The organism is Streptomyces sp. VRA16 Mangrove soil, from assembly GCF_017377775.1.
Lineage (GTDB): Bacteria > Actinomycetota > Actinomycetes > Streptomycetales > Streptomycetaceae > Streptomyces.
Map to the genome: position 1 here is coordinate 1 of NZ_JAFVLN010000009.1, position 56,677 is coordinate 56,677.

At 71.0% G+C, this 56,677-nt stretch carries 49 protein-coding genes, 4 pseudogenes and 1 riboswitch (1 of these 54 cut by a window edge); of the genes and pseudogenes, 26 read left to right on the top strand and 27 right to left on the bottom strand.

What is annotated here, in order from left to right:
• Window positions 1–145 precede the first annotated feature (145 nt).
• Complete coding sequence (locus J3486_RS23975; protein ID WP_207823596.1) at window positions 146–595, top strand: MarR family transcriptional regulator; 450 nt, start codon at window positions 146–148, stop codon at window positions 593–595.
• Here the strand turns inward: J3486_RS23975 and J3486_RS23980 are convergent.
• A complete protein-coding gene (locus J3486_RS23980) occupies window positions 568–1,323 on the bottom strand; it encodes a GNAT family N-acetyltransferase (protein ID WP_207823598.1) in 756 nt (251 codons plus the stop codon). The genes J3486_RS23975 and J3486_RS23980 overlap by 28 nt on opposite strands.
• Window positions 1,324–1,511: 188 nt before the next feature.
• Between J3486_RS23980 and def the strand changes: the two genes are divergently transcribed.
• On the top strand, window positions 1,512–2,165 hold the full coding sequence (def, locus tag J3486_RS23985; protein WP_207823600.1) for a peptide deformylase: 654 nt from the start codon (window positions 1,512–1,514) through the stop codon (window positions 2,163–2,165).
• A 3-nt stretch (window positions 2,166–2,168) separates the two neighbouring features.
• On the opposite strand, the gene J3486_RS23990 is transcribed toward def, so the two are convergent.
• Together J3486_RS23990 and J3486_RS23995 are read right to left on the bottom strand one after the other, a co-directional pair.
• A complete protein-coding gene (locus J3486_RS23990) occupies window positions 2,169–2,963 on the bottom strand; it encodes a VOC family protein (protein WP_207823601.1) in 795 nt (264 codons plus the stop codon).
• A gap of 107 nt (window positions 2,964–3,070) precedes the next feature.
• Window positions 3,071–3,679 (bottom strand): TetR family transcriptional regulator, encoded by a 609-nt coding sequence (locus J3486_RS23995; protein WP_207823603.1) that lies wholly within the window; start codon window positions 3,677–3,679, stop codon window positions 3,071–3,073.
• A 101-nt stretch (window positions 3,680–3,780) separates the two neighbouring features.
• On the opposite strand from J3486_RS23995, the gene J3486_RS24000 reads away from it, so the two are divergent.
• Entirely contained in the window at window positions 3,781–4,713 is a 933-nt protein-coding gene (locus J3486_RS24000; protein ID WP_207823605.1) for an oxidoreductase, read from the top strand.
• On the opposite strand, the gene J3486_RS24005 is transcribed toward J3486_RS24000, so the two are convergent.
• Window positions 4,640–6,409 (bottom strand): phosphatidylglycerol lysyltransferase domain-containing protein, encoded by a 1,770-nt coding sequence (locus J3486_RS24005; RefSeq protein WP_307804915.1) that lies wholly within the window; start codon window positions 6,407–6,409, stop codon window positions 4,640–4,642. The genes J3486_RS24000 and J3486_RS24005 overlap by 74 nt on opposite strands.
• Window positions 6,410–6,569: 160 nt before the next feature.
• On the opposite strand from J3486_RS24005, the gene J3486_RS24010 reads away from it, so the two are divergent.
• Both J3486_RS24010 and J3486_RS24015 read left to right on the top strand, forming a co-directional pair.
• Window positions 6,570–7,805 carry an esterase family protein gene (locus tag J3486_RS24010; RefSeq protein WP_207823609.1) on the top strand — a complete coding sequence of 412 codons (1,236 nt, stop codon included), beginning with the start codon at window positions 6,570–6,572 and terminating at the stop codon, window positions 7,803–7,805.
• A 57-nt stretch (window positions 7,806–7,862) separates the two neighbouring features.
• Window positions 7,863–8,552, top strand: a complete 690-nt coding sequence (locus J3486_RS24015; RefSeq protein WP_207823611.1) for a 2-phosphosulfolactate phosphatase — start codon at window positions 7,863–7,865, stop codon at window positions 8,550–8,552.
• Here the strand turns inward: J3486_RS24015 and J3486_RS24020 are convergent.
• On the bottom strand, window positions 8,549–9,319 hold the full coding sequence (locus J3486_RS24020) for an NAD(P)-binding domain-containing protein (RefSeq protein WP_207823613.1): 771 nt from the start codon (window positions 9,317–9,319) through the stop codon (window positions 8,549–8,551). The genes J3486_RS24015 and J3486_RS24020 overlap by 4 nt on opposite strands.
• 71 nt (window positions 9,320–9,390) lie before the next feature.
• Complete coding sequence (locus tag J3486_RS24025) at window positions 9,391–9,873, bottom strand: GNAT family N-acetyltransferase (protein ID WP_207823615.1); 483 nt, start codon at window positions 9,871–9,873, stop codon at window positions 9,391–9,393.
• A 58-nt stretch (window positions 9,874–9,931) separates the two neighbouring features.
• Here J3486_RS24025 and J3486_RS24030 point away from each other — a divergent pair, with 58 nt between their 5' ends.
• Window positions 9,932–10,450 carry an NUDIX hydrolase gene (locus tag J3486_RS24030; protein ID WP_229378511.1) on the top strand — a complete coding sequence of 173 codons (519 nt, stop codon included), beginning with the start codon at window positions 9,932–9,934 and terminating at the stop codon, window positions 10,448–10,450.
• A 9-nt stretch (window positions 10,451–10,459) separates the two neighbouring features.
• Here J3486_RS24030 and J3486_RS24035 read toward each other — a convergent pair whose 3' ends face one another.
• Complete coding sequence (locus J3486_RS24035) at window positions 10,460–11,173, bottom strand: class I SAM-dependent methyltransferase (protein WP_207823617.1); 714 nt, start codon at window positions 11,171–11,173, stop codon at window positions 10,460–10,462.
• Between the two features lie 399 nt (window positions 11,174–11,572).
• On the opposite strand from J3486_RS24035, the gene rho reads away from it, so the two are divergent.
• From rho to J3486_RS24055, 4 genes are all read left to right on the top strand, one after another.
• A complete protein-coding gene (rho, locus tag J3486_RS24040; protein WP_207823619.1) occupies window positions 11,573–12,739 on the top strand; it encodes a transcription termination factor Rho in 1,167 nt (388 codons plus the stop codon).
• 30 nt (window positions 12,740–12,769) lie between these two features.
• Entirely contained in the window at window positions 12,770–13,261 is a 492-nt protein-coding gene (locus tag J3486_RS24045; RefSeq protein ID WP_207823621.1) for a GNAT family N-acetyltransferase, read from the top strand.
• A 74-nt stretch (window positions 13,262–13,335) separates the two neighbouring features.
• The gene (locus J3486_RS24050; RefSeq protein ID WP_207823622.1) at window positions 13,336–13,836 is read left to right on the top strand and encodes an inorganic diphosphatase; all 501 of its coding nucleotides are present in this window, start codon (window positions 13,336–13,338) and stop codon (window positions 13,834–13,836) included.
• A gap of 195 nt (window positions 13,837–14,031) precedes the next feature.
• Window positions 14,032–14,379 (top strand): hypothetical protein, encoded by a 348-nt coding sequence (locus J3486_RS24055; RefSeq protein ID WP_207823624.1) that lies wholly within the window; start codon window positions 14,032–14,034, stop codon window positions 14,377–14,379.
• Between the two features lie 222 nt (window positions 14,380–14,601).
• On the opposite strand, the gene J3486_RS24060 is transcribed toward J3486_RS24055, so the two are convergent.
• Window positions 14,602–16,107: a carboxylesterase/lipase family protein gene (locus tag J3486_RS24060; RefSeq protein ID WP_207823626.1), complete on the bottom strand. Its 1,506-nt coding sequence runs from the start codon at window positions 16,105–16,107 to the stop codon at window positions 14,602–14,604.
• A gap of 272 nt (window positions 16,108–16,379) precedes the next feature.
• On the opposite strand from J3486_RS24060, the pseudogene J3486_RS24065 reads away from it, so the two are divergent.
• A pseudogene (locus J3486_RS24065) lies at window positions 16,380–17,791 on the top strand (IS1380 family transposase).
• 208 nt (window positions 17,792–17,999) lie between these two features.
• Here J3486_RS24065 and J3486_RS24070 read toward each other — a convergent pair.
• Window positions 18,000–18,377 carry a metalloregulator ArsR/SmtB family transcription factor gene (locus tag J3486_RS24070; RefSeq protein ID WP_207823628.1) on the bottom strand — a complete coding sequence of 126 codons (378 nt, stop codon included), beginning with the start codon at window positions 18,375–18,377 and terminating at the stop codon, window positions 18,000–18,002.
• Between the two features lie 104 nt (window positions 18,378–18,481).
• Window positions 18,482–18,694, top strand: a riboswitch (cobalamin riboswitch).
• 30 nt (window positions 18,695–18,724) lie between these two features.
• Here J3486_RS24070 and J3486_RS24075 point away from each other — a divergent pair.
• The 5 genes from J3486_RS24075 to J3486_RS24095 all read left to right on the top strand — a co-directional run bounded on the left by J3486_RS24075 (window position 18,725) and on the right by J3486_RS24095 (window position 25,326).
• A complete protein-coding gene (locus tag J3486_RS24075) occupies window positions 18,725–19,852 on the top strand; it encodes a HoxN/HupN/NixA family nickel/cobalt transporter (RefSeq protein WP_207823630.1) in 1,128 nt (375 codons plus the stop codon).
• Between the two features lie 91 nt (window positions 19,853–19,943).
• Window positions 19,944–21,134, top strand: a complete 1,191-nt coding sequence (locus tag J3486_RS24080; RefSeq protein ID WP_207823634.1) for a CaiB/BaiF CoA-transferase family protein — start codon at window positions 19,944–19,946, stop codon at window positions 21,132–21,134.
• 336 nt (window positions 21,135–21,470) lie between these two features.
• The gene (locus J3486_RS24085; protein ID WP_207823635.1) at window positions 21,471–22,760 is read left to right on the top strand and encodes a hypothetical protein; all 1,290 of its coding nucleotides are present in this window, start codon (window positions 21,471–21,473) and stop codon (window positions 22,758–22,760) included.
• 228 nt (window positions 22,761–22,988) lie between these two features.
• A complete protein-coding gene (locus tag J3486_RS24090) occupies window positions 22,989–24,497 on the top strand; it encodes an MFS transporter (protein ID WP_207823637.1) in 1,509 nt (502 codons plus the stop codon).
• 115 nt (window positions 24,498–24,612) lie between these two features.
• Entirely contained in the window at window positions 24,613–25,326 is a 714-nt protein-coding gene (locus tag J3486_RS24095) for a dienelactone hydrolase family protein (RefSeq protein WP_207823638.1), read from the top strand.
• Window positions 25,327–25,417: 91 nt separating this feature from the next.
• Here J3486_RS24095 and J3486_RS24100 read toward each other — a convergent pair whose 3' ends face one another.
• The 5 genes from J3486_RS24100 to J3486_RS24120 all read right to left on the bottom strand — a co-directional run bounded on the left by J3486_RS24100 (window position 25,418) and on the right by J3486_RS24120 (window position 33,845).
• Window positions 25,418–27,382: a M13 family metallopeptidase gene (locus J3486_RS24100; protein ID WP_229378512.1), complete on the bottom strand. Its 1,965-nt coding sequence runs from the start codon at window positions 27,380–27,382 to the stop codon at window positions 25,418–25,420.
• Window positions 27,383–27,506: 124 nt separating this feature from the next.
• A complete protein-coding gene (locus J3486_RS24105; protein WP_207823640.1) occupies window positions 27,507–29,726 on the bottom strand; it encodes an NADP-dependent isocitrate dehydrogenase in 2,220 nt (739 codons plus the stop codon).
• 196 nt (window positions 29,727–29,922) lie between these two features.
• Window positions 29,923–32,001 (bottom strand): iron ABC transporter permease, encoded by a 2,079-nt coding sequence (locus tag J3486_RS24110; protein WP_207823642.1) that lies wholly within the window; start codon window positions 31,999–32,001, stop codon window positions 29,923–29,925.
• Window positions 32,002–32,004: 3 nt separating this feature from the next.
• A complete protein-coding gene (locus tag J3486_RS24115; protein ID WP_207823644.1) occupies window positions 32,005–32,988 on the bottom strand; it encodes an iron-siderophore ABC transporter substrate-binding protein in 984 nt (327 codons plus the stop codon).
• Window positions 32,985–33,845 (bottom strand): ABC transporter ATP-binding protein, encoded by an 861-nt coding sequence (locus J3486_RS24120; RefSeq protein ID WP_207823646.1) that lies wholly within the window; start codon window positions 33,843–33,845, stop codon window positions 32,985–32,987. The genes J3486_RS24115 and J3486_RS24120 overlap by 4 nt, the downstream gene beginning before the upstream one ends.
• 133 nt (window positions 33,846–33,978) lie before the next feature.
• Between J3486_RS24120 and J3486_RS24125 the strand changes: the two genes are divergently transcribed.
• The 3 genes from J3486_RS24125 to J3486_RS24135 all read left to right on the top strand — a co-directional run bounded on the left by J3486_RS24125 (window position 33,979) and on the right by J3486_RS24135 (window position 36,507).
• Window positions 33,979–34,989: an SPFH domain-containing protein gene (locus J3486_RS24125; RefSeq protein ID WP_207823649.1), complete on the top strand. Its 1,011-nt coding sequence runs from the start codon at window positions 33,979–33,981 to the stop codon at window positions 34,987–34,989.
• Window positions 34,986–35,885, top strand: coding sequence for an NAD(+)/NADH kinase (locus J3486_RS24130; RefSeq protein ID WP_207823651.1), 900 nt, complete (start codon window positions 34,986–34,988; stop codon window positions 35,883–35,885). Before J3486_RS24125 ends, J3486_RS24130 begins: the two co-directional genes overlap by 4 nt.
• Before the next feature lie 151 nt (window positions 35,886–36,036).
• A complete protein-coding gene (locus J3486_RS24135) occupies window positions 36,037–36,507 on the top strand; it encodes a hypothetical protein (RefSeq protein ID WP_207823653.1) in 471 nt (156 codons plus the stop codon).
• A gap of 28 nt (window positions 36,508–36,535) precedes the next feature.
• Here J3486_RS24135 and J3486_RS44280 read toward each other — a convergent pair.
• Window positions 36,536–36,726 (bottom strand): annotated as a pseudogene (locus tag J3486_RS44280) (IS5/IS1182 family transposase); the annotation flags it as partial.
• A 95-nt stretch (window positions 36,727–36,821) separates the two neighbouring features.
• On the bottom strand, window positions 36,822–37,574 hold the full coding sequence (locus J3486_RS24140) for a trypsin-like serine protease (protein ID WP_207823655.1): 753 nt from the start codon (window positions 37,572–37,574) through the stop codon (window positions 36,822–36,824).
• Between the two features lie 154 nt (window positions 37,575–37,728).
• On the opposite strand from J3486_RS24140, the gene J3486_RS24145 reads away from it, so the two are divergent.
• Window positions 37,729–39,144, top strand: coding sequence for an MFS transporter (locus tag J3486_RS24145; RefSeq protein WP_207823657.1), 1,416 nt, complete (start codon window positions 37,729–37,731; stop codon window positions 39,142–39,144).
• 103 nt (window positions 39,145–39,247) lie between these two features.
• On the opposite strand, the gene J3486_RS24150 is transcribed toward J3486_RS24145, so the two are convergent.
• The 4 genes and pseudogenes from J3486_RS24150 to J3486_RS24165 form a co-directional block, all read right to left on the bottom strand.
• Window positions 39,248–41,188 carry a GAF domain-containing protein gene (locus tag J3486_RS24150; RefSeq protein WP_207823659.1) on the bottom strand — a complete coding sequence of 647 codons (1,941 nt, stop codon included), beginning with the start codon at window positions 41,186–41,188 and terminating at the stop codon, window positions 39,248–39,250.
• 152 nt (window positions 41,189–41,340) lie between these two features.
• Entirely contained in the window at window positions 41,341–42,129 is a 789-nt protein-coding gene (locus J3486_RS24155) for a 3-hydroxybutyrate dehydrogenase (protein WP_207823661.1), read from the bottom strand.
• Between the two features lie 55 nt (window positions 42,130–42,184).
• Window positions 42,185–42,352 (bottom strand): annotated as a pseudogene (locus tag J3486_RS24160) (NUDIX hydrolase); the annotation flags it as partial.
• Between the two features lie 842 nt (window positions 42,353–43,194).
• Entirely contained in the window at window positions 43,195–44,046 is an 852-nt protein-coding gene (locus J3486_RS24165; protein WP_207823663.1) for an MBL fold metallo-hydrolase, read from the bottom strand.
• 388 nt (window positions 44,047–44,434) lie between these two features.
• Between J3486_RS24165 and J3486_RS24170 the strand changes: the two genes are divergently transcribed.
• A complete protein-coding gene (locus J3486_RS24170) occupies window positions 44,435–44,725 on the top strand; it encodes a WhiB family transcriptional regulator (RefSeq protein ID WP_207823665.1) in 291 nt (96 codons plus the stop codon).
• A gap of 183 nt (window positions 44,726–44,908) precedes the next feature.
• Here the strand turns inward: J3486_RS24170 and J3486_RS24175 are convergent, their stop codons facing one another.
• On the bottom strand, window positions 44,909–45,862 hold the full coding sequence (locus tag J3486_RS24175; RefSeq protein ID WP_207823667.1) for a beta-ketoacyl-ACP synthase III: 954 nt from the start codon (window positions 45,860–45,862) through the stop codon (window positions 44,909–44,911).
• A 401-nt stretch (window positions 45,863–46,263) separates the two neighbouring features.
• Window positions 46,264–47,217 (bottom strand): NADP-dependent oxidoreductase, encoded by a 954-nt coding sequence (locus tag J3486_RS24180; RefSeq protein WP_207823669.1) that lies wholly within the window; start codon window positions 47,215–47,217, stop codon window positions 46,264–46,266.
• 71 nt (window positions 47,218–47,288) lie between these two features.
• Between J3486_RS24180 and J3486_RS24185 the strand changes: the two genes are divergently transcribed.
• Window positions 47,289–48,311: a GlxA family transcriptional regulator gene (locus J3486_RS24185; RefSeq protein ID WP_229378513.1), complete on the top strand. Its 1,023-nt coding sequence runs from the start codon at window positions 47,289–47,291 to the stop codon at window positions 48,309–48,311.
• Window positions 48,312–48,353: 42 nt separating this feature from the next.
• Here J3486_RS24185 and J3486_RS24190 read toward each other — a convergent pair whose 3' ends face one another.
• From J3486_RS24190 to J3486_RS24205, 4 genes and pseudogenes are all read right to left on the bottom strand, one after another.
• Window positions 48,354–49,781, bottom strand: coding sequence for an NAD(P)/FAD-dependent oxidoreductase (locus J3486_RS24190; protein ID WP_207823672.1), 1,428 nt, complete (start codon window positions 49,779–49,781; stop codon window positions 48,354–48,356).
• 467 nt (window positions 49,782–50,248) lie between these two features.
• A pseudogene (lpdA, locus tag J3486_RS24195) lies at window positions 50,249–51,648 on the bottom strand (dihydrolipoyl dehydrogenase).
• A gap of 191 nt (window positions 51,649–51,839) precedes the next feature.
• Window positions 51,840–52,706, bottom strand: coding sequence for an alpha/beta fold hydrolase (locus J3486_RS24200; RefSeq protein ID WP_207823674.1), 867 nt, complete (start codon window positions 52,704–52,706; stop codon window positions 51,840–51,842).
• Between the two features lie 90 nt (window positions 52,707–52,796).
• The gene (locus tag J3486_RS24205; protein ID WP_207823676.1) at window positions 52,797–53,624 is read right to left on the bottom strand and encodes an enoyl-CoA hydratase/isomerase family protein; all 828 of its coding nucleotides are present in this window, start codon (window positions 53,622–53,624) and stop codon (window positions 52,797–52,799) included.
• Window positions 53,625–53,977: 353 nt separating this feature from the next.
• On the opposite strand from J3486_RS24205, the gene J3486_RS24210 reads away from it, so the two are divergent.
• The 4 genes from J3486_RS24210 (at window position 53,978) to ykgO (ending at window position 56,065) form a co-directional block, all read left to right on the top strand.
• Window positions 53,978–55,339, top strand: coding sequence for an FAD-binding oxidoreductase (locus J3486_RS24210; protein WP_207823678.1), 1,362 nt, complete (start codon window positions 53,978–53,980; stop codon window positions 55,337–55,339).
• A 141-nt stretch (window positions 55,340–55,480) separates the two neighbouring features.
• Complete coding sequence (rpmG, locus tag J3486_RS24215) at window positions 55,481–55,645, top strand: 50S ribosomal protein L33 (RefSeq protein ID WP_207823681.1); 165 nt, start codon at window positions 55,481–55,483, stop codon at window positions 55,643–55,645.
• 49 nt (window positions 55,646–55,694) lie between these two features.
• Window positions 55,695–55,946, top strand: a complete 252-nt coding sequence (locus J3486_RS24220) for a type B 50S ribosomal protein L31 (RefSeq protein ID WP_207823683.1) — start codon at window positions 55,695–55,697, stop codon at window positions 55,944–55,946.
• Window positions 55,943–56,065, top strand: a complete 123-nt coding sequence (ykgO, locus tag J3486_RS24225) for a type B 50S ribosomal protein L36 (RefSeq protein ID WP_026084623.1) — start codon at window positions 55,943–55,945, stop codon at window positions 56,063–56,065. The genes J3486_RS24220 and ykgO overlap by 4 nt, the downstream gene beginning before the upstream one ends.
• Before the next feature lie 60 nt (window positions 56,066–56,125).
• Here the strand turns inward: ykgO and J3486_RS24230 are convergent, their stop codons facing one another.
• Window positions 56,126–56,677: the 3' end of a long-chain fatty acid--CoA ligase gene (locus J3486_RS24230; protein ID WP_207823685.1), read on the bottom strand. It continues 936 nt past the right edge of the window; 552 of the gene's 1,488 nt are visible here — the last part of the coding sequence; the start codon falls outside the window, past its right edge; its stop codon occupies window positions 56,126–56,128.

Consider the following 56,677-nt stretch of genomic DNA (forward strand, 5'->3'; position numbering starts at 1 on the left):
CCCCCCCCCCCGCGCCCCTGAGGCGCGCGCCGCACGCGCGGCTTCCCCTCACCCTCACCCTCACCCTCACCCTCACCCAGGAACATCCACCCTTCAGTTGTAGAATGCAACAAGCGCACCCAAAAGGCCCGAAAGGAAACCGCACGTGCCACAGGCCGAACACCCCGGGGACCGTGACTCGTCCGTGGAGATCATCCAGCGGGAGCTGACGTCCTTCGCGCGCCGCGCCAGGGCCACGGCGGCGCGGATGCACCCCGAGCTCTCGCTGGTCTCGTTCACCCTGCTCAGCCATCTCGACGAGCGGGGCGGCTGCCGGGCCACGGATCTCGCGGCGCACTACGCGCTGGACAAGTCGACGGTCAGCCGCCAGGTCTCCGCCCTGGAGCGGTCCGGGCTCGTGATGCGGCGCGTGGACCCGGACGACCACCGGGTCCAGGTGCTGCATCCCACGGAGGCGGGCGCGGAGATCCTGCGGCAGGTGACGGTCAGCCGCCGGCAGATGTTCGGGGAGCGCCTGGCGGACTGGGCCGCGGACGATCTGGCCCGGTTCGCCGAGTACCTGGTGCGCTACAACGAGGCGTCGCGCGAGGACTGAGCCGCCGCCGGGACCCGCGCCGTGCGGAACCGCGTCGTGCGCCGCAGCCGGAAACCGAGGGTCTCGTACAGCCGGATCGCGTTCGTGTTGCCCGCGCTGGCGTGCAGGAACGCGGTCTCGCCGCGCTCACGGACCCCGGCGACGACCGCCCGCACCAGGCGTCCGGCGAGCCCCTGACCGCGGAACGCGGGGTCGGTGCAGACCGCGCTGATCTCGGTGAAGCCCGGCGGGTGCAGCCGCTCCCCCGCCATGGCGGCCAGGACGCCGTCGCGCCGGATCCCCAGGTACGTACCGAGTTCGATGGTGCGCGCCTCGAAGGGGCCGGGCTGGGTGCGGGCCACCAGGTCGAGCATCTCGGGGACATCGGCCGCGGTGAGCAGGACCGCCTCGGGGTCGTGGGCCGCGTCCACGCTCTCGTCGACGAGCTGGACGCCCGGCATGTCGAAGAGCGACTCCCAGCCCTCGGGCAGGTCCTCGCTCACCCCGGGGACGGGAACGGTTCCGTCGGCGTCCGCGAACACGGCGAGGTCCGTCCAGTCCTGGGCGGTGAGGTCGTCGGGGAGGGCGAGCCACGGCGAGACGTCGGCCGGGTAGCGCAGCACCCGTCCACTGCGCTCCGCGAAGCGTGCGTGCGGGCCGGTCAGTGCGGCGTACGCGGGGTTGTCGAGCGGGTGCGCCCCGGCATCGGGTGCGGCGCCGCCCCCGTGCTCCTCGTACGTCTGCGTCATCGGGGCCCCTTCTCATCGCTGCCACGGCCGCACACTGTTACGACCCTCAGCATCAAACCCCCAGGTCAGACCCTTTCATTCCCGCGTACGCACGGTGTTCACGAGATCGCAACGGGTTCATGGCGCCGGCACGGACCCGCCGCGTGGGGGCGTTGCCGGGCGGCGATCGTTCTTGGCATGCTGGCGCGATGCCGTCGATGCCGCTCACTGATCATGTCGAGGCCCTGCTCGCCGCGGGCGACTCGGGCACGCTCCCGATCGTCGCCGCGGGCGACCCCGTGCTGCGCCGCCCCGCCGAACCGGTCGACGGGCAGCTCGACGGCGACCTGCTCGCCCGGCTGATCGAGGCGATGCGCGTCACCATGCACGCGGCGCCCGGCGTCGGGCTGGCCGCGCCGCAGATCGGGGTGCCGTTGCGGCTCGCGGTGATCGAGGACGCGGCGACGGTGACCGAGGAGGTGCGGGCGGCCCGGGGCCGGGTCCCGCAGCCGTTCCGGGTGCTGGTCAATCCGTCGTACGAGGACGCGGGCGGGCGCCGGGCGGCCTTCTACGAGGGGTGCTTGAGCGTGCCGGGCTACCAGGCCGTGGTCGCCCGGCACGAACGGGTGCGGCTGCGCGCCTTCGACGAGCGGGGGCGCGCCGTGGACGAGGAGTTCAGCGGCTGGCCCGCGCGGATCGTGCAGCACGAGACGGACCATCTGAACGGCACCCTGTACCTGGACCGCGCCGAGTTGCGCTCGCTGTCGTCGACGCAGACGCCGATGGCCGTGCGGCGGTGGGCGCAGCCCACGCCGCAACAGGCCGCGGCCGAACTGGGCTTCGCCCTGCCGGAGCAGGACTGACGCTCAGCCGAGGTCCGGCATCTCCCCCTTGGCGTTGCTGACGTCGATGACGGAGAAGGCGCAGCCCTGCGCGTCGGCGACCGAGGCGAACCGGCCGAAGGGGCTGTCCATCGGCCCGAAGTGCAGCCTGCCGCCCAGGCGTTCGACGGTGGCGACGGCGGCGTCGCAGTCTTCGACGACGAAGTAGACATTGACGTACGAGGGCACGTGCGCGGGGAAGTCGTCGGTCATCTGCATCCGGCCGAGGGCCGGTCCGCCCCCGATCTGCCAGACGCTGAAGTCGATCTTGTCGTCCGGCATCTGCTGCATGGCGTACGGGAACACGGCCCCGAAGAAGGCGTCGGTCTTGGCGGCGTCGCGGGTGTTGACCTCGGCCCAGCAGTACGCGCCGGGTTCGTTGACCTTCTCGAAGCCCTCGTGCGAACCGGGCTGCCAGAGGCTGAACATGACGCCGGCCGGGTCCTGGACGGTGACCATCGTGCCGAAGTCGCCGACCTGCATCGGGTCCATCATCAGCGTGCCGCCCGCGCTCTTGCAGCGGGCCGAGACGGCGGCGACGTCCGCGGCGGCGAGGTAGAGGTTCCAGGACGGCGGGACGCCCTCGGTGCCGGGCATCTGCGGCATCAGGGCGGCCACGTGCTTGCCGTCGGCGGTCTTCGCCTGCGTGTAGTTGCCGAACTGTTCGGATCCCGGGTCGTAGGACCAGCCGAGCAGCTCGGCGTAGAAGGCCTTCGCGGCCTCCAGGTCCGGGTACATGGCGTCGGCCCAGACGGGCGCGCCCTCGGGACGTGCGGACATGACGCGCCACCCTTCCGTCGGCGTCGCCGGGCGCTCGGGCACCCGGCGGGTACGGGTCCACGCTAGGCGCGCGGGCCTGGGTGCGCGATCGGTGCGGACGGTTCCGGCTACGGCGCGGGGGCGAGCGCGGGCGCCACCACGGCGAAGGCCTCGTCGAGGAGGGTGACCGGGTCCTGGGCGGCGTCGCTGTCGCTCCAGCGCCGCAGGACGACGTGGAAGGCGGTGAGGGCGGTGCCCGCGGCCAGCCGCGGATAGAGGTCGGTGCCGGCGTCACGGCCGGTGCGGCGGGCCAGCTCGGCGGCGAGGTCGTCGCGCCAGCGGTCCTGTCGCTCCAGGAAGCGGGCGAGCAGCGCCGGGGTGCGCAGGATGAGCTGGACGACGCGCAGGGCCCGCTCGGAGTCGGCGGCGCAGGTGGTCAGCGGCCCCCGCACGGCGTGCAGCAGCGCCTCGGTCGGGGACTCGCCCTCGGGGCGGTCCGCGAGCGCGCCGCGCATGTCCTCGCCCATGTCGGCCAGGAACTGCACGACGACGTCCTCCTTGGACTTGAAGTACCGGAAGAACGTCCGCTTCGAGACGCCGGCGGCGGCCACGATCTCGTCGACGGTGACGGTGTCGAAGCCCTTGAGGGCGAGCAGCTGCAGCGCGGCCTCGGTCAGTTCGTCGGCGACGAGCTGCCGCTTGCGCTCGGCCAGGGTCAGGTCTCCTCGGGTACTCACCCCGGCATCGTACACACCATGCCCTGCGCGACATCAAGAGTAGAGATAGACACTAAAAGCCCTTCTTGACACCAAGTGCCATCGAGGTCAATCTGTGCCTCATGACACAGGAACGCTGGACCATCGACCGGATTCCGGATCAGAGCGGGCGCGTGGCCGTCGTCACAGGGGCGAACAGCGGGGTCGGTCTCGCCGTCTCACGGGCGCTCGCGCGGCGCGGCGCGGAGGTGATCCTCGCGGTGCGCGACACAGACCGGGGCCGGCGGGCCGCCGACTCGATCACCGCGGAGGTGCCGGGTGCGCGGGTCGACGTACGCCGTCTCGACCTGGCCGATCCGGGCTCCGTGCGCGCGTTCGCCGAAGAGGTGCGGGCCGACCGGCCCCGGCTCGATCTGCTCGTCAACAACGCCGGGGTGATGGCGCCGCCGCGCACGCTGAGCCCGCAGGGCCACGAGCTCCAGTTCGCGACGAATCACCTCGGGCACTTCGCGCTCACCGGACTGCTGCTCGAAGCGCTCACCGCGGGCGGCACCTCCCGTGTGGTGACGGTGAGTTCACCCAATCACCGGCAGGCCCGCATCGACTTCGACGATCTCGACGGCGCGCGCTCCTACTCCCCCATGGGCGCCTACAACCGGTCGAAGCTGGCGAACGCCGTCTTCGGGCTGACGCTGCAGCGGCTGCTCGCGCAGGCGGGCAGCCCGGTGCGCAGCGTGCTGGCGCATCCGGGGTACGTGGCCTCGAACCTGCAGAAGGGCGCGCCGGTAGCGCGGGTGCGGCTGCTGTACGGGCGGCTGCTGGCGCCGCTCGCCCAGAAGCCGGCCGACGGCGCCCTGCCGGTCCTGTACGCGGCGACCGAACCGTCCGTGCGGGGCGGTGAGTTCATCGCGCCGGGCGGCAGGGGCGAGCTGCGCGGCGCGCCCGCGCGGGTGGAGCCGGCGGCACGGGCCGCCGACGCGGCTACCGGCCGCCGCCTGTGGGAGGTGTCAGAGCGGCTGACCGGTGTGCGCTTCCCGCTGCCCGCCGCCGTGTGAGCGGCCGCCGGGCCCACTGCCGGAGGCGTTCGGCGGGCCGCGGCAGCACCACGAACGCCTCGGCCTGGAGACAGGCGAGGGCGATGCGCGGCAGGTCGCGGGCTGCCGGGTAGACGACGAAGCGGGGCTGCCACTCGGGCCGGAACTTCGCGTTGAACTTGTACAGCGACTCGATCTGGAACCAGCGGGAGACGAAGACGAGCAGCGCCCGCCACACCCTCAGCACCGGCCCGGCGCCGAGCCGTTCACCGCGGGCGAGCGCGGCGCGGAAGACGGCGAAGTTGAGGGAGACACGGGTGATGCCGAGGCCGGGGGCGTCACGCAGGGCGGCGACGATGAGCAGTTCGTTGAGGCCGGGTTCGGCGGTGCGGTCGCGGCGCATCAGGTCGAGCGAGAGTCCGTCGTCGCCCCACGGCACGAAGTGCAGCAGCGCCCGGACCTGTTCGTCGCCGTCCGCGTCCTTCTGGTGGGCGGTGACGACGACGCAGTCCCCGTCGGCGGGGTCGCCGAACCGGCCGAGGGCCATGGAGAACCCGCGTTCGGTGGCACTGCCCCGCCAGGCCGCGGCGGCCTCGCGCAGCCGCTGCTTCTCGACGTCGGCAAGGTCCCGCACGTATCGGGTGCGGCAGGAGTACCCGGCGCGTTCGATGCGGTGCACCATCTGGCGGACGTTGCGCATGGAGCGCCCGGCGAGGGTGAAGGAGGCGCAGTCGACGATCGCCTCGTCGCCCAGCTCCAGGGCGCGCAGGCCGCCTTCGCGGATCCAGACCTGTCCGCCGAGTTCGCTGCAGCCCATGACGGCGGGCGTCCAGGCGTGCCGGTCGCACTGGCCGAGGAACTCCTTGATGGCGCCTGGCCAGGCCTCCGGATCGCCGATCGGGTCGCCACCGGCGAGCGCGACACCGGAGACCACGCGGTAGCCGATGGCGGCCTTCCCGGTCGGCGAGAACAGGACGGACTTGTCGCCGCGCAGTGCGAAGTAGCCCAGCGAGTCGCGCCGCCCCTCACGGTCGAGCAGGGCGCGCAGCCGGTCGGAGCCGTCGGCGGGCGCGAGCCGCACGGGCCGCAGCACGAGGTACGTGGTCGTGGCCGCGGTCACCAGGCCGAGCGCGAGCAGCGACAGGTGCACGGCGTCGCCGACGCGGTCGGAGGCGTACGTCAGCGGCCCCGACATGCCGACAAGTCCGTACGCCACTTGCTGGACGCGGTCGGTGAAGGAGATGCCGCGCCCGGCCTCGTCACCGGCGCGCACGCCGACGATCAGCAGGCCGAGCCCGAAGCTGAGCGTGCCGAGCACGACCAGATTGCTGAGGGCCCGCAGCCGTCCGCGCGGATCGCCCAGCGCTCTGAACTCGCCCCGGAACACGACGAGTCCGGCGCACAGCAGCGCGGAGACGGCGGCGGCGACGAACGCGTGGTGGCGCAGCCCCTGGATGACCGCGCTGACGGCGAGCAGGGCGACAGCGGCCTCCCAGGCGCGGCGTTTGCGGCGGCGCAGGCCCCGGGCGAGCAGCACGAGGAGCAGGCCGGAGACAAGCGCGGCGGCACGGGCGATGTCGTCGGCGAGGCCGGGGACGTACGGCGCGATGCGCTCGATGCGGGTGGCACGGACGTGCGGGAGGACGGCCGTCGCGATGTCGAGCAGCCCGATGAGCAGGCACGTGTGACCGGCCACGGCGGCGGGGCGAGGTTTCACGGCGACGAGCGTAGGCACACCGGACGCCGGTGGAGTAAGAGCGGGTGAGGAGGAGGGTAAGAAGCGGCGGGGCGGCCAACCAGCCTGCGCGGCGCACTGTCTTCCCCGGCGGAAGCTGCTGTTACGGCAGCTTTTGAACCGGTTGAGAGGGGATGCGCAGATGGGCCTGACGAGTCGGACGCTCATGTACGCGACGGTGTTGATCGCGCTGGTGTGCGTGGGCGGCACGGTGTGGGTGTGGCCACGTCTCGCGCGCCGCGGTCCACTGCCCGTGCTCGGCAGGCTCGCCGCGATCGGGGTGACGCAGCTGGCGGTGCTCACGGCGTGCGCGGTGGCCGTGAACAGCGAGTTCGAGTTCTACGGCACCTGGAACGAACTGCTCGGGCATGTCTCCACCGCACCGGCCCACGTGGCCGAACTCGGCACCGGTACGGGCGTGTACGCGGCGCACACCGGCCTCGTGCAGCCGGCCGGGCCGCAGGGTCTGGACCGCGTCAAGGGGCTGCCGGCAGGACCACCCGCAAGGGTGGGCCGCGTGGAGTCGGTCCGCATCATCGGGCGACGCTCCCGAGCGATCAACCCGGCGTTCGTGTATCTGCCGCCGCAGTACTTCCAGCACCAGTACCACCGCCAGCGCTTCCCGGTGATCGTGGCGATCAGCGGCTATCCCGGCGGCATCATGAACCTCGCCTCGTTCCTCCATGTCCCGCAGACGGCAGGGCGGTTGGAGCGGGCGAACAAGCTGCAGCCGACGGTGATCGTGATGGTCCGGCCGACGATCGCGCCGCCCCGGGACACCGAGTGCGTGGACGTGCCGGGCGGCCCGCAGGCGGAGACGTTCTTCACGAAGGACCTGCCCGAGGCGATCAAGGCGGCGTACCGGGTGGGCCACGACCCGAGCGCCTGGGGCGCCCTCGGCTACTCGTCGGGCGGCAGCTGCGCCCTTCAGCTCGCCCTGCGCGACCCGAAGGTGTACACGTCGGCCGCCGCCCTTTCGGCCGACTACAAGGTCACCGACGATCTGACGACCGGCAGCCTGTTCGGCTCGGGGCCGCTCGCGCTGCGCCGTCAGGAGGGCCACGACCTGATCTGGCGCCTGCACCATCTCCCGGTGCCGCAGGTGTCGGTCCTGGTGGCCAGCAGCCGGCTGGGCGAGAAGGACTACGGGCCCACGATGCGGTTCCTGAAGGCCGTCCGCGCGCCGATGACGTCGGCGCGGATCATCCTGCCGCGCGGCAGCCACCACTTCACGACGTGGCTACGGGAGATCGGACCCGCTCTGCAGTGGATGGGGCAGCAGCTGACGTTCCCGCAGGACACGGTGCCGACCCCGATGGCGCCCAGGAAGCAGACCCACAAGACGGCGCAGGCGGCGGCGCCGGTCCACGGGCGGTGACGTCACCCGGCGGAGAACTCGCTGGCGGGCGGTGATCCGGCGCGCCAGGATGACGTGATGGATCACCAGTTCGTCGGCATCGGCGAGTTGACCGGCGTGCCCCGCGTCGCGGTCGTCATCGACGTCATGCGTGCCTGCACCGTCGCCGCCTGGGCGTTCTCCCGCGGGGCCGAGCGGATCGTCCTCGCCGAGTCCGTGGACGCGGCGCTCGCCCTCAAGGAGCGCAACCCGGGCTGGCTGGCGCTGAAGGACGGCGGTCCCGCGCCGGGCTTCGACGCCGTCAACTCCCCCGCCCTGCTGCGGTCGCGCGACTTCTCCGGCCGCACGCTGGTGCAGAAGACGACGGCCGGGACCGTGGGCGCGCTGGCCGTCGCCGACGCGCCACTGGTCCTGTGCGCGAGCTTCGTGGTGGCCGGGCCGACCGCCCGCTTCCTGCGGGACCGGGACGCCGGGCCGGTGACGTTCGTCGTCACCGGCGAGAACGGCACGGCGGACGAGGACCGGGCCTGCGCCGAGTACATCGGCCGCCGGGTGACCGCGGACGACGTCGGGGCGGACCCGTACCTCCACCGGGCGAGAACGTCCCGCGCGGCGGCCGAACTCGCCGCCGACCTGCGCGCGGGCAGCCATCCCGACGATGTCGGGCTCTGCCTGGAGGTCGACCGGTTCCCGTTCGCCATGGTGGCCCGCAGGGAGGGGGCGCTGACGGTGCTGCGTCCGGTCGCGGTGCCCGATCCGCTCGGTTAGTGCAGGTCGTCGAGCAGGCCGTCCAGAGCCTTGCCGAGCGCGTCGGCGTTGCCGTCGTCGAACCAAGTGGTGCGGATCCGTTCGTTGTTGCCCTTCGGCGTCTCGTGGTCGGCGGCGAGCTGCCGCAGGGTGCGGTTGTCGTCGCCCAGGGCGCGTCCGATGCCCTGGAAGAGTCCGCGGACGTAGCGCTCGGCGTCGTCGGCCGGGATGCCGTGGCCCGCCGCCCAGGACGTGAGGGTGGCGAGGTAGGCGAGGTGGGTGGTGAGGGTGCCGGTCAGGGTGGAGAACACGTCGAAGGCCGCCTCGTCCGCGACCGGGAGCGCCCCGCCCAGGAGGTCGAAGAAGGCGTCCGTCGCGGGGTGCGAGGGGTGCGTCACCGTGACGGACTGGCGTGCGCGGACGGTGGGCAGAGGGATGGCCCTGACCACGGGGGCGCCTGTGATCAGCGTGCGGCGCAGCTCGTCGGTGCGCACGCCCGCCATGACGTTGACGACCACCTTGTCGTCGGACACGCGCAGCCCCGCGAGGGCCTCCTCCCGGTCCGCGCGGCGCACGGCGACGATCAGCAGTTCGGCGCGGTCCGCCACCTCCTGGTTGTCGGCGCAGACGTGGACGCGCGGGTACCGCCCGGCGAGTTCGGCGGCCGTCCGGGCGCCTCGGGGCGAGAGGAACACCTCCGGCGCCGCGTCGTCGTCGTGCGCGAACAGTCCCTCCACGAGGGCCCGGCCGATCTCGCCCACCCCGATGATGCCGATCCGTCGCACCATGTCCCCCCTTCGTCGATCCGTAGACCGACGTCCTGATGCCCTGATGCCCTAGCTGTCCTGCTGTCCTGCTGTCAGAGCGCGAGTTTGAACCCGTCGTGACTGCGGGCGAAGCCGAGTCCCGCGTAGAAACGGTGGGCGGCCTCGCGCTGTTTGTTGCTGGTCAGCTGGACGAGGGCGCAGTCCCGCGCGCGGGCGCGCTCGATGGCGCGCTCCATCAGGATCCGCCCGAGCCCGCCGCCACGCCGGTCCGCCCGCACCCGTACCGCCTCGACGAGCGCCCGCTCGGCGCCGCCCTTGCCGAGCCCCGGTATGTACGTCGCCTGCAGACAGCCGACCACGGTGCCGTCGGCCTCGACGAGGACGAGCATCTCGTTGCGGGCGTCCGCCTCGATGGCGGCGAAGGCCCGCTCGTACGCCGCGCCCACCTCGATCGTCGCCGGGTCCACCACGCGGTCCTCGTCGGCGAGCAGCGCGAGCACCGCGGGCAGTTCGGAGCGGAGCGCGGGACGCAGGGTGAGGGCGGGGGCGGGCGAGTGCTGCGGTGCGGCTGACATGGCACCGACCCTAACCGCCGGCGTCGCCGCGGCGTCGCCGGATCTAGGATCGGCACCGATGACACTGACGCGCCGGCACACTTCCCGAGTCCTGCTGCTCGACGACCGCGACCGCCTGCTGTTGCTGTGCGGGCGCGATCCGCGGCGGCCGGGGGCGCGCTGGTGGTTCACCGTCGGCGGGGGCCTGGAGGACGGCGAGTCGTATCCGGCCGCCGCCGTGCGAGAGGTCCACGAGGAGACGGCGCTGCGCCTGCCCGTCGAGCGGCTCGGCCCGCTCCACTGCACCCGGCAGACCGTCTTCCATGTGGACGGCCACGGGTTCGACCAGTACGAGGAGTACCGCGTCGCACGCGTCACGGCGGCCGAACGGGAGGGAATGGACATCGACACGCCCGAGGCGCGCTACGGCCATCACTGGTGGTCCGTGGCGGAACTGGCGACGACCGGTCAGACCGTCCGCCCCAAGGGCCTGGCACGCCTGCTGCAGGATGTCCTCGACCCTGCCCGCGCCCCACGGCACCGACTCCCGTTCCACCTGGGCGACTTCGACGAGGACACGGACACCGGCGCCGCGTGAGGCCGGGCCCTAGGTGCGGGCTGTCGCCACGACCAGGGCGCAGCGCGGTGTTCCGTCCGGGCGCTCCCCCAGCTCGGGGAGCGCCCGCAGGGTCACGTCGAAACCGGCGCGCTCCAACTCCTCCCGCACCGCGCCGAACCGGAACACCCGGTAGTACATGACGAACGGCGGCCGCCACACCGCGTTGCGCACCCGCATCACCGAGTCGAAGCCGAGCATCGCCCAGTACCCGCGCGAGCCGGGCCGGGCGGGCGCGGGCATCGGGAACACGAACTGGCCGCCCGGGAGTAGCACTTGACGCACCTGCGCGAAGAGTGCGGCGTGTTGGCGCGGCAGGAAGTGACCGAACGCCCCGAAGCTGACCACCAGATCGAAGGCGGGCCCGAAAGGAAGGGCGAGGGCGTCCCCGCGCACGTACGACGCCGTGGGCTCGCCGCGCCGGGCGACGTCCAGCATGCCGGCGCTGAAGTCGACCCCGACGGCCCGCTCCGCGCACACCTCCCGCAGCACCCCGAGGCCGGCCCCGGTGCCGCAGCACAGGTCGAGCCCGGTCCGGTACGGGCCGAGCTCGCGCAGGGCGCGCGTGACGGGGTCGAGGACCGCGTCGGGCGTGCGGAACGGGGTGTGGTCGAACTTGGGCGCGAGCAGGTCGTAGCCGTGCTCGACCGACGACAGCGCCTGAACGGCCAGCTCGCGGAGGCTGGGGCCCTGGGGTGTGAACATGGCCGCTCAGCATAGGTCGGCGGCCCGCAGAAATCCGGGCTTGCCGCGCGCCGGGGGTGTGGTGGTACAGTGCGAATGGCACGTGTGTACGCCTTCCACGCCTCCCTTCTCTTTCGAGGCCGTGTCTCCGAGGCGCCGGTGCCGTTCCATTCCCTCGGCGCGTGAGCGCACAGCATGTCTCTCTCGTCTCTCACGATGAGCTTCTGTACGCATCCCATGACCGCTGGAGTGCGCATCGCCTCTGGTCAACAGGTTCCGGCGGGTTCTTCCCCGCCCCTGTTCCAGGTTCTCCCTGCCGGCCGCCGGGCGTGATCTGTCCGTCCGCGCATCTCTTCGCCGGAATCCCACCCCCTCTCTCCCCGCGTACGAGCGACGTCCGCGAAAGGACCGTGACCCACCATGACCACCACCACACTCCCCGCGCCGGAGCAGTCCGGCGCCGTATCGAACCGCGCAGCCACCCAGACGCCCCTCCGTGCGGCCGGTGTCCTCGACATCGCCGGGAACGGGGCCGGGTTCCTGCGCTCCCCCGACCTGATCGCCACGTCCCACGACGTCCAGGTCCCCGACCGGCTCATCCGCCAACGCGGCCTGCGCAAGGGCGATTTCGTCACCGGCGTGTGCGCGAAGCCGCGCACGCTCGCTCAGGTCGAGACCGTCGAGGGGCTGCCCGCCGAGACGGCGCGCAGCCGCCCCCGGTTCGCCGACCTCACCCCGCTGCACCCGAACCGGCGGCTGCGGCTCGGCGGGGACGGCGGCGGGCTCGCGGGCCGCGTCGTCGACCTGTTCGCCCCCGTCGGCAAGGGCCAGCGCGGCCTGATCGTCGCGCCGCCCAGGACCGGCAAGACGGTGCTGCTGCAACAGCTCGCCGCGGCGATCGCCACGCATCACCCCGAGGCGCATCTCATGGTGGTGCTGCTCGACGAGCGGCCCGAGGAGGTCACCGACATGCGCCGTTCCGTGCGCGGTGAGGTCCTCGCCTCGACCTTCGACAGGCCCGCCAAGGCGCACATCGCGCTGGCCGAACTCGCCGTCGAGCGCGCCAAGCGCCTCGCCGAGCGGGGCGTCGACGTCGTGATCCTGCTCGACTCCCTGACCCGACTGTGCCGGGCGCACAACAACGCGGCCGCGGCCGGCGGCCGCACCCTGACCGGCGGTGTCGACGCGGCCGCGCTGCTCGGCCCGAAGAAGCTCTTCGGTGCCGCCCGCAACACCGAGGAGGCCGGCTCCCTCACCATCCTCGCCACCGCCCTCGTCGACACCGGCTCACGCGCCGACGACTACTACTTCGAGGAGCTGAAGAGCACCGGCAACATGGAGCTGCGCCTGGACCGCACGCTCGCCGACGCCCGCGTCTTCCCCGCCGTCGACATCACCCCTTCGGGCACCCGCCGCGAGGAACTCCTGGTGCCCGCCGCCGAGTTGGCGGCCGCGCACGGGCTGCGCCGGGCCCTCCAGGGCCGCGAGGGCCGGTCCGCGTACGAGACCCTGCTCGACCGGCTCCGCAAGACCCCGGACAACGCCGCGTTCCTGCGGCAGGTCCAGGGGACGGTGCCGGTGTCGTGACCGCGCACCCGAATGCGTAATACTCGTCGTATGACTTCGAGCATTACGCGCCCGGGGCGGGAGCCTTCCGTAGTGGTCCGCAGGGCCACCGCGCGGGACGCCAGGCGCCTCACCCGGATCGTGCGTGGCTCGCGCGCCTACGAGGGGCGGTACGCGGAGATGGTCGCGGGGTACCGCGTCGGACCCGACTACATCGCGGCGCACGAGGTCTTCGTCGCCGTCGACCGGACCGACGACCGCGTCCTCGGCTTCTACGCTCTGCTGGTCGCCGCGGCGGAGCTGGACCTGATGTTCGTCGCCGACGCGGCGCAGGGCCTCGGCATCGGGCGGGTGCTGATCGCTCACATGCGGGCCGAGGCGCGCCGCGCCGGGCTCGACCGGGTCCGCGTGGTCTCCCATCCGCCCGCCGAGGGCTTCTACCGCAGCATGGGCGCGGTCCGCACCGGCACGGCGCCCGCGCGTCCGCCGGCCGTCGCCTGGGACCGGCCCGAACTCGAATTCGCCGTTCCACCCGCCGCCTGAGGGGTTCCGCCGTCGGCCGCTTCGGCGCACACTCGGGGCAATCGAAGCGGCGGCAATGGGGCAAGGAGGCCACATTGGGCGGCAGTGACGCACACGCCGAGGCGTTCGACGTGATCGTGGAGATCCCCGCGGGCTCCCGCAACAAGTACGAGATGGACCACGAACTGGGCCGCATCCGCCTCGACCGGATGCTGTTCACGTCGACCCAGTACCCCGCGGACTACGGCTACATCGAGGGCACGCTCGGCGGCGACGGCGACCCGCTCGACGCCCTCGTGCTGACCGGCGACCCCACGTTCCCCGGCTGCGTCATCGAGTGCCGGGCGATCGGCGTGTTCGTGATGAGCGACGAGAAGGGCCCGGACGAGAAGATCCTCTGCGTCCCCGCCCACGACCCGCGCCACGCCGCGGTCCAGGACATCGAGGACATCCCCGAGTTCGACCGCCTGGAGATCACGCACTTCTTCGAGGTCTACAAGGACCTGGAACCGGGCAAGTCGGTCGACGGCTCCCACTGGGAGGGCAGGGACACGGCGTACGAGGAGATCCAGCGGGCCCGAAGGCGGCCAGGCTAGCCTGCGTGTTTCATCTGGGCTCGCGGAAAGATCATGATTGGCGAAGCGAAAGTGCCATTTGAGCTGCAACGATGAGGCTCGTCAAAGGTCCCAGTCGTTCCAGCGGGAAGACATTTTTTACGTGCACACGCCCTGGTCACGCCTGTCTCTTCGTCAGCCCCGACAGGCATGGGGGTCGGCCACGCCGGCTCGCGGATGCTCGCGAATCTGGCCAACGCCGCCTCTCTGACCACTGTCTTCAGTAACGTTCTGTACCGGCTGCGGCCGACGCGGGACGGGCACGACCCCGGTCGCGTCGCGGTGGACCCGGCGGTGATGCTCATCGACGGCGGCGAAGCCGCCGCCGATCTGGCGGTGCCGCGTGACCGGCACGAGGTGTTCGGGCCTATCGCCTCGACCCCGACCGCCTGGCCCGTGCTGGTCGGCATCAGCGCGGCAGTCCTGAACGCTCTGCGGGCAGCCAGCGCCGAGGCCCGCGAGCTCGCGTCTGCAAGCCGACGAGACCGGACACCCCATGCCCGGCTCACGGGCCGCGGGACGTGAACTGCCCGGCCCGGTCCTGGACATCGACGCGCCCCTGGTCACCTGCCGCTTCGAGAGGGAACGGGCCGGCGCCACCTTTGCCGTGCCACGTCCGCGCCGAACGTTCAACCGCCGAGGTGACGACGGACTGATCAGCAGACCGCTAGCCGGCTGCTGGACAGCCGCACCGGCCCTGTCATCGGCTCCGGAAGACGCCGGCCAGCCGGCCTTCGGGTGGCCTCGTCACCCCGCCAGCGGCAGTGCGTCGAACCTGTGCTCCTTCCACAGCTGCCGTGAGACCTCTTCCGGGTACGCGGCCACGACCCGCTCGACATCGATGACACAAGTGGCGCGCTCCGGCGGTGCATAGGCGGGCCAGCCCGGATCGCCGCTCTCCGCGAACGTGGTCCAGGCCCGGCGCCACCAGGCCGAGATCGCCAGCGCCTCGGCCGGGGGCTCATCTCCGAGCATCATCGTGCTGGTGTCTTCGGCGCCGAAGATGCCGAAGACCAGCGGCACGTCCAACCCATGACACGACCCCAGCACACCGCCGTTCGACGCAGACGGATAGGTCATCTCGTAGACATGCGCCCGGCCGCCGCCGACGATCTGGGCCTCCGCCAGCCGCACCGAGGGGATCCGGAAGAGCCAGTCCGATTGCACCCACTCGAACAGCGCCTCGTCCGAGGCATCGGGGAACGCCGCGCGGTACGCCCTCTCCGGACCCGCGCCGGGCCCCAGCATGCGCAGCATCTCGCCAGTCTGCTCCGCCGTGACCTTTCCGAGCTGCCCCAGTACCGCCTCGAACAGCCGGAACTCATCGCGGTTGTGGCCCACGACCAGTTCTACGTCCCGCGCGGCGCCGTCGGTCAGAGCGGTGAACGGGACGTAAGGCAGCACCTCTCCGTCGATGACGGGGAAGAAGGGCGTGACGGTGTACGCGAGCCGTCCCCACCGACGCGCGAACTCGCGCACCCGCGGGCCCAGCACGGCCCCGGCCGTGGCCAGCGTGCCGGGATCGAGCTTCCCCAGCTCCTCGACGGTCGGCCGCACACCGAGACCGGAGGCGAGTTCCCGGCCGACGTCGGCGGCCAGCTCCGCGGAGAGGAAGGCGCCCGGGACGCTCTGCGCGATCGCCCGCCGGAACAGCCCCCGGGCCGACGGCATCGCCAGCAGGGCTGCCACACTCCCGGCCCCGGCCGACTCTCCGAAGACCGTGACCCGCTCCGGATCGCCGCCGAACGCCGCGATGTTCTCCCGCACCCAGGTCAGCGCCGCCACCTGGTCCAGCAGCCCACGGTTGGCCGGGGCCCCCTCGATCGCGGCGAAGCCCTCCATCCCGAGCCGGTAGTTCAGCGTGACCAGGACGACACCGCCCTCGCTCGCCAGCAGCCGCCCGCTGTAGGTGGGCTGCGCCGACGAACCCTGCAGGTACGCCCCGCCGTGGATGAAGACCATCACCGGCCGCTGCGCCGCAGGGTCTGGTTCGGGTGTCCACACGTTGACGGTCAGCCACTCGTCGCCGGCGACGGCCATCGGCTCGGGTGTCTGCTGCGGCACGGACGGTCCGAACTCGCCGGCGTCCCGCACCCCGTCCCAGGCGTCCGCGGCCTGCGGCGCCATGAAGCGGTTTTCACCGGTGGGCGCCGCCGCGAACGGGATGCCCCGGAAGACCGCGAGTCCTTCCTCCTGCCTGCCGCGCACCCGCCCTGACGATGTGAGGACTGTAGGGAATGCATCCGCGCGCACGTGCGACACCTTTCGCTCACGTCTCCACGATCATGAACTTGGCCATCATTGCTATTGCTCCGCATGCTCCCGGCTCACGCCTGCGCGCACGCACATCGACGCGCCGAAGGTCCCCCGCGCGGCCCTGGGCGTCCAGGTCAGGGATCTCGCTCGGCCTGCGCGTTTCGTCCGGGCACGCGCAAGGATCACGACCGGCGAAGCGAAAGTGGCTTGTGAGCTGCAACGATGAGGCTTGTACAAGGTCCCGGTCGGTCCGGCGGGAAGGCTTCTGCGTGCACACGACCCGGTCTCGCCCCAAGCTCGTCGTCAGTGCCGACGGGAACGGAGTGGTCAGCCACGCCGGCTCGCGTCTGCTCGCGGATCTGGCCGACGCCACCTCGCTGACCAGCGCCTTCAGCAACGCCCTGCACCGGTTGCGGCCGCGCGGGACCGGACATGACCCTGGCCGTGTCGCAGTGGACCTGGCGGTGATGCTCGCCGACGGCGGCGAAGCGATCGCCGACCTGGCCGTGCTCCGCGACCAGCGCGAGGTGCTCGGCCCCGTCGCCTCCACCCCGACCGCCTGACGCGTGCTCGCCGGCATCGACAAGGCGGCCCTGAACACGCTGCGGGCGGCCAGGGCCCAGGCCCGCGAAATCGCCTGGCTGCAAGCCGACGAGACCGGACACCCCATACCCGGCTCACAGGCCGGAGAACGTGAACTGCCGGGCCTGGTCTGGTCCTGGACATCGACGCCACCCTGGTCACCTGCCACTCCGAGAAGGAACAGGCGGCCGCGACCTACAAACGCGGCTTCGGCTACCACCCGCTGCTCTGCTTCCTCGACAACACCGGCGAAGCCCTCGCCGGTCTCCTGCGACCGGGCAACGCCGGAGCGAACACCGCAGCCGACCACATCACCGTCCTGGACCAGGCCCTCACGCAGATCCCCGACACCCACCGCCAAGGCACCCCGATCCTGATCCGCGCCGACAGCGCCGGTGGCGCGCAAGCGTTCCTCGCCCACCTGCGCGGCCTGCGCCAGCGCGGCATCCACACCACCTTCTCCGTCGGACACGCCGTCACCGAACCGGTCCGCAAGGCCATCCGGGTCCTGCCCGACCACGCCTGGCACCCCGCACTGGAACAGGACGGGACCCTGCGCGCAGGTGCTGAGGTCGCCGAACTGACCGGCCTGATGGACCTCAGCGGATATCCGGACGGCACCCGCATCATCGTCCGCCGCGAGCGCCCCCACCCGGGCGCCCAACTGTCCCTGTTCGACCAGGACGAAGGCATGCGCCACCAGGTCTTCCTCACCGACACGCCCGTCGCTGGCGGCGGCTCCATCCAGCACCTGGAGGTCCGCCACCGCGCTCACGCCCGCGTCGAGGACCACATCCGCTGCGGCAAGACCACCGGCTTCGGCCGCTTCCCCTCCCGCCACTTCGCGATCAACCAGGTCTGGCTGGAACTGTCCCTGACCGCGATCGACCTGCTCGCCTGGGCCAGAATCCTGCTGCTGGACGGCGAGTTGGCCACCGCCGAACCCAAGAAGCTCCGCTACCGCGTCCTGCACGCCGCCGCCCGGATCACGCGCGGAGCCCGCCGCCTGCGCCTGCGGATCGCCGCCACCTGGCCCTGGCGCCACGAACTGACCACAGCATTCCACCGCCTGGCGGCGCTACCCCGGCCGGCCACCTGACCCTCGACCCACCGCTGACCACCCACGACCCGAGGACCCAGGAGCACCCGGCCACAGCGCCGGGCCTTCGGCATGCCAACCATCCCACCGCAGCCCCAGGACCTCCAGCACACGGATCACACCAGATCAGCCGAGACGAACCGAAACAGCCAGGCTAGGGGCGCGGGGAACCGCGCGACCGGCCACAGCCGCACCCGCCCGCACCGGCTCAGCCAGGCAGCCGGGCAGGCGTGTCGATCCCCGCCGCGCGGTCGATGAGCTCCCCCAGCATCGCGTCGACCACCCGGTAGCGCACCACGCGCCCCGACTTCTCCCCCACCACGACACCCGCGGCCCGCAGCAACCGCATCGCCTGCGACACCGCCGCCCCGTTCATCCCCGAGGCCACGGCGAGATCCGAGACGGCCAGCGGCCCCGCCCGGCGCAGCGCGAGCAGCAGCGCGAGCCGGTGCGGATCGGCGAGCAGCGAGAAGCGCTCCGCCCATGCCCGCACGTCCGCGACGTCTCCGATGGCGGCCACGGCGTCGCAGACCCGGTGCCCGTCGATGGTGCGGTGATCGGCCCGCTCGGCCGGAACGAGATGCATGGCCCGATTCTCTCAACAGGCCCACGTCCCCCGACCACCCCGCGCACGATGTGATCTTCCATACCTGCACAGGTGTGCAGCTATGCAGCCACCGCTCGTGCCCCCTAGGGTGAACGGGCCGTGGTGCTCGGGAAGACCGGTGACGGCCCCTCAGGGGCCAAGTCCGGAGCGGCCCTCGCCACTGTGATCGGGTTCCGGACCCCCGGGTCCGGAGCGCACCGCTCCACCACGCCACTGGCCGCTCACCGCGGCTGGGAAGGCGGAGCGGCGGCGCACGCCCGTAAGCCAGGAGACCGGCCACGGCATCTCACGAAGTGATCCACGAGGTGCTGGAGCGTGAACGACCTATGACCCTGCCCGCGAACTCCCCTGCCCGGACGGCTGATTCGTCCCCCGGTTCCCCCCCGAGCTTCCGCTGGCGCCGCGAGGACACCGTGCGCACCGCGGGCCTGATGGCGGTGATCCTGGCCCTGCACGTCGTCGCGTTCGGCGTGCTCTTCCTGCTCGTGGTCCCCGGCCACTACGAGGTCGACAACAAGGCCTTCGGCATCGGCCTGGGCATCACCGCGTACACCCTCGGCATGCGGCACGCCTTCGACGCCGACCACATCGCCGCGATCGACAACACCACCCGCAAGCTGATGGCGGACGGCAAGCGTCCGGTCTCCGTCGGCTTCTGGTTCGCGCTCGGCCACTCCAGCGTGGTCGTGGTGCTCGCCGCGCTGATCGCGGGCGGCACGGCGCTCGCCGGGAAGATCATGAACGACGGCTCCCGGACCCACCAGGTGCTCGGCTTCATGGGCACGACCATCTCCGGCACGTTCCTGTACCTCATCGCCGCCCTCAACCTCGTGGCCCTGGTGGGCATCCTCAAGGTCTTCCGGGCGATGCGCGCGGGCACGTACGACGAGAGCGAGCTCGAACAGCACCTGGATTCCCGGGGGTTCATGAACCGGATCCTCGGCCGCTTCACGAAGTCCATCACCCGCCCCGGGCAGATGTACCCGCTGGGCTTCCTCTTCGGTCTCGGCTTCGACACGGCGACCGAGGTGACGCTGATGGTGATGGCGGGCAGCGGCGCCGCGGCCGGGCTGCCCTGGTACGCGATCCTGTGTCTGCCGCTGCTGTTCGCCGCGGGGATGAGCCTGTTCGACACGCTCGACGGCACGTTCATGAACTTCGCCTACCAGTGGGCGTTCTCGAACCCGGTGCGCAAGGTGTTCTACAACCTCACCATCACGGGCCTGTCCATCGCGGTGGCCTTCTTCATCGGCACGATCGAACTCGTCGGCGTGCTGCACGACAAGCTCGATCTGACGGACGCGGTGACCGGCTGGATCGCCGGGCTCGACCTGGACAACGTCGGCTATGTCATCGTCGGCCTGTTCGTGGTCGTCTGGGCGGCGGCCGTCGCGTACTGGCGGCTGGCGAAGGTGGAGCAGCGCTGGTCGGCGCGGCTCGCCGACGGGAGCTGACAACTCGGCGGCGCCGCCCTGCCGTTGGACGGCGGGGCGGCGTCGCATACCGTGCGGTCACGTCGCACCGTACGAGCACGGAGGAACATCGATGGCCGCCGCCCGACTGCCCCTGGAGGGGGTCACCGTCGTCAGCCTGGAACAGGCGGTGGCCGCGCCGTTCGCCACCCGCCAGCTCGCCGATCTGGGCGCGCGGGTGATCAAGGTGGAGCGGCCCGGCGGCGGCGACTTCGCCCGGCGCTACGACGAGACGGTGCACGGCCAGTCCAGTCACTTCGTGTGGCTGAACCGGTCCAAGGACTCGGTGACGCTCGACGTGAAGACGCCGGGCGGGCGCGAGGTCCTGGAGCGGCTGCTCGCCGAGGCGGACGTGTTCGTGCAGAACCTCGCGCCGGGCGCCGCGGCCCGGCTCGGCCTGTCCGCGCGGGAGCTGGAGCAGCGCCATCCCTCGCTGATCGTCTGCGACATCTCCGGGTACGGCGCCGACGGACCGTGGGCCGACCGCAAGGCGTACGACCTGCTCGTGCAGTGCGAGACCGGTGTGGTGTCGGTGACGGGGGCGCCCGACGCGCCCGCGAAGGTGGGCATCGCGGTCGCCGACATCGCGGCCGGGATGTACGCGTTCTCGGGCATCCTCACCGCCCTGTACGAGCGCCGGGCGACGGGCGTCGCGCGGGCCGTCTCGGTGTCGCTGTTCGAGGCGCTCGCGGAGTGGATGGGCTACCCCGCGTACTACACGCAGTACTCGGGGTCCCAGCCGCCACGCGTCGGCGCCGCGCACGCGACCATCGCGCCGTACGGCCCGTACGACGCCGCCGACGGGAGGACGGTGCTGCTCGCGATCCAGAACGAGCGCGAGTGGGCCTCCTTCTGCGCCGTGTTCCTCGACGACGCCGCGCTCGCCGCCGACCCGCGCTTCCACCGCAACTCGGCCCGTGTGGCACGCCGCGGCGAGCTCGACGCGATCGTCACGGCCCGCTTCGCCGAGCTCACCGCGGACGCGGCCACCGCTCTCCTGGACCGGGCGAAGGTGGCGAACGCACGGCTCAACACGGTCGCCGACCTCGTCGCCCACCCGGTCCTGAGCGGCCGCGACCGGTGGCGTGACGTCGCGACCCCGGGCGGCCCGGTCCGCGCGCTCGTGCCGCCGGCGAGCCTGCGCGGGGTGGAGCCGCGCATGGACGCGGTGCCCGGTGCGGGCGAGCACACGGAGGCGGTGCTGGCGGAACTGGGGTACGACGCGGCGGCCCGCGCGGCGCTGCGGAAGGACGGCGCCGTGTAGCCGTGCCGGAGAACGCGGGCCGTTCGGCCCCCCGCGAGGGTCCATCGGCCCCCTTTCAACCATCCGCCCCCTTGAGATGCTGCTGCGCAGAGCCTCCCGTGTCCTCGCACTCCCGCCGCGGCGCACGGTCGAGGCCCGGGCCCGTCGGTCGATGGAGGGGGAGCCTCGAACGACGGGCCCGGCACGGGGTCACGGTCGCGCCGCGGACAGGCGGCAGGATCACCCGCGAGACCCCTCCGCCAGGCGCGGCGCGACAACTGGCGCGCAAATCACCTCAATCGGAGCGATAAAGTGTTCCGTCAACCTTCACGCGCCTGATCACCCAGGAGTATCTACGTGACCGTAGCCATCGACTCGCCCGAAGCAGCCGTCCCGACGCCCGGCTCGGAACCCGGTTCGGAGCCCGTCGCGACGGTCGAGGAGAAGGCCGAGCCGGGGGACACCGCGAACATGTGGACCCCGTCGACCGACACCCCTGCCGCCGAGGCGTCCGAGGCCCCCGAGGAGCCGGGGAACTTCTGGCAGCCCGCGGCCGATTCCGCCGTCCCCGCGCCGACCGAGGAGGCAGCAGAGGCCGGGGACATCGAAGACGTCCGAGACGTCGAGGAGGAGGACGAGGACGCGGTCTCCGGCGAGATTCCGGAGTCGATCACCCATGACGCCCATGAGTTCGGCGTCTACGCCCGTACCGGCGGCTGGGCGTTCGCCCTCAAGGTGGCCCGCAGCGTGCGGCCCGGCGGGCAGCCGGCCGGCGAGAGCGCCAAGGTCTCGGCGCGGAAGTTCGCCGAGCTGGCGGGCTGCTCGGCCGACCGCGTCATGCGGTTCTACAAGGCGTGGGACCGCGCCGCGGACGACGGCATCGTGCCGCAGTTCGAGTCGCTGGCTCCCGGCGTCGACATCGAGCTGCCGGACGCCGACGTCTGGCTGTCCTACTACGTCTCCCGCTCCAGCGCGACGTCGGTGCGCGGCCAGGCGATCACGGAGGCCGCCGAGGCCGAGGGCATCCGCCCGACGAAGGCCCTGGAGGTCGCCGAGAACCCGACGGCGCTGCGGGCGGCGATCCTCGCCGACCCGGGCACCGCGGAGGCCGCCCGCAAGGCGCTGATGGACCGCCTCGGCGAGGACCCGGTGCTGCGCACGGGCCTGGCCCGGGACATCGTGCGCACCGACGACCTGAAGAAGGCGGTCGCCGAGGAGAGCAAGACCGGCGGTCAGCTGGAGTACGTGCGCAAGATCGTCGAGGACGGGCAGGTCAGGACGCCCGCCGGTCAGACGATCGAGGCGCCGCGCTCGCTGCGCGAGGAGGCGGAGCGCCACCTCTCCCTCATCGACGAGCTGGACGAGGACGAAGAGGCCGGCGAGTGGGCCCGCGAGGCCTACGACACCGTGCGCACGCTGGTCGCCGAGACCGTCGAGAAGGATCCCGAACTGCGGGTCCAGGAGCGGCGCGCGAAGTTCTACAGCAGCATCCAGAAGGCCACGAAGGCGTTCGAGGAGCTGACCTTCGACGACGTCGAGGAGATCGACGACATCGTCGAGGACGACATGCTGCAGCGCCTGGAGGAGCTGCAGCAGGCGATCTCGACCTGCATCTCGGCCCTGCACAAGGCCAAGAACGGCGACTGACCCGCCGCACCGCACCCGCCGATGTCCGGCGCTCCCCCACGGGAGCGCCGGACATCGGCGCGTTCCGGGGCTGTTACCTGCGTCACCCCACTAGCGAAACGTTGCCGTTTCGCTCAGGGAGGGCTTACGCTCATCGAGGACCTGAACGAAACGGTTTCGTTCACTTGCTTGACGCGGCCTTCCGAGCCGCCCGGCTCTCGTGTCCCTCACTTCCCTGGAGTGGCTCTCATGTCCCAGACCGACACGGTCGAGGCCGCCGGCACCTCGGCCCCGCCCGCGCAGGACGCCCACGAGGCGTCCCGCAGGCGCTGGTGGATCCTCGGCATCATCGGCATCGCCCAGCTGATGGTCGTGCTCGACGCGACCATCGTGAACATCGCGCTGCCCTCCGCCCAGCAGGACCTGGGCTTCTCGAACGACAACCGGCAGTGGGTCGTCACCGCCTACGCGCTCGCCTTCGCCTCCCTGCTGCTGCTCGGCGGCCGGATCGCCGACCTCTTCGGCCGCAAGCCCGCCTTCCTCATCGGCATCGTCGGCTTCGCGGGGGCCTCCGTCCTCGGCGGCGCGTCGACCGGGTTCGGCATGCTGGTCACGGCCCGCGCGCTGCAGGGTGTCTTCGGCGCCCTGCTGGCCCCGGCCGCGCTGTCCCTGCTCAACACGACGTTCACCGACGCCAAGGAACGCGCCAAGGCGTTCAGCGTCTACGGCGCGATCGCCGGTGCGGGCGGCGCCGTCGGCCTGCTGCTCGGCGGTCTGCTCACCGACGCCCTCGACTGGCGCTGGACGCTGTACGTGAACCTGGTCTTCGCGGTCGTCGCCTTCGTCGGCGGCTGGCTGCTCCTGGGCAACCACCGGGACGCGGCGGGCGCCAAGCTCGACCTGCCCGGCACCCTGCTCGTCTCCTCCGGACTCTTCGCCGTCGTCTACGGCTTCTCCAACGCCGAGACCCACGACTGGAGCTCCCCGCAGACCTGGGGCTTCCTGCTCGCCGGCGGTGTGCTGCTGCTCGCCTTCACCTGGTGGCAGACCCGGGCGAAGCACCCGCTGCTGCCGATGCGCGTCCTGCTCGACCGGGACCGTGCCGCCTCCTTCGTCTCCGTTCTCGTCACCGGCGCGGGCATGTTCGGCGTGTTCCTCTTCCTCACCTACTACCTGCAGCTCAACCTCGGCTTCAGCCCCACGAAGACCGGTGTCGCGTTCCTGCCGATGATGGCCGCCCTGATGGTCATGGCCCAGGTCTCCACGACGATGCTCGTGCCGCGGTTCGGCCCCAAGATCGTCATCCCCGCCGGTTTCGCCCTCGCCGCGATCGGCATGGTCTGGCTCACCGGGATCGGTCTGGACTCGTCCTTCTCCACGGACGTCCTGCCGCAGCTGCTCGTGATCGGCGCGGGCCTGGGCGCCGTGATGCCGCCCGCGATGTCGCTGGCCACCAGCGGGATCGGCGCCGAGGACGCGGGGGTGGCCTCCGCGACGGTCAACACCATGCAGCAGGTCGGCGGCTCGATCGGCACCGCGCTGCTGAGCACCCTCGCGGCCAGCGCCGCCACCAGCTACCTCGCGAGCCACAACCCCGCGGACAAGCTGAACCAGGCGCAGGCCACGATCGAGAGCTACACGACCGCGTTCTGGTGGTCGGCGGGCTTCTTCGCCGCCGGCGCGGTCATCACGCTCCTGCTGTACCGGCGCGGGGCCGTGCAGCAGGACCCGGACGCGGCGCCGGTCGTCCACATGTGACGATCCCCGCGTGATCCGGCAGGGGCCGCCGTCTTCAGGGAGACGGCGGCCCCATCACATGTCGTCACAGGTGGGATGGCATCGTTGCCCCCAGCACCGAACACAGGAGGCAGTGATGTCGGATTCCCCCCGGCCCACCGGCAAGCCGGCCCACCAGAACGTGACGTTCGACAGCAACGGCACGACCGCGCACGGCTATCTGGCCCTGCCGCCCTCGGGGAGCGGCCCCGGCGTCATCGTCATCCAGGAGTGGTGGGGGCTGACCGACCACATCGCGGACGTGACCGACCGGCTCGCGGCCGAGGGGTTCGTCGCGCTCGCCCCCGACCTGTACGGCGGGAACGTGGCGCACGACTCCGGCGAGGCGTTCCGCATGATGCAGGAGCTGCCGGTGGAGCGCGGCGTGGAGCTGCTGTCCGGCGCCGTCGACCATCTGCTGGGGCTGCCCGAGGTCACCTCGGACACGGTCGGCACGGTCGGTTTCTGCATGGGCGGCGGCTTCGTCCTGTACCTGGCGGCCAAGGACCCGCGGGTGAGCGCGGCCGTACCGTTCTACGGCGTCATCCAGGGCGAGGTCCCCGACTTCTCGGGCCTCAAGGCCCAGATCCTCGGCCACTACGGCGAGCGGGACGAGACGGTCCCGGTGGCCACGCTGGACGGTCTGCGCCGCCACATCGAGGAGCAGTCGGGCGTCGTGCCGGAGTTCCGCATGTACCCGGCGGACCACGCGTTCTTCAACGACGGACGGCCCGAGGTGTACGACAAGGAGTCGTCGGAGCGGGCGTGGGCGAGCTCGGTGGAGTTCCTCAAGCGCGCCCTCGGCAGCTGAGCGCCTCCGGCGATCGAGGAGCGGGGGTCCGGGGCGGAGCCCTGTGACGGCGGGCCGGGAGGCGTCCACCTCCCGGCCCGCCGCACCGCCACTACCAGATACGGACCCGCTCGGCCGGGTCCAGCCACAACCCGTCCCCCGCCTCCGTGGCGAACGCCTCGTGGAACTCGTCCAGGTTCCGCACGATGTTCGCGCGGAACTCCGGCGGCGAGTGCGGGTCGATCGTCAGGTACTGCTGCTCCTGCTCCTTGCGCCGCTTGGTGCGCCAGCAGTACGCCCAGTTGAGGAACAGCCGCTGCGAGCCGCTGATGCCCTCCTCGTCGACCGGCACGTCCGCGCCTTCGAGCGAGATCAGGTACGCGGTGTGCCCGATGGTCAGGCCGCCGAGGTCCCCGATGTTCTCGCCGACGGTGAGCGAGCCGTTGACGCGCTCGCCGGGCAGGTTGCGCGGCTCGAAGCCGTCGTACTGGTTGATGAGCGCCTTGGACTTGGTCTCGAAGGCGGCCTTGTCGTCGGCGGTCCACCAGTCGTTCAGGTTGCCCTGGCCGTCGTACTGGGCGCCCTGGTCGTCGAAGCCGTGGCCGATCTCGTGGCCGATGACCGCGCCGATGCCACCGTAGTTCTCGGCGGGGTCCGCGTCCGGCGAGAAGAACGGCTTCTGGAGGATGCCCGCCGGGAAGCAGATCTCGTTCGTGCCCGGGTTGTAGTACGCGTTCACCGTCTGCGGCAGCATGAACCACTCGTCGCGGTCGACCGGCGCGCCGATCTTCGCCATCTGCCGGTCGTGCTCGAAGGCGTCGGCGGCGTAGGCGTTGGCGAGCAGGTCGTCGGGGACGACGCTCAGCGCGGAGTAGTCGCGGAACCGGTCCGGGTAGCCGATCTTCGGGCGGAACGTGGCGAGCTTCTCGTAGGCCCGCTCCTTGGTCTCGTCCGTCATCCAGTCGAGCGCGCCGATGGACTGCCGGTAGGCCTCCAGGAGGTTGGCGACCAGCTCGTCCATGAGCGCCTTGGACGCCGGCGGGAAGTGCCGGGCCACGTACTCCTTGCCGACGGCCTCGCCCATGGCGCCCTCGACGAACTGCACGGCACGCTTCCAGCGGGCCCGCAGCTCCGGCGTGCCGTTGAGCGTGCGCCCGTAGAACTCGAAGTTGTTCCGCACGAACGCGGAGGACAGGTAAGGGGCGCTGGAGCGCAGCACGCGCGCGAGCAGCCAGTCGCGCCACTGCTCGACGGGCGTCTCGGTGAGGACCGTCGACAGGTGCGCGAGGTAGGACGGCTGGCGCACGCAGGACTGGGCGAGCGTGTCGTCGCTGCCGCCGAGCGCGTCGACGTAGGCGCGCCAGTCGAACGCCGGGGCCAGCTTGGTCAGCTCGTCGAAGGTGGTGAGGTTGTACGTCTTCTGCACGTCGCGCGTCTCGGCGCGCTCCCAGTGGCCCTCGGCGAGGCGGGTCTCCAGGGCGAGGACGGTGCGCGCGGCGGCGGCCGGCTCGGCGTGCTCGCCGAGCGTGAACAGCTCGGTCAGGTACGCCTCGTACTTCTCACGGGTCTCGGCGAACTTCTCGTCGCGGTAGTACGACTCGTCGGGCAGGCCGAGGCCGCCCTGGAGGATGTTGTAGAGGTAACGGTCCGAGTCACGGTCGTCGGTGTCGACGTACGAGCCGAACAGACCGGAACCGCCGGTGCGCTCGAAGCGGCCGATGAAGGACGCGAGTTGACGGACGTCGCTGAGCGCGGCGACCTCGTCGAGGAGCGGGCGGACCGGGTCGAGGCCACGGGCCTCGACGGCCTCCTCGTCCATGAACGACGCGTACAGATCGGCGATCTTGCGCGCCTCGCCCGCTTCCAGGCTGGTGGGGCCGCCGGCCGCGATCTCCTGGATGATCTCCTTCACCTGCTGCTCGGCGACGTCCACGAGCTGCACGAAGGGGCCCCAGCTGGAGCGGTCGTCGGGGATCGGCTCGGTCGCCAGCCAGTGGCCGTTGACATGGCCGAAGAGGTCGTCCTGCGGTCGGATCGCCGGGTCCATGCCCGGACGGGCGTCATCCAGAGTGCTCATCGCCGCAGCCTACCCAGGTCAGGGCATAAGAAGGGCATCAAATGCGGCCGCTTCGGCGCAACGTGAACAGCGCACTGCCCCGGCGGGCGCGAGGCCGGCCGGGGCAGTGGATCCGCTACGGGGATCAGGCGAGGGTGGCGAGGGCCTCGTTCAGGGTCTGCGACGGGCGCATCACCTTGGCGGCCTTGGCCGGGTCGGGCTGGAAGTAGCCGCCGATGTCGGCCGGCGAGCCCTGGACGGCGATCAGCTCGTCGACGATCTTCTGCTCGTTCGCCGCGAGGGTCTCGGCGAGCGGCGCGAAGGCCTTGGCGAGCTCGGCGTCGGCGGTCTGCCGGGCCAGCTCCTGGGCCCAGTACAGGGCGACGTAGAAGTGGCTGCCGCGGTTGTCGATGCCGCCGAGGCGACGGGTCGGCGACTTGTCCTCGTTGAGGAAGGTGCCGGTGGCGCGGTCGAGGGTCTCGCCGAGGACCTTCGCACGGGCGTTGTCCGTGGTGGTGGCGAGGTGCTCGAAGGAGACGGCCAGGGCGAGGAACTCACCGAGCGAGTCCCAGCGCAGGTAGTTCTCCTTGACCAGCTGCTGGACGTGCTTCGGGGCGGAGCCGCCGGCGCCCGTCTCGAAGAGGCCGCCGCCGTTCATCAGCGGGACGACCGACAGCATCTTGGCGCTGGTGCCCAGCTCCAGGATCGGGAAGAGGTCGGTCAGGTAGTCGCGCAGCACGTTGCCGGTCACCGAGATGGTGTTCAGGCCCTGGCGGATGCGCTCGACGGAGAGCTTGGTGGCGTCCTCCGGGGAGAGGATCTTGATGTCCAGGCCCTCGGAGTCGAACTCCGGCAGGTACGCCTTGACCTTGGCGATCAGCTGGGCGTCGTGGGCGCGGCCCTCGTCCAGCCAGAAGACGGCCGGGTCACCGGTGGCGCGGGCGCGCGTGACGGCGAGCTTGACCCAGTCCTTGATCGGGGCGTCCTTGGTCTGGCAGGCGCGGAAGATGTCGCCCTCGGAGACCGTCTGCTCCAGCACGACGTTGCCGTCGGTGTCGACCAGGCGGACGGTGCCGGTGGCCGGGATCTCGAAGGTCTTGTCGTGGGAGCCGTACTCCTCGGCCTTCTGCGCCATGAGGCCGACGTTCGGGACGGAGCCCATGGTCGACGGGTCGTAGGCGCCGTGGGCGCGGCAGTCCTCGATGACGGCCTGGTACACGCCGGCGTAGGAGGAGTCCGGGATGACGGCGAGGGTGTCGGCCTCGTTGCCGTCCTTGTCCCACATGTGGCCCGAGGTGCGGATCATCGCCGGCATGGAGGCGTCGATGATGACGTCGGACGGGACGTGCAGGTTGGTGATGCCGCGGTCCGAGTCGACCATCGCCAGGTCGGGACCCGCGGCGAGCTCGGCCTCGAAGGACGCCTTGATCTCGGCGCCGTTGGCGAGCGACTCCAGGCCCTTGTAGATGCCGCCCAGACCGTCGTTCGGGGAGAGACCGGCGGCCGCCAGGTCGGCGCCGAAGCGGGCGAACGTCTCCGGGAAGAAGGCGCGGACGACGTGACCGAAGATGATCGGGTCGGAGACCTTCATCATCGTGGCCTTGAGGTGCGCGGAGAACAGCACGCCCTCTTCCTTGGCGCGGGCGACCTGGGCGGTCAGGAACTCGCGCAGGGCGGCGACGCGCAGGACGGAGGCGTCGACGACCTCACCGGCGAGGACCGGGACGGACTCGCGCAGCACGGTGGTGGTGCCGTTGTCGGCGACGAGCTCGATGCGCAGGGCGCCGTCGGCGGCGATGGTGGTGGACTTCTCGGTGGACCGGAAGTCGTTCTCGCCCATCGTGGCGACGTTGGTCTTGGACTCGGCGGTCCAGGCACCCATGCGGTGCGGGTGGGCCTTGGCGTAGTTCTTCACCGAGGCGGGGGCGCGGCGGTCCGAGTTGCCCTCACGCAGGACCGGGTTCACGGCGGAACCCTTGATCTTGTCGTAGCGGGCGCGGATCTCGCGCTCCTCGTCCGTCTTCGGCTCGTCCGGGTAGTTCGGGAGCGCGTAGCCCTGCTCCTGCAGCTCGGCGACGGCGGCCTTGAGCTGCGGGATGGACGCCGAGATGTTCGGCAGCTTGATGATGTTGGCCTGCGGCGTCTTGGCCAGCTCGCCCAGCTCGGCGAGGGCGTCCGCGATGCGCTGGTCCTCGTTCAGGTACTCCGGGAAGGAGGCGATGATACGCCCGGCCAGGGAGATGTCGCGGGTCTCGACGCGCACACCGGCGGTGGACGCGTAGGCCTCGATGACCGGCAGGAAGGAGTACGTCGCGAGGGCCGGGGCCTCGTCAGTGTGCGTGTAAATAATGGTCGAGTCAGTCACCGGGTGCTCCGCTCCACGTCTTCCATGTCGTCGGCAGGTTTCTCAGTCTGCTCAATATTGCTCGACATCAAGATATCTCGTCGCCGGGCCATGTTCGAAAGGGGTCCGGGGTCAAGATCGCGTGGAGCGGTGCGGGGCGGCTTCCCGGCCGGTCGGCCGGGGCCACCCGTGCGTGCGGCGCCGGGCTCCGCACGGATCAGCCGCGCCCGGCTCCCCTCCCCCGCCCCAGCAGATACAGGAAGTACGGCGTCCCGATCACGGCCGTCATGAGGCCCGCCCCCAGCTGGGCCGGGGCGATCACGGTGCGGCCCAGGAGGTCGGCCGTGCAGACGAGGGCGGCGCCGAGAAGGAGGGCGACCGGGAGGACCCGGGCGTGGCGGCGGCCGACCAGGGCGCGGGCCGCGTGCGGGGCGACGAGGCCGACGAAGCCGATGGTGCCCGCGGCGGCGACCGCCGTGGCGCTGAGCAGGACGCCCAGGACGAGGAAGCCGAGGCGCGCGCGGCTCAGGTCGAGGCCGAGCAGGCGCGGGGTGTCCTCGTCGAGCGAGACGAGGTCGAGTGCGTCGCGGCGGACGACGGCGGCGCAGACGCCCACGACGAGGACGACGGCGAGCGGCACCGAGTCGGTGAGGGTGCGCCCGTACGTGGATCCGGCGAGCCAGGTCAGCGCCTTCGCCGCGTTGAACGGGTCGGTGAGGATGATCATCAGGCTGGTCAGGGCGGCGGCTCCGGTGGCGACGCCGAAGCCGACGAGGACGAGCCGGTTCTGCTGGAATCCGCCCTTGGCGGCGAGGCCGAAGACGATGACCGCGCTGAGCGCGGCGCCCGCGAACGCTCCCCCGGCGACGCTCCACGTCCCGGCCATCGGGACCGTCGTGACGAGCAGGACCGCTCCCACGGCCGCGCCGTTCGTCACGCCCAGCACGCCCGGTTCGGCGAGAGGGTTACGGGTGACGGCCTGGATGAGGGTCCCCGCGAGGGCGAGCGCCGCCCCCGCGAGCAGGGCGGCGACGACGCGGGGTGTCCGGGTGTCCAGGACGAACGAGACCGTCCGTCCCGCCCTGCCCTGCGCCCAGTTGATGACGTCGCCGAGGAGCAGTTTGCTGTCCCCGAGCAGCAGGGCGGCGACGGCCGCGCCCACGGTCACGGCGACCAGGGCGAGCGTGGTGGCGGCGAAGACGGTGCGGCTGCGCAGCCGGATCCGGTCGACCGGGGCGGCGCCGCCGGTGTCCCGTACGCGCGCCGCCATGACGACGAGGAAGACCGCGCCGACCAGGCTGGTGACGACACCGGTGGGCACGGCGACGGCGGCGTCCGCCGGGACGACCGCGCGCAGCAGCACGTCGGAGCCGAGCACGAGGGCCGCGCCGGTCAGCGCGGCGAGGCTCAGCGCGGCACGGGACCGGGTGAAGGTGTGGAACCTGCGGGTCAGGGCGCGCACGAGCGCGGGCGCGCACAGGCCGACGAAGCCGATGGGCCCCGCGAGGGTGACGGCGGCGGCGGAGAGCAGCGCGGAGAGGACGACGGCGGCGATCCGGGTGGCGCGGACCGGGACGCCGACGCCACGGGCCGCGTCGTCGCCGAGTGCCAGGGCGTCGACGCGGCGGGCGAGCAGCAGCAGGCCCGCGAGCCCGACGGCGCCGACGGGGAGCATCTGCAGGACGCCGTCGAAGCCGTGCTGCGCGATGCTGCCCTGGTTCCAGGCGTACAGGCCCTCCGTCTGCTGCGGGAAGAGCAGCAGCAGGCCCTCGGTGACGGCGGTCAGGCCGAGGGTGAGGGCGCTGCCCGCGAGGACGAGCCGTACGGTGCCGGCGCCGAGGCCGGACAGGCCCAGGACCACGGCCGCCGCCGCGAGCCCGCCGGCGAAGGCGACGCCGGACGACGCGACCAGCGGCAGCGAGATCCCGGTGACGGCGACGACGCCGAGCGCGAGGTAGGAACCGGCGTTGACGGCGAGGGTGTCCGGTGCGGCGATGACGTTGCGGCTGATCCGCTGGAGGGCGGCGCCCGCGGTGCCGAGGAGGGCGCCGACGAGCAGTCCGGCGCACATTCTCGGCAGCCGGGAGGCGACGACGACGGACGTGTCGCCGGACTCGGCGCGGCCGGTGAGCGCCTTCCAGACCTCGGGGGCGCCGACGGCCGCGGTGCCCTGGGTGATGTCGACGACCGCGAGGGCGGCGACGAGGACGAGGAGCGCGGCCGTCACCACCGCCGCACCGGTGCGGGATGCGGCGGTCCTGGGACGGGTGGCGGGTGCGGTGGTGGTGACGGCCATGGGTTACTTGGTCAGCGCCTCGACGACGGAGTCGACGTACTGGTTCATCGACGCGGGGCCGCCGAACATCCAGATGCCGTCGGGCAGTCGGTGCACCCGGCCCTTCTCGACGAACGGCAGCGACGTCCAGACCTTGTCCTTGGCGAGGGCGCCGGCGAACGGGGTGGCGTTCTTGTCGCCGTCGTTGCCGATGTAGGCGAAGTGCGTGTCGTCGGGGAGTTCGGTGAGTCCTTCGACGTCCGTGGTGCCGAGTCCGTAGCTCTTGTCGCCCTTGACGGTCCAGGCGTTCTTCAGGCCGAGCTTCTCGTCGACGGCGCCGATCAGCGAACCGCTGGTGTACGGGCGCACGGAGACCTGATTTGACGTCACGTACCCGTCGGCGAAGGCGTAGTCGGCGCCGTCCATGCCCGCGTCGGCGAGCGTCTTCCTGCCGTCGGCGAGCTTGGCCTCGAAGTCGTTCTTGAGCTTCGTGGCCTGCTGGGTGGTGCCGGTGGCCTCGGCGATGAGGTCGAGGTTGTCGGTCATCTGCCCGATCGGGTCGGAGGCGTCGGCGGAGCGGACGGTCAGCACCGGGGCGATCTTGCGCAGTTGCTTGACGGCGGAGGCCGGGAGGTCGGTCGTCGCCACCACCAGGTCGGGCTTCAGGGCGGCGACGGTGTCCATGCTGGGCTCGCCGCGGGTGCCGATGTCCTTGGCGTCGTCGGTCAGCGGGGCGGCCTTGTCCCACGTCTTGTAGCCCTTGACGTCGGCGACGCCGGCCGGGTCGACGCCGAGGGAGATCAGGCTCTCGACGACGTTCCACTCGGTGCCGACGACCTTCTTCGCGGGGCCGTCCAGCTTCACCTTCGCCCCGGTGGCGTCGGTGAGTTCGACGGGCTGCGCGCTCTGCTTGGCGTCGGCGTCGGCCGCGGGCTCGGTGGTGCCGCACGCGGTGAGGGCGAGGGCCGCGACGGTGGCGGCGGCCGTGCTGATCAGGAGGCGTCTCATGGGGTGGTGCGCAGCCTTTCGGTTCGTTCGTGGTGGCGGCCGACGGCGCGGGTGCGCAGGCGGCCGGTGAGGGGGTCGGTGTCGACTTCGATGCGGATGCCGTACGTGGTGGTGAGCCGGTCGGCGGTCAGGACCTCCTCGGGGGTGCCGTCGGCGACGACGCGGCCCGTGTCGAGGAGCACGATGCGGTCGGCGACGGCCGCGGCCTGGTCGAGGTCGTGCAGGACGGCGCCGACGGCGATGCCGTGCTCGTCGGCCACGTCCCGCATCAGGTCGAGGAGTTCGACCTGGTACCGCAGATCGAGATAGGTGGTGGGTTCGTCGAGCAGGAGCACCCCGGTCTGCTGGGCGAGGCACCCGGCGAGCCAGACCCGCTGGAGCTGCCCGCCGGACAGGTGCTCGGCGCCGCGGTCGGCGAGCTCGGCGACTCCGGTCACCGCGAGTGCGTGGTCCACGGCCTCGCGCCCGCCCGGGTCGCTCTTGCCCCAGCGTCCCCGGTACGGGTAGCGGCCGAACTCGACCACGTCACGGACCGTCAGGCCGCTGGGCACGGGCCGCCCCTGGGTGAGGAGGGCGACGCGGCGGGCGAAGTCGCGGGGGCTCAGGGCGAGGCCGTCGGTGTCGCGGTCGAGAACGAGCGTGGCCGTCCTCGGACTCTGCAAGCGCGCGAGGGTCCGCAACAGCGTCGATTTGCCGCTGCCGTTCGGTCCCACGAGGACGGTCACTTCGCCCGGACGCACGGTCAACGCCGCGTCGTGGACGACGTCGACGCCCCCGTACGCGACGGTGACGCCCGTCGCCGACAGTTCATGACCCTGGGAGCGCAAAGGCCCCGCGGTCTGTTCACCTGGATGCACGTAGTGAGGTTAGCCTAACCTCACTTTCACGTCACCAGCCCCCTCCCCTGCGACCAGGACCCCTTTCTCGTCCCCTTGACGAAAATCGCGCCCAGCTTTAAAGTCACCATGACACTAATAAGGGGGCTCCCACATGGCAGACATCACCCGGCGGTTCGGCTGGCGCCACCTGCGCGCCGCACCCACGTCCCACGTACGCCACCACCGCTCGGGCCGGCTCGCCCACGACGGCGCGGGCGTCAGCTTCTGGTTCCGGCCCCTGTCCGCCGCCCTCTCCGAAGTCCCGGTCGACGACCGGGAGTTGGCGATGACGTTCCATGCGCGGACGGCGGACTTCCAGGACGTGGCCGTGCAGGCGACGGTGACGTACCGGATCGGTGACCCGGCGGTCGCGGCCGCGCACCTGGACTTCTCCGTCGACCCGGACACCGGCGTCTGGCGCGGCGCCCCGCTGGAACAGCTGGCGACGCTGCTCACGGAGACCGCGCAGCAGCACGCCCTCGACGTGCTCGCGCGCACCGAGCTGGCCTCGGCCCTGGCCGACGGGGTGCCCGCCGTCCGAGAGGCGGTCACCACGGGGCTGGGTGAGGAGCCGCGGCTGCCCGCCACCGGCATCGAGGTGGTCGCGGTCCGGGTGATGGCGCTGCGTCCCGAGCCGGAGGTGGAGCGCGCCCTGCGCACCCCGGCGCGCGAACGCATCCAGCAGGAGGCGGACCGGGCGACGTACGAGCGGCGGGCCGTGGCCGTGGAGCGCGAGCGCACCATCGCGGAGAACGAGCTGGCCAGCCAGATCGAACTGGCCCGCAGGGAGGAGCGGTTGGTCGAGCAGCGCGGCGCCAACGCGCGCCGCGAGGCCGAGGAGAAGGCCGCCGCCGACGCCGTACGGGTACGGGCCGAGGCGGAGCGGAAGGTCGGTCTCGCGCGTGCGGAGGCGGAGGGCGCCCGCGAGGTCGGCGAGGCGCGCGCCCAGGCACAGGCGGCCTGGCTGCGGGTGCACGGCGAGGCCGACGCCGCGACGCTGCGCGCGCTGACCGGGATGCGGCTCGCCGAGAATCTGCCGCGCGTCGAGAGCGTGACCCTCTCCCCCGATGTACTCACCGGACTGCTCGCGCGGCTCGGCACCGGCGGCGGGCGGCCGGAATGAGTCTCGCGCCGCGCGCCGTGCTGGTCCATCGCACCACGGAGTACGAGGAGTTGGTGGCCCGGCACGGCACGCACGGGCAGGCCGCGTTCTTCCTCTCCTCGCGCGGCCGCGACATCGCGGAGGTCGCCGAGCGGCACCGGCGCGCGCAGCGGGCGCTGGCCGAGGCGGGCGCCGCCGTGCCGTTGAGCTGGCGGCGGGCGCAGGTCGAGCGGGCGGATCTGGACCGGTTCCCGTTCGGGCCGGAGGACGTGGTGGTCGCGGTCGGCCAGGACGGGCTCGTGGCGAACGTCGCCCAGTACGTCGGCGCGCGGCCGGTGGTGGGCGTCGACGCGGATCCCGGGCGCAATCCCGGTGTCCTGGTGCGTCACCGGCCCTCCGACGTCGCCCGGCTGCTGCCCGCCGCGGCGGCCGGGGTCACCGGCGTCGACGAGCTGACCATGGTGGAGGCCGTCACCGACGACGCGCAGCGTCTGGTGGCGCTCAACGAGATCTACGTCGGTGCGGCAGGACACCGCACCGCCCGCTACCGCCTGGGCCTCGACGGCGACGGGGGTGTCGTCGAGGCCCAGGCCTCCTCCGGAGTACTGATCGGCACCGGCACGGGGGCCACGGGGTGGATCCGCTCGGTGTGGCAGGAGCGCGGCGGCACGGGCCGGCTGCCGGGCCCGACGGACGGCCGCCTGCTGTGGTTCGTCCGCGAGGCGTGGCCCTCGCCGGTCACCGGGACACGGCTCAGCGCGGGCGAACTCACGACGTCGGCGCACCTGTCACTGACGGTGGAATCGGAACGGCTCGTCGCCTTCGGGGACGGCATGGAGTCGGACGCGATCGAACTGACCTGGGGACAGACGGTACGGGTGGGGGTCTGCGGGGAACGGCTGCGGCTCGTCGGGTAGGCGGGGTTGCCGGGGTTCGGGAGCGACTCCGACGCATCCACCAGGCCGAGGTCCGCACAACGCGACTCCGGCCCATCCAGGAGCTGTCCGGCCGATCAGTGGGTGTGTGCGGGCGGCGGAAGTCGTCTGCGCGGTCCCATAGCCTGCACCCATGACCACCGAGGAGTACCTCTCGACGATTGACTCGCTGGCCGTGCAGCCGTTCCCGGATGCGACCTATGTCGACGCCTCCGAGGGCGGTGGACCTGAGCACCATGTGCGGGAACTGCAGGTCAGTCAGGATTTCTGGGATGACGACGACGGGCAGGCCTGGGCTGAGGCCGAAGCCGAACTGCGGGCCCGCCTCGACGACCTGGCTGCACGCCTGACGGATCGGTGGGGCAGTGCGTTCGTCGTTGACCTCGGACCGTGTCTTCGTGCCAGTTGCGAGGGAGAGCCGGTGCCCGAACCGCTCGACTACCTCAGTCAACAGGTCGTGAGCATGCAGGTGTGGTCGCTCCCCGACAGCGGTCGTTGGCTCGCGCTGGCGCTCGGCCAGGCCGACAAGGAACTGCCTCTCATCCTGTTTGCCGCGGTCGGCCGGGCTTCCGCACTCGACTTGAACACGAGTGGCCAGTCATGAGCGGAGCCACACGGTGACAGCCGCAGCCGAACCTCGGTGGCCGTCCACCTCGTGGCCCCTTGCGCCGACGGGCGGCCTGGCTATCGGCCTGCTCCGGAATCGTGGGCCGGATGCCGCGCCGCCGTAGGTATTGACGGCAAGGACCATTGCTGCAGGCCTGTCTGCTGCGACGTTGTCCGGCCTCTTGCGGGGCCGGCCCGCCCCAGGCCGGGGGACCCGTCGGGCAGGCCGGCCCGCGGGGAGCGGCTGCGGATCGGACCGTCGGGCAGGCGGGCAGGCGGGCAGGCGGGCAGGTGTAGTCGCCTCGGCAGGCATCAGCGTCGGATCACCGATCGGATCCAGGACAGTTGTCGGGAGACGTCGCCCGCGCCGGCGACGCTCTCCCGGTCGGAGGCGTCGAAGACTCCCACCAGGGTCTCCGTACCGCGTGGGCCGAGCGTCGTCACCGGGCCGCCGGAGTCGCCGCCCGCGGGGATGCCCACGACCTTGCCGAGGCAGAAGTCCGATCCGTCCGCCGTCGCGTACCCCTCGCACCGCGGGTCGTCCGGCTTCAGGACCCGCAGAGTGGATTGCCGGAGCACGGGCGACTGGCAGCGGTTCTCGTCATCGGTGCAGGTGGCGCCCCAGCCCGACTGGCGCAGCACGGTGCCGGGCCGGGCCGGGGCGGTGGCGAGCCGGGCCACCCGTACCGTCATCGGGTCGACCTTCACGAGCATCATGTCGGCGACCCCGCTGCCCACCCGCCGGCCCGGCACCGGGCGCACCACGGTCCCGCGGCGCATGTCGAGAGCGCCGACCCGGAACGTGATCCGGCGGTCCGCGATGGGCTCCGCCTGTTCGAAGAAGCAGTGGGACGCGCTGATGATCCACCGGCGGGAGACCGCCGTCGCGGTGCATTCCGGCTTGCCGTCGACGAGCATGCGCACCGCCCACGGCCCGTACGTGCTTCGCGTGCCGCCGATCACCGCGGCGGACGGGCCCGCCGTGACCAGCGCCGTGGCCGACAGCGCCAGAAGGGCGAGTGCCGTCGCACCAACTCGGCGCAGCTTCGATGCAGTTGTTCTCATCGACCCGACTTTGGCAGGAGTTGCGGCAAATCCCCACCACCCTCGGCCACAAAAGTATGGTGTCCCGCCACATGTGCCGCTGACCTGCGTGTTCCTAGTTTGTGCCAGCACACAGAGTCCCCGTCCCCAAGTTTCCCGCCTGGAAGTGGTGCACATGGCCTCCGCAGCAACCGCTCCGCCGAACCCGACAACTCCGAGCCACCTCAAGCGCATTGTCGCGGCGAGTCTGATCGGCACCACGATCGAGTGGTACGACTTCTTCCTCTACGGCTCCGCCGCCGCCCTCGTCTTCAACAAGCTCTTCTTCCCCGACTCCGACCCGCTCGTCGGCACCCTGCTCTCGTTCCTGACGTACGCTGTCGGATTCGCCGCCCGCCCGCTCGGCGCGCTCGTCTTCGGTCACTACGGCGACCGGCTCGGCCGCAAGAAGCTGCTGGTCGTCAGCCTGCTGATGATGGGCGGCGCCACCTTCGCGATCGGCCTGCTGCCCACCCACGCCACGGTCGGCTCGGCCGCACCGGTACTGCTGACCACGCTCCGGCTGGTCCAGGGCTTCGCCCTCGGCGGCGAGTGGGGCGGCGCGGTGCTGCTGGTGTCCGAGCACGGTGACGCCAAGCGCCGCGGGTTCTGGGCCTCCTGGCCGCAGACCGGCGCCCCGGCCGGGCAGCTGCTCGCCACCGGTGTGCTGTCGGCGCTCACCGCGCTGATCTCCGACGCGGCGTTCACCTCCTGGGGCTGGCGCATCCCGTTCCTGATCTCCGGCATCCTCGTGATGGTCGGCCTGTGGATCCGGCTCTCCGTCGACGAGTCCCCGGTGTTCAAGGAGGCGTTGGCGCGCGCCGAGGCCCGCAAGGCCGCGCAGGGCGACGTGGTCGAGAAGATGCCGCTCGTCGCCGTGCTGCGCCACCACTGGCGGGACGTCCTGGTCGCCATCGGCGCCCGGATGGCCGAGAACATCAGCTACTACGTCATCACCGCCTTCATCCTCGTGTACGCGACCGAGGCCGCGGACGTCTCCAAGCAGGACGCGCTGAACGCCGTACTCATCGCGTCGGCCATCCACTTCGCCGTCATCCCCGCCTGGGGCGCCCTGTCCGACCGGGTCGGACGCCGCCCGGTCTATCTGCTGGGCGCCGCCGGTGTCGGCCTGTGGATCGTGCCGTTCTTCAAGCTGATCGACACGGCGAGCTTCGGCGGTCTGGTGCTCGCCGTGACCGTCGGCCTGATCCTGCACGGCGCCATGTACGCCCCGCAGGCCGCGTTCTTCTCCGAGATGTTCGCGACGCGGATGCGGTACTCCGGTGCCTCCATCGGCGCCCAGTTCGCGTCGGTCGCCGCCGGCGCCCCGGCGCCGCTGATCGCCACGGCGCTCCTGGACAGCTACGGCACCTCCACCCCGATCAGCCTGTACGTGATCGGCGCCGTGGTCCTGACCCTGATCGCCGTCGGGGTCGCCAAGGAGACCCGGCACCGCGATCTCGCCGACGTCGACGCGGCCGACGACGAGGTGGCGCAGGCCGCGGAGCCGGCCGGGGCCGAACTGCCCGCCGACGCCGCACGCCGCGCCTGAACCGGCCTGACCCGGTCTGAGCCGGCCCGAACCGGCCCGACCCGGCCCGACCCGGCCCATCCTGGCCCATCCCGCTGACCCCGTACGCGCCCCGCGTACGGGGTCAGCGTATGACCGGGCCCGCCAACCGGTGCAGCCGCAAAGCGAGTTGGATCTCCAGGGCCCGCTCCGGTGACTGCCAGCCGGGGCCGAGGAGCCGGCCGATCCGCTCCAAGCGCTGCGCCACCGTGTTCACATGGACGTGCAGGGCGTCCTTGGTGCGGGCCGGGCTCATCCCGGACGCGAAGTAGGCGTCCATCGTGTGCACGAGGTCGGTGCCCCGCTGCTCGTCGTAGCGGACGACCTCCCCGATGGTGCGGGCGACGAAGCCGGTGATGTCCCGGCTGTCGGCGAGCAGCAGTCCCAGGAACCCGAAGTCCTCGGCCGCGGCGCCCTCCCCCGCGCGCCCCAGGACCCGTAGCGCGTCGAGACAGCGCTGCGCCTCGGCGTAGGCGACGGCCGCGGTGTCGGTGCGGGTGGCGAGCCGGTCGACCGGGGCGGAGGCGCCGACGGTGACCGCCTCGTGGACCGCGGAGGAGAGCCGCTTGGCGACGAGAGAGGCGAGCCTGGAGGCCGTGTCGTCCCCGCACAGCGGGAGGAGCAGGACGGTGCCGCCGTCGCGGGCGGCGGCGAGGCCGTGCCGGGTCGCGGCGAGATGCCCCGCGGCGGCGCCCAGCCGGCGGCGCGCGGCGGCCTCCTCCTCGGCGTCGGCGGCGACGGTCTCCAGACGGGCCGCGAGCAGGACGTGGGCGGCGTCCAGATCGGCGTCGAGCCGGCCCGCGCGCTCGCGCAGCAGCCGCGGGTCGCGGACCCGGGCGTCGAGCAGGTCGTCGAGGAGCTCACCGCGCACCCGCTGCTCGGCCTCGGAGGCGGAGCGCCGGGCGAGCAGCAGCAGCGACGTGACCATGGCGGCGCGCTCCAGGGTGCGCTGGTCGACGGGGTCGAGTTCTGGGTGGCCGCGGAGCACGAGGGCGCCGAACAGCTCGCCTCCGGCGGTGACGGCCGCGACCCAGTCCGTGCCGCGGCGCACGGCGTGCCCTTCCGCGCGGGACGCCTCCAGGGCCTCGGCGGGCGCGGCCTCCGGGTCGTCGGTGAACTCCACGGTCCCGTCGATGACCTGGGAGACGGCCGCGGCGACGTCGTGCACCCCTCCCCCGCGCAGCACCAGCTCGGCGAGCCGGTCGTGCACGTCGGATGCGCGCTCGATGACGCTGCTGCGGTCCCGGATGATCTCGTTCGCCCGCTCCAGTTCGGCGAGCGCCTCACGGGTCTCGGTCAGCAGGTTCGCGGTGTCGATGGCCGCGGCGGCCAGTGCGGCGAACGAGCCGAGCAGCGCGATCTCCTCGCGCGCGAAGACCCGGGCCCTGCGGTCGGAGGCGAAGAGCACGCCGATCACCTGGGAACCGAGCATCAGCGGCACGCCGAGGATGGCCACGAGTCCTTCCTCGTGGACCCCGGCGTCGATGGTGCGGGTGTGCTGGAAGCGCACGTCCTGCCCGTAATTGTCGGTGACGTACGGGCGGGCGGTCTGGGCGACGAGCCCGCCCAGCCCCTCGCCCATGCCGAGGCGCAGCTGCTGGAAGCGGGCGGCGACCGAGCCCTCGGTGACGCGCATGTACGTGTCGCCCCTGGCCGGGTCGTTGAGCGTCAGGTAGGCGACGTCGGTGCCGAGCAGGGAGCGGGCGCGCTGCACGATGGCCTGGAGGACGGCGTCGAGGTCGCGCAGGCCCGCCAGGTCGTGCGCGGTCTCGAACAGGGCGGACAGCTCGGCCTCGCGGCGCCGCCTGCCCTCCATCTCCTCGCGCACCCCGAGGGCGAGCCGCTTGGCCGCTTCCAGGGCCTCGATCCGCGCGGGCGGGGCGCCCTCGGCGCGGGCGAGCAGCGTGGGCTTCTCGTACGCGTCGGCGGACGCGCCCCGGGCGAGCAGTTCCAGGAAGGGGCCCTGCGGGTCCTGCGCGCTCCCCGGGTCAAAGGCTGCGGCTGCGTGCGGCGGATGGTGCGACATGCTCACCAGGATTACCCGGCGGACGGCCGGCCCCGCCAGCCCTGTGGACAACTCGAACGATCACGAAACTGCGGCCACCCGTCCGAGTGACCGCAGATCGCTCCGAAAGGGACGCATATCGGCGGTTCGACTGCCGTCGTGGACCGGGGACGTCAGTGCGCGGTCCAGCCGCCGTCGAGGACCAGGGACGTGCCTGTCATGAACGACGCCTGCGGGGTACACAGGTACGCCACCGCCTCGGCGACCTCGTCCGGCTCGATGAGCCGCTTGACGGCGCTGTCCTGCAGCATGACCTCGGCGAGCACCCGCTCCTCGGGGATGCCGTGCGCGGCCGCCTGGTCGGCGATCTGCCGCTCGACGAGCGGGGTGCGCACATAGCCCGGGTTCACACAGTTCGAGGTGACGCCGTGCGCGGCGCCCTCCAGGGCCACCGTCTTCGACAGCCCTTCCAGGCCGTGCTTGGCGGTGACGTAGGCCGACTTGAAGGCGGAGGCGCGCAGCCCGTGCACCGACGAGAGGTTCACGATCCGGCCCCAGCCCTGCTCGTACATGTGCGGCAGGGCGCCGCGGATCAGCCGGAACGGGGCCTCCAGCATCACCGTGAGGACGGTGTGGAAGACGTCGGTCGGAAACTCCTCGACCGGGCGCACCAGTTGGATCCCGGCGTTGTTCACGAGCACGTCGGTGCCGGCCGCCGCGGCCTCGGCGGCGTCGAGGTCGGTCAGGTCCAGGACGTACGGCTCGATGCCCACGGCCTGTTCGGCCAGGGTGTCGAGTCCTGCGGCGTCCCGGTCCACCGCGCGCACCTTGGCGCCCGCGGCGGCGAGCCGCAGGGCGCAGGCCCGGCCGATGCCGCTGGCGGCGCCGGTGACGAGTGCGGTGCGTCCGCCGAGATCGAGCGGCGTGACAGGGGGCGCGGAGACAGAGGAGAGCGGGGTCATGCTCCGCACATTAGGCAGTCGGTCAGCGCGGCCCGATGTGGTCAGCGCACATACTTCAGCGCCCGCCCATGGTCTCGAACCATCTCGGTCCCTCGCTCTGCGCCTGCTTGATCCGGACCATGCAGTGCTCGTTCATCTCCGGCAGCGCGTCGAGCGCGAACCAGCCCACTTCCAGCGACTCGTCGTCGTTGACCCGGGCCTCGCCGCCGACGGCCGGGCAGCGGAGTGCCGGGCATTGCACGGGAGTTGCGCCGCGAGGGACCGGTGGTCCATCAACCTGCAGCGGAGCATCCCGGCGCCGGCGGGGAGGACGTGCCGGCCACCATGGACAGTTCCGTCTCGGCCGGAACACCCCCACGTCGGCGGGGAGGACTCGGCCGACTTCAGCCCGGACAGGTACGAATCTGGAGCACCCCCGCTGACGCAGGGGTGCTCCGCCGTGGCGGCGTGGCAACTGGGCCCGGGGCTCAGGCGACGCCCAGCAGATCTACGACGACATCCTCCACGGCCGCCTGATCATCCACGCGCACGCACACGACGGCTGGACCACTGTGGCTGTCGGCACCTACCGCGACGGCCCGAGCATCCACCTCCACGGTGAGAACCACCTCCGCGTGGAAGCCAGCCAGTACGACACCCCCGCCAAGGCCATCGCCGAGTTCTTTTGACGCCGACCGGCAGACTGCGCCTCGCCTGGTGCATCGTTGAGGACGGCTGGCCGCTGCGGCGGGCCGCCGGACGGTTGTAGGACCGGTCGCGGCACAGGCAGATCGTCCCGCCCGTTGGGAAAGCACCCGCAGGCGTCCACCGGCCGACGGCGCCGCGCGTTCACCGACGCGATCGCATTCGTACCCGGTGCAGACGATGCGGCGGATCTCGGTGTCGAACCGGATCCTGCCCACCGACACCACGAGGCACAGCCCCAGTCCGTGGCCGGCACTGACGCCGGAGTCCTACCGCCTGTACACGGTCGGACAGCAGGGGACATCGCCGCCGCTGCTACCGCCGGTGAGGACCACCGACTGTCGGGGGTTCACACTGACGCGCGAGCAAGGGCTGCGGCCATCACTCGGCCCAGCGGCCCACCGCCGTCAGCCACGCGATGCCCGGATTCAGCCATGCCGGGAACCTTCGCACCATCGTCTCGAAGTACTCCCTCCGGCTGGTGGCTTCGGCGAAGGCCTCCGCGGCCGCGTGCAGATAGTCGCGGGTATCGCCGATGATGGATGCCTGGTCGCCCCGGTCGGGATTCTTGTGTCCTGCCACAACGGTGGTCGGGTTGATCGCGGCCACGGCGTCGATCGCACGGAGCCAGCTCTGTATGCCATGTTCGCCGGCTTCGGACAGGTATTGGTGTACTTGGTTGTAGATGACGTCGCCGCTGACGACCAGGTCCAACGACGGCACGTGCAGGAAGGTCGTGTGCTCGGTATCGGTATGCCCGGCGGCGTGGGGGACGAGTGACTGCCCGTCAACCTCCAGGCCATCTTCCGGGACCGCCTGGGCGATGAGCGGGGTGTCGCCGATCAGACCGGGAAACGCGGCTGTCCAGAACGGGTTCGGCTGGCCACCGGGGGTGGTGCGCGCCATCTCCGCAACCGTCTCGGCTGTCGCCCACACCTGAACGTCTGGGAACTGTTCACGTACGGGACCCGTCGCGTACCAATGGTCGCCGTGCGCATGCGTGACGTAGATGCCGGTGATCGTACGGCCGAAGCCCGCGGCCCACTTCGCAACAGCCGCTCCCTGTTCCGTCGTCAGTCCCGGGTCGACCAAGACGGCCTCGCGAGGACCGTAGACGATCGTCGTGGACAGCGGGGACCACAGCATGGGGCCGCTGTCCGGACGCGGTGGCAGGGCGGCCGACGCCAAAGGCTGCATCGGGCTGACGTGTACGGCGTAGGCCAAGGATGTCATTGTGGATCCTCTCAACTGGTCGGATGGGGCGAAGGACACACGGGCTTGCCCGGGTAGACAGCCCGACATGTGCTGAGTTCCTGCCTCGAAACGGCCCTGCGGGGTGGGTTGAAGACAACGGGCGGCAACTTTCTCGCCCTCTCGCGTCCTCAACGACTCGACGGGCTCATCCTGCCGCCCGACGACCTGCGCCGAGCCCCGCGATGACGGGAACGGGCCGTTGGGGCAACCCTGTTGCCCTGACGCCCGGAATCTCACCGCGCAGGAAGTCCGGCACGTTAGTCATCTGACGGATGCGACACAGAGGTCCGGAAAGGAGCATATGGACGAAAGTGACGTCGCACCCCGGACACAACTCCAGGTGTGCGAGAAGGAAGGAGAGCCAGAGATGCGAACCCGACTGCGGCCACTGCTGAGTGACTGGGATTGGCAGGAGCGAGCCTCCTGCAGAGGGATGAACAGCGCTACCTTCTACTCCCCGCCCGGGGAGCGAGGCCACGCGCGTCGGAAGCGGGAGGAGGCTGCCCGCAGGATCTGCCAGGGCTGCGAGGTCATGGAGGAGTGCGCAGCCATGGCACTTGATTACCAGGAGCGCTATGGGGTGTGGGGTGGAATGTCGCCGCGGGAGCGGGAAAATATGCGGGGTTCGCGCGAGAAAGATGTGCTCAAGGCCGCGTAGCGCACACGTACATTCATTGCCTGGCATCGACCACGTGGGGTTTGAGTGGCAAGCCCGGTGGTGAACCGGCGGCAGAAGTCGAGGAGCGCTTCCGGGCTCTCCCAGCAGCGCTCCAGTGGTGGTCAAGCAGAGGTTCCGAAGCGGCGGCGTGCACACGTATGTCTCATCGCCCGACTCCGCCGCTCAGGGACACCTGATCACTTGTCCCGCCCAGGACAGGCCACCGCCGAAGGCGAAGAGGAGTACCGGCGCACCGGACGGCAGTTCGCGGCGCTCGACCAGTTTCGACAGCGCGAGAGGTACGGACGCCGATGACGTGTTACCGGATTCGATGACATCGCGAGCGATGACGGCGTCGTCGCGCAGACCCAGCTGCCTGACGAGCGATTCGATGATTCGGAGATTGGCCTGGTGAGTGACCACCCCGGCCAAGTCCTCAACGGCGACCCCGGCTCGGTCGCAGGCTTCCCTGGCCAGAGCGGGCAGTTCGCTGGTGGCCCAGCGGAAGACGGTCTGGCCTTCCTGGGCGAACCGGGGGTGCCAGGCGTCCATCAGTCGCACCGCGTCCCCGCGCGCGGGATCGGACCCCCAGGCCACGGCGCCGATTCCGGCAGCTTCTGTCTGGCCCGTCCGGCTGATCACAGCGGCACCCGCGCCGTCGCCCAGCAGGATGCAGGTGCTTCGGTCACTCCAGTCCACAAGATCCGACATCTTTTCGGCGCCGATGACGAGGGCGTTCCGGGCAGCTCCGGCACGTATCGCATGGTCGGCACAGGCGAGCGCGGTGCAGAAGCCCGCGCAGGCATTGTTGAGGTCGAAGCAGACCGGGGACGGCATGCCGAGGCGGGCGGCCACCTGAGCAGCGACGGACGGGCTGCGGTCGATGGCGGAGCAGGTCGCGACGGTGACCATGCCGATCTCGGCCGGGTCCAAACCGGAGGCGACGAGCGCCTTGGACGCCGCCGCAGCGGCCATGTCGGTGACGGATTCGTCCTCGGCCGCGATCCGGCGGGTGACGATCCCGGTGCGTTGCCGTATCCAGGCATCGCTCGTCTCCACGATGCCTTCCAGGTCGGTATTGGTCAGCACGCGGGACGGCTGGTGGTGGCCCATGGCGACGAGACGTGATCCGGACAAGAGGCTCCCCCCTCGGTCTAGCCGCACAGCGTTACCGGCAGCCCGGCTGCTATAGCGGCAATAGGTCAGGTTGTGATCGGGCGCGCGGCTGCCGTCTGCGGCAGCGGCCGCCGCAAGTCCGAGGTGACGCGCCATCAGTCGACTTGCGTGCATACAGGCCGTGAGCACCGAGGCGGGGCCCCGCTTCCGCACCGATCTGCGCCGGTTCGGACGAACGGCCATTGTCCAGCAGGTGCTTTCTCACCCACGTCTTCGCGTCCGGGTGTGCAGAGCCCCTTGGAACGTGCGCTCACGGGTACCGCCAGCAGCCGGCTCCGGCTCCGTACGAACCGGGCCACTCGCACGGGCGCCCGAATGGCCACCCCGCCCTTCTGCGGGAAATGGACGAGGCGGCCATCAGATCAGGACACCACGAGGACGTTCTTGCCGGTGCCGGGCTTGGTCGCGTGCGCCTTGGCGACCTCCTCCAACGGGAATGTGGCGTCGACGACGGGAGTGAGGTGGCCTTCGTCCACCAGAGAGGCCAGTTCGTTCATGCCGAGCTGGTCGGCTTCGACGAACAGCCCGGCCAGGCGCACCCCGCGCTCAGTGGCAGCGGCCACCGCGGGAGCGAGGGATGGCGGCAGCGTGGAGACGAGGATGCCGCCGGGCTTCAGGATCTGGACGGCTTGCACGGGGTAGTCGCCCCCGATCGTCTCCAGAACGGCGTCGAGATCGCCGGTGGCCTCGGTGATCCCGGTGGTCGTGTAGTCGATCACCTCGTCCGCGCCGAGTCCGCGGACGAAGTCGGCGTTCGCACCGGAAGCCACCGCGATGACGTACGCGCCGCGCGCCTTGGCGATCTGGATCGCCAAATGGCCCACACCGCCGGCCGCACCGTTGATCAGTACGCGGCTGCCCTCGCCGATCCGGGCAGTGTCCACCAGCGCCTGCCAGGCCGTGAGGCCGGCCATGGGCAGCGCCGCGGCCTGTACGTGATCGAGGCGTTCCGGCTTGCGGACGAGGGCGCGGGCCGGGGCGATCACATACTCGGCGTAGGAGCCGTGGCCGTGCGGGAACGGCAGCATGCCGAAGACCTCGTCACCGACCTGGTGAACGGTCACGCCGGGGCCGACGGCCTCGACGGTGCCCGAGACGTCATAGCCGAGCACGGACGGCGGCTTGCCGGTGAACGCGCCCGACGTCCGGTTCATGATGTCGACCGGGTTCACGCTCGTGGCGTGCACCCGCACGAGGATCTGGCCCAGGCCGGGAGTGGGGCGGGCTGTGGTGGCGAGCTTCAGGACCTCGGGGCCCCCGTGGGCGTCCTGGCTGATGACCCGCATGGTCGGGTTCTCCTGGGTGGTGTCGTTCATGGTCACCATGGTGACGCTCATGAGCGGCATCCGCCTGTGGCACAAAGGCCAATTGTCGATAGAATTATGCCATGATCAATGCACAGAGCCCATCGGCAGCCAATGCGATGCCACATCGAGTCGTGGTTCTCGCTTTGAACGGGTCGTACCCCTTCGAGTTGGGTATTCCGGCGCGGATCCTCGGTGCGGCGGATGGTCGCTACGAGGTCGTCGTCACCTCTGTGGACGGTGGCCCGGTGCGGACCAACGGCGGGTTCACCGTCTCACCGGACCATGGCCCTCACGTGCTGGAGTCCGCGGACACGGTCATCGTCGCGCCGGTCGATCCGCACAATCTGACCCGGGAACTGCCGAGCGACGTCGCCGCCGCGCTCGCGCGCATCGCCCCGACTGCCCGCATGGCCTCCATCTGCACAGGAGGGTTCATCCTGGCCGCGGCCGGGCTTCTTGATCGACGTCCTGCCACCACGCACTGGGAATGTGCCCCCTTGTTCCGCAAGTGGTACCCGCACGTCCGCCTCGACGAACGGGTTCTGTTCGTCGACGACGGCTCCGTGCTGACCTCCGCAGGTGCGGCTTCCGGTGTCGACCTGTGCCTCCACCTGATCCGCACCGACCACGGGATTCATCTGGCCAACCGAGCGGCGCGGCGCTGTGTGGTGCCGCCCTTCCGGGAAGGCGGCCAGGCGCAGTACATCGAACGTCCGGTTCCGGAGAACGACACGACGTCCACCTCCGCCACCCGTCAATGGGTGCTGGAGCGCCTCGGCGAGCCGCTGACCCTGCCTCAGCTCGCCGAGCACGCCCACATGAGCTTGAGGACCTTCAACCGCCGATTCCGCGACGAGACCGGAGTGGCGCCGGGCCAATGGCTCATCCGGCAGCGTCTCGACCGCGCGTGCCATCTGCTGGAGTCCAGCAACCTGACCATTGACCAGATCGCCACGGAGGTCGGTTTCGCCACGTCCGCCTCACTGCGCCAGCTCATGCACGCCGAATTCGGCGTCTCCCCGGTCGCCTACCGGCGCACCTTCCAGGCTTCGGCGTCCTCCACCCGAGCCAGGAGCGCCGAGGCCGGCACGGCGGTCGGCTGAGAACAAGACCGGGTGGAGGTGTGTCCGCCGACACGCCGGCACTCACATCTGGTTCCCGACCGGCCCGTATGCACGGTCGTACTCCGCGTCCGGGACTCCGTTGGCCCGCGCGGCACGTCGTACCAGGTCAGGCGCGAGCAGGGTGGCCGGATGGGAGAGCATGAAGGTCACGTCGCGGAACGCGGCGGCCACCTCGCTGTCGTGGATCGCCGCCGCCATGATGTGGCGCATCGCCCACGCGGTGCGTTGCTGTTCCGGGCTGCTCGGTGGCCCGACCAGGCCCAGACGCGCGGTGTCCGCGGCCGTGGACGTCTGCCAAGCGGCGGCGACCACCACCCGCTGGAGCTCGAAGAAGTGCCGGGCCGAGGTATCAAGGTCCGGCTCACCGCGCAGGTACTCCGACAGACACGAAGCGTGCAGCATCGCCGAACTCATGCCCTGGCCGTAGACCGGGTTGAACGACGCCACGGCATCTCCCATCACCACCAGGCGGGCCGGGAACCGGTCGAGGGCCTCGAAGTGACGCCATCGGTTGTCGGGATGCCGGAAGGGCACGAGCCCACCGACCAGCCGCCCCCGCACGGCTTCCTGGTACACAGGCGGCAACGCCTCGCACCGCGCCTGAAAGCCCTCGGCGTCAAGCACCTGCGGGTCGTCGCCGTAGGAGGCCAGCATGACGGCCCAGCGCCGGCCCTCGACGGCGTTCACCGCTGCTCCGGCGAACCGTGCGGACGCCGCCTGCGGGCTGAAGCGCGCGATGCCGCTGAGCGGACCGGTCCAGTCGGGTGAGCGCTGGAAATGACCCGTCACGTAGCGGACGTCGACGTCGAGCCGCTCCAGCCGCGGCCGGGGGTAGTCCCCCGCCTCCAACCAGTCGGCGATCCGGCTGCCTCGGCCGGTGGCGTCCACGACGAAGTCGCTGGCCTGCACGGATTCGCCCGCCGAGGTCGAGTATCTGACGGCGGCGACGCGTTCACCTTCGTAGACCAGTCCCGAGACACGACCGACTGCGGTCTGCACGTTGGGCAATCGCAAGGTGCGCTCGCGTATCAGGGTTTCGAGGAGAGGACGGCCGCACAGGAGAAGGTTCACGTTGGGTGTGCTGACCTGCTCGACACCGTCCAAGTACGAGGCGCTGCGGTTTGGGTCCGGCAGCACCGCTCCCCGGGCCTCGGCTTGAGCTGTGACGCCGGGATACCAGCGCTCCAGTTGCCTGACGCCACCCGGCATGACGGTATGTAGCTGGGACCCCTGGGGGACACCGGGGCGCGGCGCGCCGCCGATGCCCCCTTCTCCCCCTTCGGGCTCGATGGCCACGACCCGCTCGGCGTGGTCGGAGAGGATCCTGGCGGCCAAGAGCCCCCCGATTCCCGCTCCAAGGACATGCACGGTTCCGAACAGCACAGGCGTCTCAGTTGGCGCGCGGGGGGCACTGAGACGCTGGAACACGGCGATCGGTGAGGCTGACACACACATCTCCTAGTCGATCCGGGGACTCCGCCATGCATCCCGGAAGGCACATGGGAAGGCGGTACATGTCACCCACGCGTCGCCCTGCCCCGCATGAGTCCACAGCGCAAACGGTCGTCAGGTGACCGGCCCGGTGCTCACTGGAAGCGGTGGTCGGGCAGGTCGACGGAGACGATCAGCGGCTCCGGAGCGGGGGCATGGTCCGGCTGGTGCGGGTAAGTACGCAGTTTTCACGGCTGCGTGATCCCCTGGACCTCGACCCGATCACTGAGGTGGCGGGCCGCGAGGTCGCACATGCTCGTACCCCCGTTCAGGCAGCCATGCCCTTGACTCCCAAGCACCGGAGCCGATGCCGGCACCGGGTCAGCGCAACACATGTGATGACTTTCTGGCCCTGTGGTGCCCGCGCTCCCCCGTCCTGGAGTGGGACGAGGGAGCGCGGTGCGGACGACGGACAGCATCGACGGTCACATATTGATCATGTGGCCGGCCAGACCGTGGATGGCTTCCTTGACCGACTCGCCGAGAGTGGGGTGGGCGTGTACGTTCCGGGCCACCTCGTGGACGGTCAGGTCCCACTGCTGAGCCAGCGTCAACTCCGGCAACAGTTCCGCCACTTCGGCGCCGATCAGATGCGCGCCGAGCAGCTCACCGTGAGTGCCGTCGCTGATGATCTTGACGAATCCGGCCGGATCGCCGAGCCCCTGCGCCTTGCCGTTCGCGGTGAACGGGAACTTCGCCACGCGGACGTCGAACCGCGCTCGCGCGCTTGTACCTCCGTCCACCCGAAGCTCGCGATCTGCGGCTTGCAAAAGGTGACGCGCGGAATCATGGCATAGTCGAGTTCGATCGTCTCTGCCCCGGCGATCGTCTCCGCCGCCACGATGCCCATCGACTCGGCGGCATGCGCCAGCATCAGTTTGGCCGTCACATCACCGATCGCGAAGATGTGGGGGACGCTCGTCCGCAGTCGGCCGTCGACGTCGATCGCGCCGCGCTCGGTGAGCCCCACCCCCGTGTTCTCCAGGCCGTAGCCGGTCACGTTCGGCTGGAAACCGAGGGCTTGCAACACCTTGTCGGCTTCCAGGGTCTGCTGCTGCCCGGCACGGGAGACGGTCACCCGCACTCTGCCGCCCTCCTCCAGGATCGACTCCACCCGAGTGGAGGTGAGCACCTGGATACCGAGGCGCCGGTACTGCCGGGCCAGTTCCGCGGACACCTCCTCGTCCTCCGACGGCGCCGGCCAGTCCGCGAACTCGACAATGGTGACCTGAACGCCGTAGTTGTGCAGCACGTACGCGAACTCGACGCCGATCGCACCGGCGCCCGCGATGATGACGCTGCCCGGCAGTTCCTCAGCGAGGATCTGCTCTTCGAAGGTCACCACGCGCTCGCTCAGCCGGGTACCGGGCAGCAGCTTGGCCGTGGCGCCGGTGGCGATGATGCAGTGGTCGAAGGTGACGCTCTGCGCAGTGCCGTCGGCACCCGTCACGGCCAGGGTGTGGGCGTCGGTGAAGTGACCACGCCCGTCGTACTGCGTGATCTTGTTCTTCCGCATGAGGAAGTTGACGCCCTTGGCCCGGCCGTCAGCAACCCGGCGACTGCGCCGGAAAGCCTCGCCGTAGTCGAAGCGCACCTGGCCGTCGACCTCGATACCGAAGGTCTTGGCTTCCTGGGTGAAGGTGTGTGCCAGTTCGGCGTTGCGCAGCAGCGCCTTGGCGGGAATGCAGCCGATGTTGAGGCAGACACCTCCCCAGTAGCGCTCCTCGACCACCGCTGTACGCAGGCCCAGTTGGGCTGCGCGCACGGCGGCCGTATACCCGCCGGGCCCAGCACCCAGAACGACGACGTCATAGTGTTCGCCCATCGTCAGCCGTCCTTTCGGGGTGCCGTTGCCGACGGTACGGGCGGAACCAGGGGGACACGCATGCCGCCGCCGCGGCGAGCATGAAGCTGACTGGGCATGAAAAAGAATCCTGTTTCTTGATACGTGGAATGCGGTGAGTCACGGGCAGGGCGAAATGAGCGCTCGGCCCGTCTGCGGACGGCCTACTGCCGTCAAGCGCCGAGAAAGGCGTTGACCTCGGTGGCGAACTCCACCGGGTACTGGAAGAGGAATCCGTGTCCGGCATCCGGGTAGATGCTCAGCTTCGCGTTGGGCAGGCGGTCGGCCAGCAGGTAGGTGTTCTTGGTCGGGACCATCTCGTCGTTGTCGCCGTTGGCGACCAGAACGGGCAGCTGGATGGATTCCAGACGCTGCAGGCGCGAGTCGTCACGCACGCCCCAGGCGGAGATCGCGGTGAGCTGCGCGTCCCGCACCGCCACGTCGGTCGGGGTGTCACGCTCCGCGGTGCGCAGACCGAGCCGCTCGAGGAACTCGACGCCCTTGCCCTGGCTGGAGACGCTCTTCTCAAAGAAGAGAGTGAGCAGATCCGTGGGCGTAGGAGCATCCCCCAAGGCAGTGTCACGAATGGCACCCGCCGTGTACAGGTGGATGTCACGCCCGCCTCTGGGAGCCGTGCCGGCCAGGACCATGCGCCGCACCTGCCACGGCCGAAACAGGGCGATCTCCTGGGCGATGAACCCGCCGAGGGAGAAACCGAGCAAGTCGTACCGAGGAAGCCGCAAGGCGTCGAGGAAGGCGATGGCGTTGTAGGCCATCGCCTCGACGGTGTTCGGAGTGGTGCCGGTGGAACCGCCGACGCCGGCGAGGTCCACCAGGACGACCTCCCGCTCGGCGGCGAGAGTATCCACGAACTCGGGGTCCCAGTTGTCGAGATTGGCCCGGAAGTGCACCAGGCAGACCAGCGGAAGGTTGCTCTCACTGGGCTTGCCGAAACGGCGATATCGGTACGTGACTCCGTCCGCCGCCTGCACGTGGAGGTTGGGGGTCGTTATCTGGCTTGAGACGGTCTCAGGGGTCATGGAAGAGCTCTCTCGGTCGGGACGGCTGGAGGTGATCAAGGGCGTGCACGCCGCTGCGGGTCGCGGCACGCACGGCCCGATGCCAGGCGGCTAGCTGCGGGCGCCGAGACGCTCGCCCATGTGCAACTCCAGGTCGTAGATGACCTCCGGAGCAGCCTTCGCGGACTGCCGCAGGCGTTCCTGGACGGACTCCCTCGCCAGCAGCGCGGCGAAGCGCCTGTGAGTGGCCGCCACATCAGCGGTTTCGACCTGGGGCGCGTCCTCGTTGACGATCTCCTTGACCGCACGCAGGGCTTCGGTGTCGAAGGAGGCGATACGCCGGGCGAAACGGTCGACGACAGCATCCAGTTCGGCGTCGGGGACAGCCCGGTTGATCCAACCGTAGGACGCCGCCGTGTCCGCGTCGAAGTCCTCACCGGAGGTGATGATCTCCAGCGCCCGGGACCGTCCGGTGAGCCGCAGCAGGCGTTGGATGCCGCCGCAGCCCGGGATGATGCCCGTACCGATCTCCAGTTGGCTCAGAACTGCTTTCTCCCGGCTGGCGAATCGCACGTCAAGAGCGAGCAGGAACTCGTTGCCGATGCCGCGCGCGCGGCCCCGAAGGGAACCCACGGTGATGAAGGGCGCGTTCCCCAGACGGCTGACGATGTCGAACCAGGTCGGCATGCCCTCTCCGAACTCAGCGACCCTGCCCAGGTTCAGATGCGCCATGAAGAATTCCGGAAGGGCGCTGTCGAAAACCACGACCTTCACTTCGGGGTCTGTCTCGAGCTGGTCGACAACCGTCGCCAGGGCGGTCTCCACCTCGGGGTCGTAGAGATTGAGAGGAGGGTTGTCGAAGGTGACCCTCCAGTAGCCAGGGCTGCGCTGTTCCGCACGCACGGGAGCGTGCCGGTCTGTGGTTGTGGTGTTCGACATGGGGAGATCCCTGTTCATGAGGCGCGTGTGGTGACACACCCGGTCCGGGCGAGTCACTCCGGAGTGCTGTGACCTCGAGGCTACGAACAGTCGGCTGTCGTCGCGCGCCACACGCGCCATCAGTGCCCTATGAGGCACATTCATCGACCGGCAAGACACCTCGGTCCTTCGCTCCGGCACGCTTCAGTCATTCGACAGAAGCGTGCCGCTCCCTGCGTGTACTGCAATGAATCCGAGCGGGAGTGGGCCGACGCTCGCGCTGGCGTTGGATCACACATATCTATGGTGTTCCAACGAGTCCGCCCGCGGCCTGCCTTCTCGCGCTCAGTCCCGACCTACGGAAAGTGTTACTGATGCCAGTCCCTTCGGACTCGTTCCCCGTCTCTGAGCATGCTCTCCCTGACCATCTCGCCGCCCTGGCGATACGGCCGGGGGACTCCGCCTACGACGCCGTGCGTCACACCTACACCCGCCTGGGCAGCCCGGCCGCCGTCCTCCGTGTGCGCGACGCCGAGGACATCGCGGCGGCGCTGGTCCACGCCCGGGACAGTCACCTGCCGTTGACCGTCCGCAGCGGCGGCCATGGCATCAGTGGGCGGTCCACGAACAACGGCGGCCTCGTCATCGATCTCTCCCGGCTCGCCTCGGTGACCGTGCTCGATGCGGACGCGAGACTTGTGCGCATCGAAGCGGGCGCCCGGTGGGGAGACGTCGCGGCCGCGCTCGCTCCGTACGGAATGGCGCTGTCCTCCGGTGACACGGGGGATGTCGGCGTCGGAGGGCTGGCCACCGCCGGCGGAATCGGTCTCATGGCACGGGCGCACGGACTCACCATCGACCACATGAGAGCCGCCGAGCTGGTCCTCGCCGACGGATCCGCCGTGCGGGTAGACGCCCAGCACGACCCGGACCTGTTCTGGGCAGTGCGTGGCGCAGGAGCCAACTTCGGGGTCGCCACCGCTTTCGAGTTCGAGGCCGCGCGGGTCGACGGGGTCTGCGTCGACGTCAGCGTCTTCGACGCAGCGGACACCGCCGGCTTCCTGACCCGTTGGGGAGGCTGGATAGAGAGGTCCCCGCGCGAGGTGACCAGCTTCCTGACACTGGCCACCGGTCCGGGCGGGTTGCCGGTCGCACAAGTGATGACGGTGTACGCAGGCGGTGACATGGATGCTGCCCGACCTGCCCTGCGGCCCCTGGGATCCATCGGTGCGGTACTGCAGAATCAGCTCGTCGCCACCCCCTACCATCGACTGCTGCCGGCCGGGCATCAGCCGCAGTACGCACAACAGCCCCTGACCGTGTCGCGTTCCGGGCTGCTGCATCACATCGACGACCAGGTGGCGCACGCCATCGCCACGGTCGCGCCGGCGGCCGGCATCGTGCAGCTGCGGTCCGTCGGCGGAGCGGTCAACGACATGCCGGCCACGGCCACGGCCTACGCGCACCGCACCCAGAACTTCTCCCTGATGGCGGCGACCGTGCCCGCTCTGCGCGGTGACCTCGACCAGCGCTGGGACGGGCTCACTCCCCACATCGACGGGTTGTACCTGAGCTTCGAGACACGCACAGGTCCACGACAGCTCTCGGACGCGTTCCCGCAGCCGGTTCTCGGCCGGCTGCTCACACTCAAGGATCGGTACGACCCGGACAACGTCTTCACGAACAACTTCGCGCTGCGGCGGCCCGCAGGTGACGGCGACGTGAGGAAGCGATGAGCGCTCGGTCCGGAATCGGGTCGCGGCCGACACTCACCGAGACAGCTGACGAGCGGGAATGCATCGCCGGCCGGCGATGTTGGATCAATTGTCTGACATGACCGAGTCAATGAATTCGGGTGTTGGTGGAAGGAGCCCCTCATGGCACGCAGCACCACGCGACCCGTCGTCAAGCTGAAGTCGACGGCCGCCACTGGAGTCACTTACGTGACCCGCAAGAACCGTCTGAACGATCCCGACCGGCTGATCCTGCGCAAGTACGACCCGGTGGTCGGCGCGCACGTCCAGTTCCGCGAAGAACGCTGACACCCGCCTCCGACGCCCGCGTCGGAGGTCCCCAGAGGAGGCACCACCCATGAGGCACGGCATCCACCCCGTCTCCCGTCCCGTCGTCTTCCGCGACCGGGCGGCCGGTTTCCAGTTGCTCACCCGCTCCGTCCTCGACACCGAGAAAACGGTCGAATGGGAGGACGGCGCCACCTACCCGGTCGTCGATGTCGAGATCTCGTCGGCCAGCCACCCCTTCTACACCGGCACCTCGCGGGTTGTGGACCCCGCGGGCCGTGTGGAGCGCTTCGAGCGTCGCTACGGAGGAGAAACACGATGAAGGTACGTAAGTCACTGCGCTCGCTCAAGGCCAGGCCCGGCGCCCAGGTGGTGCGCCGACGGGGCGTGACCTTCGTGATCAACAAGAAGGATCCCCGCTTCAAGGCCCGCCAGGGCTGACCCACTCACACGTCCAACGGCCCGGCACCGTATCCGCGGTGCCGGGCCGTTGTCGCGCGGTCATCGTGGAAGCCGGATCTCCCTCTTGAGGATCTTTCCGGTAGATCCCTTCGGCAGGGACGACACGATCCAGATCCTCCGCGGGTACTTGTACGGCGCGACACGAGTCTTCACGAACGAGCGCAACTCCTCCTCGGTGGCCCGGCCGTTCGGGGTGAGGACGACAGCGGCGGCGACCTCCTCACCGAGGTACTCGTCCGGGACGCCGACCACGGCCGCCTCCAGGACATCGGGGTGCTCGTAGAGCACCTCCTCGATCTCGCGCGGGTAGACGTTGTACCCGCCACGGATGATCACGTCCTTCTTGCGGTCGACGATGAAGAAGTATCCGTCCTCGTCCTTACGGGCCAGGTCCCCGCTGCGGAACCAGCCGTCCGGAATGGCTTCGGCCGTCTCCTCGGGCCGGTTCCAGTAACCGACCATGACGTTGGCGCCCCGGATGGCGATCTCACCGACCTCGCCGGGTGCCACGTCGTGGCCGGCCTGGTCCACGAGCCGCACCTCGACCCCCTCGATCGGCGTCCCTATCGAACCGGCCTTGCGGGGCCGGTC

Bases quoted from the DNA above. Each gene is read 5' to 3' on its own strand.
- J3486_RS24015 (WP_207823611.1), top strand. From the start codon at position 7,863: ATGGATCACCAGTTCGTCGGCATCGGCGAGTTGACCGGCGTGCCCCGC.
- J3486_RS24205 (WP_207823676.1), bottom strand. From the start codon at position 53,624: ATGTCGAACACCACAACCACAGACCGGCACGCTCCCGTGCGTGCGGAA.
- J3486_RS24185 (WP_229378513.1), top strand. From the start codon at position 47,289: ATGATCAATGCACAGAGCCCATCGGCAGCCAATGCGATGCCACATCGA.
- J3486_RS24070 (WP_207823628.1), bottom strand. From the start codon at position 18,377: ATGCATCTCGTTCCGGCCGAGCGGGCCGATCACCGCACCATCGACGGG.
- J3486_RS24045 (WP_207823621.1), top strand. From the start codon at position 12,770: ATGACTTCGAGCATTACGCGCCCGGGGCGGGAGCCTTCCGTAGTGGTC.
- rho (WP_207823619.1), top strand. From the start codon at position 11,573: ATGACCACCACCACACTCCCCGCGCCGGAGCAGTCCGGCGCCGTATCG.
- J3486_RS24110 (WP_207823642.1), bottom strand. From the start codon at position 32,001: ATGGCCGTCACCACCACCGCACCCGCCACCCGTCCCAGGACCGCCGCA.
- J3486_RS24030 (WP_229378511.1), top strand. From the start codon at position 9,932: ATGACACTGACGCGCCGGCACACTTCCCGAGTCCTGCTGCTCGACGAC.
- J3486_RS24115 (WP_207823644.1), bottom strand. From the start codon at position 32,988: ATGAGACGCCTCCTGATCAGCACGGCCGCCGCCACCGTCGCGGCCCTC.
- J3486_RS24075 (WP_207823630.1), top strand. From the start codon at position 18,725: ATGACCCTGCCCGCGAACTCCCCTGCCCGGACGGCTGATTCGTCCCCC.
- J3486_RS24000 (WP_207823605.1), top strand. From the start codon at position 3,781: ATGACACAGGAACGCTGGACCATCGACCGGATTCCGGATCAGAGCGGG.
- J3486_RS24170 (WP_207823665.1), top strand. From the start codon at position 44,435: ATGCGAACCCGACTGCGGCCACTGCTGAGTGACTGGGATTGGCAGGAG.
- J3486_RS24080 (WP_207823634.1), top strand. From the start codon at position 19,944: ATGGCCGCCGCCCGACTGCCCCTGGAGGGGGTCACCGTCGTCAGCCTG.
- J3486_RS24220 (WP_207823683.1), top strand. From the start codon at position 55,695: ATGAGGCACGGCATCCACCCCGTCTCCCGTCCCGTCGTCTTCCGCGAC.
- rpmG (WP_207823681.1), top strand. From the start codon at position 55,481: ATGGCACGCAGCACCACGCGACCCGTCGTCAAGCTGAAGTCGACGGCC.
- J3486_RS24145 (WP_207823657.1), top strand. From the start codon at position 37,729: ATGGCCTCCGCAGCAACCGCTCCGCCGAACCCGACAACTCCGAGCCAC.
- J3486_RS23990 (WP_207823601.1), bottom strand. From the start codon at position 2,963: ATGTCCGCACGTCCCGAGGGCGCGCCCGTCTGGGCCGACGCCATGTAC.
- J3486_RS23980 (WP_207823598.1), bottom strand. From the start codon at position 1,323: ATGACGCAGACGTACGAGGAGCACGGGGGCGGCGCCGCACCCGATGCC.
- J3486_RS24020 (WP_207823613.1), bottom strand. From the start codon at position 9,319: ATGGTGCGACGGATCGGCATCATCGGGGTGGGCGAGATCGGCCGGGCC.
- def (WP_207823600.1), top strand. From the start codon at position 1,512: ATGCCGTCGATGCCGCTCACTGATCATGTCGAGGCCCTGCTCGCCGCG.
- J3486_RS24180 (WP_207823669.1), bottom strand. From the start codon at position 47,217: ATGAACGACACCACCCAGGAGAACCCGACCATGCGGGTCATCAGCCAG.
- J3486_RS24140 (WP_207823655.1), bottom strand. From the start codon at position 37,574: ATGAGAACAACTGCATCGAAGCTGCGCCGAGTTGGTGCGACGGCACTC.
- J3486_RS24055 (WP_207823624.1), top strand. From the start codon at position 14,032: ATGCTCGCGAATCTGGCCAACGCCGCCTCTCTGACCACTGTCTTCAGT.
- J3486_RS24210 (WP_207823678.1), top strand. From the start codon at position 53,978: ATGCCAGTCCCTTCGGACTCGTTCCCCGTCTCTGAGCATGCTCTCCCT.
- J3486_RS24125 (WP_207823649.1), top strand. From the start codon at position 33,979: ATGGCAGACATCACCCGGCGGTTCGGCTGGCGCCACCTGCGCGCCGCA.
- J3486_RS24035 (WP_207823617.1), bottom strand. From the start codon at position 11,173: ATGTTCACACCCCAGGGCCCCAGCCTCCGCGAGCTGGCCGTTCAGGCG.
- J3486_RS24165 (WP_207823663.1), bottom strand. From the start codon at position 44,046: ATGACATCCTTGGCCTACGCCGTACACGTCAGCCCGATGCAGCCTTTG.
- J3486_RS24010 (WP_207823609.1), top strand. From the start codon at position 6,570: ATGGGCCTGACGAGTCGGACGCTCATGTACGCGACGGTGTTGATCGCG.
- J3486_RS24155 (WP_207823661.1), bottom strand. From the start codon at position 42,129: ATGACCCCGCTCTCCTCTGTCTCCGCGCCCCCTGTCACGCCGCTCGAT.
- ykgO (WP_026084623.1), top strand. From the start codon at position 55,943: ATGAAGGTACGTAAGTCACTGCGCTCGCTCAAGGCCAGGCCCGGCGCC.
- J3486_RS24100 (WP_229378512.1), bottom strand. From the start codon at position 27,382: ATGAGCACTCTGGATGACGCCCGTCCGGGCATGGACCCGGCGATCCGA.
- J3486_RS24090 (WP_207823637.1), top strand. From the start codon at position 22,989: ATGTCCCAGACCGACACGGTCGAGGCCGCCGGCACCTCGGCCCCGCCC.
- J3486_RS24150 (WP_207823659.1), bottom strand. From the start codon at position 41,188: ATGTCGCACCATCCGCCGCACGCAGCCGCAGCCTTTGACCCGGGGAGC.
- J3486_RS24025 (WP_207823615.1), bottom strand. From the start codon at position 9,873: ATGTCAGCCGCACCGCAGCACTCGCCCGCCCCCGCCCTCACCCTGCGT.
- J3486_RS24135 (WP_207823653.1), top strand. From the start codon at position 36,037: ATGACCACCGAGGAGTACCTCTCGACGATTGACTCGCTGGCCGTGCAG.
- J3486_RS24200 (WP_207823674.1), bottom strand. From the start codon at position 52,706: ATGACCCCTGAGACCGTCTCAAGCCAGATAACGACCCCCAACCTCCAC.
- J3486_RS24095 (WP_207823638.1), top strand. From the start codon at position 24,613: ATGTCGGATTCCCCCCGGCCCACCGGCAAGCCGGCCCACCAGAACGTG.
- J3486_RS24130 (WP_207823651.1), top strand. From the start codon at position 34,986: ATGAGTCTCGCGCCGCGCGCCGTGCTGGTCCATCGCACCACGGAGTAC.